Source organism: Paraburkholderia sp. Ac-20340 (assembly GCF_017104965.1).
Classification (GTDB): domain Bacteria; phylum Pseudomonadota; class Gammaproteobacteria; order Burkholderiales; family Burkholderiaceae; genus Paraburkholderia.
This window is the reverse complement of the sequence record NZ_JAAGPR010000004.1, coordinates 288357-345232: the sequence shown is the minus strand read 5'-3', so window position 1 is coordinate 345232 and position 56876 is coordinate 288357. Positions and strand designations below refer to the sequence as shown.

The following is a 56876-nucleotide window of genomic DNA, read 5'->3' as shown; positions in this document are numbered from 1 at the left end:
CATCGCCTATTTTTATCACGATGGATAATGAGCAAGATTCTCACAATTGAAGACGATCCCATTGTCGGCAGAGATATCACGGAAGAACTCTCCAGCGCCGGATTTGAAGTCGAATGGGTTCGCACCGGCGCGGAAGGCATCGCACGCGCGCTGAGCCCGGAGTTCGACGCGATAACGCTTGATCGCGTGCTACCGGGAATCGACGGCCTGACGATTGTGAAAACGATTCGCAGCGTTGGCGTCGAAACCCCCGTGCTGATGATCAGCGCACTCAGCGATGTCGATGAACGTGTCACCGGCCTGCTCGCGGGTGGCGACGACTACATTGCGAAGCCGTTTTCCGCGACTGAAATGCGCGCGCGAATTCAGGTGTTGTTGCGCAGAAGAGGGAAACTTCAGCAGCAGGTTGTCACGACGCTCAACGTTGAAGATCTTGAGATCGACCTGATTGCGCGCACGGTGAAACGCGCCGAAGTCGAAGTCAATTTGCCTCCTATTGAATTCAGATTGCTCGAATATCTGGCGCGCAATTCCGGGCAAGTCGTTACGCGCACCATGATTTTTCAATCGGTGTGGGACATGCATTTCGATCCGGGTACCAACCTGATCGAGGTCTACATCGGCATCCTGCGCAAGAAAATCGACCGGTCAGGCCTTCAGCCGCTGATCAAGACGGTCCGCGGATCAGGCTATATGCTGGGATGAGTCGTATGAAGATGAGCCTGTGGCGCAGTGCGATCTTTCGCCTGCTATTGATTTACGGTTTCGTTTTCGCAGGGTCGATGTCGGGCGTGGTGTATCTGAACTACTGGAACTCGGCCTCCTATACGGCGACCCAGGCGGACTACAACATCGCCTGGCAATTTGCGTATTTTTCCGCGCTGCCCGTGAATAAGGTGCCCATGCAGATCGCGGCGCATATTCGCAGCGAAATGCGCCGCCCGATTAATTTTTATGGTCTTTTCACGGGCGATCATCAGCGCATCACCGGCGACATCCTCGCTTACCCGGAAAACGTGCGACCCGATGGTGACGGTATCTGGAGCAAGCCCGTTCTTGCCGGACAAACTGCCGTGCACCCCGAATATCTGCGCACGAAGGCGATGAAACTCGAGAATGGCGACATCCTCGTGGTATCGCGCGACGTCGACGAAATGGCCCGATTGCGCGCCTATATGCTGGGCGGACTCGTCTGGAGCGCGGCTATCGTGGTGCTTGGCGGTCTGGCGATCGGCATTCTGGTTTCGAGTTCCCAGTTGCGTCGTGTCAGGGATGTTCGCCGTGTGGTGCAACAGATTGCCATGGGCGATTTCGAGGCGCGCTTGCCGCAGGCGGGCCGCGATGAAATTGCCTGGCTTTCCATCATGGTGAATCACATGCTGGACGAAATGTCCCGGCTCATGCACGAAGTGAAAGGCGCCTGCGATGGCATTGCGCACGATCTACGCACGCCCGTGATTCACATCCGCTCGCTGCTGGCCCGCATCCCTGCCGGACAGTTATCACAAGCGCACGCGCCCCTGCTCGAACAGGCCAGGGAAGAGACGGAAGACGTTCTCCAGCGATTCGCTGCGATCATGCGCATCTCCGAGATCGAATCGATCAAGCGGAAAAAAGGCTTCAGCGATGTCGACGTCGACGCCTTGTGCCGTAAGGCGGCCGATCTCTATCAGCCTGTGGCAGCCGCGAATGGGCTGACGTTTCGCATCGATCTGCGCGCGCGGTCGACCATTCGTGGCGATTACCCACTGCTGTTCGAGGTCCTCGCCAATCTTCTCGACAACGCGATCAAGTTCACGCCCGAAGGCGGCTGTGTTCTGCTGAGCGCCGAAGAGGGACATGATGGCCCGACCATCGTGGTCTCCGATTCCGGGCCGGGCATTCCCGATGCCGAACGTAGCGCGGTATTTCAACGTTTCTATCGAAGCGATCTGACCAGCGTGGTTCCGGGTTCGGGCTTGGGTCTTTCGATTGTGCAAGCGGTGGTTCGATTGCACGATTTCAGCCTGACGCTTTCGGACGCGCATCCAGGGCTTTGTGTCCGGCTGGATTGCTGGGCGCAGTTCAAGCGAGACTGAGGACTCCGTGCATGCGTATCCTTTGTGTGGGAAGCGAGCGCCGACGCCTTTACCTGGCTAAAGCGCTCGAAGAATCGAATCATAGCGTCGTAGCGCTCGATGTTCTGGAAGACGCGCTCTGGCTCGCGCGCAACGAATATATCGACGCAATCATCGCATTGACGAATGAGGATGCCGAGCATGTGGCACGCGTGTTTGCTGCGCGACCAGCGCATACCGTACTCGTCATCATCGAGGCGCGAGCAACAACGCAAACGCGTATCAAGCTGCTTGAATCCGGCGCAGATATTTGTCTGGACGATCCTTATGATTACGCCGAGCTTCATGCGCGGCTCCTCGCGATCACGCGCTGTGAAAATGAAATAACACAAGCCGACGCGCAAGGCAAAGCGACGCGCAAGACATTGCTCTCGCCTTCAAAACGTAGCTTGCTGTGCAGCGACGGCAGCACGCTGCTGCTACGACGCAGCGAATATCTGCTCATGGATCGCCTGCTGCGCAATCCAGGTGAAACCGTCCGCCATAGCGAGTTAGTCGACTATGTATTTGGCGAGCTTGAGGTCGACCCCACTTCGCTGCATCGACTCGTTTCGCGTTTGCGCGAACGTTTTTCCAGTGCGAGTGCGCCCGTGAGCGTGACCGTGGTTCCGCGCGTTGGATATCGGGCCGAGATCCTAAATTATCTTTAACTTTTGGAGAGGCGGCTCGAAAGACCTGATCGGATAGTCTATGTGCTCAAGTTCAGCGCACTGCATAACGCACTGCACATCGCCCCCCTATCCAGACCATGAACATCAGATCGAGCCTGCTTCCCTTCGTGACGGCCATCGCCGTTCTCACCTTGAGCTTCAATGCCAGCGCCGCGACCGGCCTTTCGCGTCAGCAATGCGCGTCCTATCCCTTCAAGAAAACCGCCGGAGAAGTCACGCACGCGGACCTGATGAGAGAATTGGGCGAGCTTGAAGTCCGCGGTTATCAGCCGGGTTCGGATAACTGGATTTATCCGGCCGATCTGAATACCGCGGAGAAAAACCTTGCCGTCGACTACAAGCGCGATTGTCCAGGCGCGCGCCGATAACCATAACGCGCCAGCCTGATTGCGCCGCTCCGCCCACCGTCGCATAGCCACCTAAAGAATCCTTCATTTTTCGTGACATTGATTCGTCGGCGCCCCTGCTAGGATGCCGATCGCCTGATCGCGGCCAGTCCAACCAGATTGGACCTCGACTCGCATGCAGCGGATATTGGCGACGAGTCGGATCAATACCCGAATAGATGAACTGGAGTTTCAAGCAATGAATATGCGCAAGACGGTTATTTCGATTTCGATGTTGCTGGGCATTCAGGGTCTCGCAATGGTTGCGCCCGCAACGGCTGCAACCAGCGCGCCGGCGGCAGCAGTCACGCAGCGGCACGCTGAACCTATTACCATCCGTCATGTGGTCATTGGGCAAGGCGCACCGAAAATCATCGTGCCGACCACAGGTTCGACGGCAGCGGACGTATTGGCGCAGGCGCGTGCAATCGGCAGCAACCCGGACGTCGATATCATCGAATATCGCATCGATTATCTGAATTTCGATACCGATGCGGCCCAGGTGGCCGAACTGGGCAAACAGGTTGCAGCCTCAGCCAACGGCAAACCGCTGATCCTGACCTTCCGCACAAAATCCGAAGGCGGTTCGAAGGATATCTCCGATAAGGCATACGGCGACCTGTATCTCGCGCTGATCAAGGCACACTTTATCGATATCCTCGATGTCGAAATGTTCCGCGATCCGGCGGTGGTGCGCGAAGTCGTCGCTGCCGCTCATGCGGCCGGTATCAAGGTGGTGATGTCGAGCCACGACTTCAAGAAGACGCCCGCCACCGCGGAAATCGTTTCCCGCCTGCGCGAGCAGGACAAAATGGGCGCGGACATCCTGAAGATCGCGGTCATGCCGCATAACGCCGCCGACGTGCTCAAACTGCTCGACGCCACCGAACAGATTCGCGACCGCTATTCGCGCAAGCCGCTGCTGACGATGTCGATGGGCGGGCTGGGTGCGGTGTCGCGTTTCTCGGGCCAGGTATTCGGCTCCGATCTGACCTTCGGCATGATCGGCGAAGCGTCCGCGCCGGGCCAGGTCGATGCCAAGGCACTGCGTCAGGTGCTCGACACGATCAACAGCGCAGTCAGCGGCAAGTAAGGCCGATGACCGACCCGGCGGCGACTTCAAGCGCCGCCGCGCGCTGACCACTCACACCGGAACACCCAACGCGCGCGCCGCACATCTGAGCGGCGCGCGCTTTTTTGTATGAAGCACGAAAGCAATTTTCTCAGCGGCACCGTCAAGGCGCTGGTGACGGCGGCAGCCACTGCCGCACTGCCCGCCTATGCTCAAAGCAGTATTACGTTTTATGGCGTGGCCGACGACGCAATCACGTATGTCAGCAATCAGAAAGGCCACTCGAATCTCTATCTCCGGCAAGGCAATCTATACGCTTCGAAATTCGGCCTGAAGGGTAGCGAAATTCTTGGCGGCGACACCAAAGCGATTTTCGTGCTCGAATCGGGCTTCGATTTGAACAACGGCGATGCTGCCTCGAGCGGCTCGATATTCAATCGGCAAGCCTATGTCGGGCTGACCAACAGCCAGTACGGCAGCGCCACGCTCGGACGCCAGTACACGCCCTGGTTCCTCTTTCTCGGGCCGCTTTCATCGGTTAGCTTTCTGACCGGTGCTGCGGGCGCGCATCCAGGCGATATCGATGGCATGGACACGACCGTGCGCGCGAATTCCGCCGCCATGTATGTGTCGCCGGAATGGCGCGGTCTGCAGGCGGCAGGTATGGTTGCCTTCGGCGGCATTGCCGGCAATCCGGGGCGTGGTCAGACGATTAGCCTCGCATTGCGTTATTCGCATGGACCGCTCTCACTCGCAGCGGGTTATCTGCAAATGGACAACGCGTTCACGAGCAGCACGAGCGCAGCGTTCGATTCGTCCTCCAGCGGTTCGTTTAACGACTCGGTCGTGAATCAGGGCTATCTCACGGCGCGCTCGATGCGCAATGCTGCGCTCGCCGGCAATTACGATTTCGGTTCGGTGCGGCTTGGTCTGATGTATTCCAATGTGCGCTATTTGCCGGGTTCGCGTTCGCTGTTCGCGGATACGGCTACGTTCGACACTTATGGTACGTATGCCCGATGGCAGATCGAGCCGGCTGTCGATCTGGCGGCGGGTGTGTCGTACACGCTGGCATCGCGAAGCAATGGCATCACGAATGCCGCGCGCTATACGCAGATATCGATGAAACAGGGTTATCGACTCTCGAAACGCACTGGGCTCTACGTACTGGAAGCCTGGCAGCACGCGAGCGGCCAGACGCTGGACAGTTCGGGCGAGATCGTGAATGCCGCGCCTGCGGTGGGCGATTCGCAAAACCTCACGGCGTCGTCGATTCATAACCAGTTCGTCGGCATGCTCGGCATCGATATGGCGTTTTAAAGTCGCGCACCACAGTCGCCAGCCTGGTGAATACATTGCTTGCGCACGAACGCATTCGCACCTATCGTGAATCGGATAACGCAGCGTGCCCCACCGCTGCCCAGACGGCCCGGCTATTCATGGTGCCCCGATGCCGGCCGCCCATACTGGAGCAGGCGTTCCAGGCTTATTCGTCAGAGGTTCACCATGCGAAGACGTGGCTTCCTGGTGTCGTTCGTCCTGCTCGTGGGCGGCCTTGCAATCGCGAAAGCCAAGGTTATCTGGGGCGGCATGCCATGGACCGGCGAGCCGTCTCCCCCGCCTGAACCGGTCATCGCCAATGGCTGGAAATTCTTCACCGCGGACGAAGCCGCGCTGGCCGGAGCCATTGCGGATCGGCTCATTCCGGCAGACAGCCTGAGCATCGGCGGCCGGGAAGCCGGCTGCGCCGTGTTCATCGACGCGCAACTGGCCGGGGCTTACGGCAAAGGCACCTACCTCTATCTCGACGGCCCGCTCAAACAGGGCCTTCCGCAAGCCGGTCCGCAGTTCGATCGCGGTCCGGCGGCGCGCTGGCGCGCCGGCCTCGCTGCATTCGATAACGCCGTAAAAGCGCAGCCCGGCGGCAAACGCTTTGTCGATCTCGCGCCCGACGCTCAGGACGCCATGATCCGCGAATGGGAGGCGGGCACCCTCGCGATGGCTGGCGTGGACGCAAAGCAGTTCTTCTCGCTGGTGCTCTGGAACGTACGCGAAGGCTATTTCTCCGATCCCATCTACGGCGGCAACAAAGACATGGCTGGCTGGAAAATGGTGGGCTTTCCGGGCGCGCAATATGACTTCCGCGACTATCTCGACAAGCCCGGCCAGCCGCTCGGCATTCAGCCCGTGAGTTTCATCCGCAAGCAGACCTGATTCGCGCATCTTCGCGAACGAGAACAAGGAGCATCCAGCATGGCACAGAAGCGGCCCAAGGCGGATGCCGTCATCGTCGGTCTGGGATGGGCCGGCTCGCTGATGGCGAACGAACTCACGCAAGCCGGCCTGAATGTCGTCGCCATCGAACGCGGCAACTGGCGCGACACCAGCACGGACTTCCCCACCACGATCGACACCGACGAATTGCGCTACGCGCGCCGGCGCGAATTGCTGCAACCGCTCAGCGTGGAGACGATGACGTTCCGCAACCGCCCCGACCAGGAAGCGCTGCCCTTGCGCGATTTGAACACCTATCAGTTCGGCTGGGGCGTGGGCGGCGCGGGCACGCACTGGAACGGTATGACCTGGCGCTTTCTGCCGACCGATTTCGTCACCTATACGAATACCGTAGAAAAATACGGCAAGAATCGTTTTGTCGATGGATTGCAGGTGCAGGATTGGGGCGTTACGTATGACGAACTCGAACCGTTCTACGACAAGTTCGAGCGTATCGCCGGCACGTCGGGCAAGGCCGGCAACGTGCAGGGTCAGAAAATCGACGGCGGCAATGTATTCGAAGGCTCGCGCAATCGCGACTATCCGCTGCCGCCGCTCGCCCGCACCCAGGCCGCCTTGCTGTTCGATAAAGCGGCGCGCGATCTGGGTTATCACCCGTTTCCAGTTCCTGCCGGAAATACTTCGGGTGCCTACACAAATACGCTCGGCGTGAAAATGGCGCCGTGTACGTACTGCGGCTATTGCGAGTTCTTCGGTTGCGGCAACTGGTCGAAAAGCAGCCCGCAAGCCTGTGTCGTGCCCGCGCTGATGGCGCGTAAAAACTTTAGCGTCATTCCCAACGCCGAAGTATTGCGCGTCAATCTCACGCCCGACAAAAAGATGGCCACAGGCGTGACATTCATCGATAACGACGGGCAGCAATGGGAGCAACCCGCCGATATTGTGGTGCTGTCCGCCTATCAGTTCGACAACGTGCGGCTCATGCTGCTTTCCGGCATCGGCAAGCCGTATGACCGCGATGCCGGCCAGGGCGTGGTGGGCCGCAATTACGCCTATCAGACGATTTCGGGCGCGTCGATCTGGCTCAAGGATCAAAACCTCAATCCCTTCATTGGCGCGGGCGCGCTCGCGCAGGCTATCGACGATTTCAACGGCGATAACTTCGACCATTCGAGTTACGACTTTATCGGCGGCGGTGTGGCCCTGATCCACTCGACCAACGGCCGGCCGATCGGCATGTCGTCGGGCGTGCCCAAGGGTACGCCTGCGTGGGGCTCGGCGTGGAAACAGGCCTATCGCAAGGCTTATCAGAACTTCAACTCGATCTATGTGATGGGCAATAGCTATCCCCATCGCGATGTGTTTCTCGACCTCGATCCGACTTACCGCGACCGTCACGGCCAGCCGCTTCTGCGCGTCACGTTCGACTGGAATGAGAACGACAAACGCTCGGCGAAATTCATGGCCGATAAATCGGAGGAAATCGCCCGTGCCATGAATGCGGAGACCATCGAGCGCTCCGAGCCCACGGCGCAACCTTATACGCCGATGACGAATCTCTCCTCGCACACGACGGGCGGCGCATGCATGGGCGCCGATCCGACGACCAGCGCGATCAATAAATACCTGCAAAGCTGGGATGTGCCGAATACCTTTGTTTGCGGCGCATCGGCATTCGCCAACAATGGCGGTTATAACCCCACGGGAACGGTTGCGGCACTCACCTTGCACGCGGCGCAGGCCATTCGCGACCACTACCTGAAAGCGCCGGGCGCGCTGGTGCAGGTGTAAGCCATGGCGCGCACTCCTGAATCTTCCTCGCCGCGTGGCGCAAAACGCGGGCGACGCGTCCTGACAGTTCTGATAGCGCTAGTCGTGCCGGCGCTGATCGTACTCGGCGCTCTGGTGGCGTGGCGCAGTTCGCAGCGCAACGCCCAACCTGCTGATTCCGACCTGCTGCAACACGTCCATCATTACGGCGATGAAAACGGCAGCGCCGCCACCGATCCCATCAAGCGCGGCATGTATCTCGCGCGCGCGGGTGACTGTATCGCCTGCCATACCGCGCAGGGCGGCAAGCCGTTTGCGGGCGGTCTCGGACTGAATACGCCGTTCGGCGTCATTGTCTCCAGCAATATCACGCCCGATCCGCAATACGGCATCGGCAACTGGACGGGCGCGCAATTCCTCGACGCGGTAAAGAACGGCGTCGCGCCGCACGGCAAGCTGCTTTATCCGGCAATGCCCTATAACCTCTACGCGCGCGTGAGCGATCGCGATCTGCTCGATATTCTCGCGTATCTCAAGACCGTTCCTGCGGTAGCGGAAGCGCCGCCCGACAATCAATTGCCGTTTCCATTCAATATCCGGCTGATGATGTTCGGCTGGAATCTGCTGTTCTTCAATCCCACGCCGTTTCATCCGAATCCCTCGCAATCGGTTGAATGGAATCGCGGCATGTATCTGGTCGACGGCCTCGGGCATTGCACCGCCTGCCATAGCGGCAAAAATGCGTTGGGCGGCGACACCGATTATCTGCAGGGCTACGACCTGGAAGGCTGGCACGCACCGGAAATCACGGGCAATCGCTATACGGGCATCGGCAGTTGGAGCGACGACGATTTCATCGCCTATCTGAAGACCGGCGGCAACCGGTTCAGCGTGGCAGCGGGATCGATGGGCGAAGCCGTTTCGAATTCCACCCAGTATCTGAGTACCGCCGATCTGAAAGCGATTGGCCTCTACCTCAAGAGTCTGCCGGGTTCGGGCCTGAGCGCCCCGCAGCCAGTCGCAGCCACCGATCCGGCGATGACGCTGGGCAGCGAGTTGTATCGCACCAACTGCATCGCCTGCCACAAGAGCAATGGCGACGGCGTAGACGCGATGGTGCCGTCGCTCGCGAACAATCCCGGCGTGCGCGCAACCGGCGCCAATAACGTGCTGCGCACGATACTCGTGGGCGGCCGGGGCGCGGCCACGGCGAGCAACCCGACCAGCGCGCAGATGCCCGCGTTCGCCTGGAAATTGTCCGATGCCGATGTTGCCGCGATTGCAACCTTCATCCGCAATAGCTGGGGCAACGCCGCCACCGCCGTAGACGCCGCGCAGGTTGGCTCGCTGCGCTCCAGCCTTAAAGCCCAATCCTTCGCCGGAACGCATGCACCATGATTTCCAGGCACGCAATCGCGCTGCGCTCGGTTGTGTGCCTGGCCGCTTGCGCATCGGAGCCCGCATTGGCGCAAGGCAGCGTGACGCTTTATGGCAACGTGGACGAAGCGCTTGTCTATACGAACAACCAGAACGGCAAGTCGAATGAGTACATGCGCAATGGCAATCTGTATGCGTCGAAGTTTGGCTTCAAAGGGGCCGAGCCATTAGGCTCCGGACTCAGCGCGATATTCGATCTTCAGGAAGGCTTCGATCCCGGCACCGGCGCCCAGCAATCGGCTGGACTGGCCTTCAACCGCTATGCGTTTGTCGGGCTGCAGGACACGCGGGCGGGCACGCTAACGTTAGGGCGGCAATACACGCCCTACTATCTGCTGGCCGGAACGCTTGGGCCCGTTACATATCTCACGGGCGCAACCGGCGCGCATCCCGGCGATATCGACGGCTTCGATACCGATATCCGCTCCAACAGTTCCGTCACGTACACGTCGCCGACCATTGCCGGCTTGCGTGGCAGCGTGCAATATGGCTTCGGCGGCGTTGCGGGCAGCATGAAGAGCGGCAGTCTGTTCAGTGCGGCGCTTCGGTTCGATAGCGGCCCGCTTGCTATCGGCGCGGGCTATCTGCGCATGAACAATACCGAATACAGCGGCGGCTTCGATCCTGCAGCAAGCGCAACGTTTCCGCACTCGGCGTTGAACAGCGGCTATCTTTCTGCGCGAACCGTGCAACATGTGGCGGCGCTCGCTACCTACACCATCGGCAATCTTCTGCTCGGCGTGAATTATTCGAACGTGCTCTATCGTCCGGGTGGCCATTCGCTATTCACCGATACCGCCGTATTCAATACCTATGGCGCGCTGGCGAGTTATCGGATCACAACGCCGTTTGAAATCTCTGGCGGATACAGCTACACGCGCGCATCGACCTCGAATGGCATTCACGACGCAGCCCGCTATCAACAGGTGTCGTTACGCGAGTTGTATCACCTGTCGAAGCGCACGACGCTCTACACCTTGCAGGCGTATCAGCATGCATCCGGCCAGACGCTCGGCGCAAACGGCGCGGGCGATATCATCGACGCCCTGCCTATCGTCGGCGATTCACAAAATACGACGCCGTCTTCAACGAATAATCAATTCGTTGCGATGTTCGGCCTCGCCATATCGTTCTGAGCAAAACGTGGCGGCGCGTCGTTCAAGAATCGCTCTCGCCGGTCAACGCTGCGCTCGCCTGCATTTCCTGCAGAATCCATTGCGCCAGCCGGGCGCGGGCTGAATCCGCGACTATCGGATCAGGCGATAGCAGATAATAAGCGGAACCGTCTTTGATAAACCCTTCGGGTGCCATCAACTGACGCGTGGCCAACTCGTCCTGCACCATGAAAAACGAAGCCAGCGCAACGCCAAGACCGGCCTGCGCAGCCTGGATGCAAAGATAGAAGTGCTCGTAATCCATTCGCCGGCTTTTCTTCACCGCTCTGCCGCCAAGCTTTTCCCAATGCTTCCACGCCAGCGGCCGCGATCGGGTGTGAAGCAGCACGGGATTTCCGCTCCCCAGATCGGCACGACAAACCGGGCCGATCCACTCGTCGATGATCTTTACCGCATGCACGTCCTGATCCCAGTTGAAGTCGTTGCGACGCAGCGCGACGTCGACGCCTGACTTCTGGAAATCGACCGGCCCGCCCGCCGCCGAAAGATGCAACTGGATGTCTGGATGGGCATGCTGAAACGCCGGAAGCCGCGGAATCAGCCATTTCATCGCGATGGTCGGCTCGCACGAAAGCACGATCACATTCTGGTCGCGCTGCTGCCGGATACGGTAGACCGTGCCCTCCAGCTGCTCGAATACCGACTGCGTGGTTGCCTGCAACGTCCTTCCTGCGGACGTGAGATACACCGCGCGGTTGCGGCGCTCGAACAACTGCACGCCGAGCGATTCTTCGAGCAGTTTGATCTGGCGGCTGACTGCGCCGTGCGTCACATGCAATTGCTCCGCGGCCTGAACGAAGCTCTCCGTTTGTGCTGCGGCATTGAACACCTTGAAGGCGGTGAGCGGCGGAAGTTTCATATCCGTGAGAAAAACTGACGCAATGGCGACACTATAAATCGATTTTCCTCGCCCGAACAATCGCCGAAAATTGCCGCGAATCGTATCAATAAATCAGCGTGACAAGCCTGACTCCCCAGCAGAGCGTTTGTGTCAGTTTATCGCACACAAATCTGATCGCTGCCTTCATCCCCTGAAAGAGAACCTGAATGAACGAAATACTTGCGGTCGCACTCATCACGATTCTGGCGGTCATCAGTCCCGGCCCGGATTTCGCCATGGTCACGCGCAACAGTTATGCGTACGGCCGACGCTCTGGGCTCGTGTCTGCTGTTGGCGTGGCGTTTGGCGTACAGGTGCACGTGTTCTACACGGTGTTCGGTATTGCCGTGGTGATCTCGCACTCCCCCGTGCTCTTTCTGGCCATGAAATTCTTTGGCGCAGGCTATCTGATCTATATCGGCTATCAATCGCTGACGAACAGATCCCGCGTGACCCTCGATCTTTCGGGGGGCGGGCAATTGAGCTTGTGGTCCGCGTTTCGTCATGGGTTTCTGACCAATGCGCTCAATCCGAAAACGATGCTCTTCGTCGTCAGTTCGTATACGCAGGTGGTCAAACCCGGCAGCCCGTTCGGCGTCGATCTCGCCTATGGCGTTTTTATGTCTTTCGCGCATCTGGCCTGGTTCAGCCTGGTGGCGATCTTCTTCTCGTCCGCGGTACTGCGCAAGGCGATGCTGGAGAAACAGCGCATTGTCGATCGCGTCATTGGAACCGCGCTCATTTCGCTGGGCCTGTCGCTGATGCTGACGGTTGTCGGGGCGAAGTGAGCGCGCAAAGAGACGATGATGCCGGAGATGTGGGCGTTTATCGCTGGGAAGAGGCCTGGCGCGCGGCAATACGAGCGTCAAGCGCGGTACGCAAGCCGGTCACCACATCGCTCCATTCTCCGCGACGTGTCTGGCGAAACAGCCGCGTCGCGGCATACCACGGGCTATCGTCGCGATTCAATTGCCAGCGCCAGTCCGGCGTGAACGGCAGCGCAATCCACACAGGCTTGCCGAGCGCGCCCGCAAGATGCGCGACCGCCGTATCGACCGTAATCACCAGGTCGAGTTGATCGATGAGCGCGGCCGTCGCCGCGAAGGTCGTCAGTCGCGGGCCGGTGTCGATCAGGCGACCGCGCTGCACCAGCGCATTCACGCTTGCACGATCGCTCTCGCGCGGGTCCTTCTGTAGCGACACGAAACACGCATCGGCCTCGAAAAGCGGCGCGAGTTCGGCAAGCGGCATCGAACGGTTGCGATCGTTCGGGTGCGTCGGCCTGCCCGACCAGACCACGCCGACACGCAGTTTCAGGGTTTCGCCAGTTAGATCGGATAACGAATCAAATTTCGATTCATCGGCTTGCAGATACGGCGCAGAATTCGCGAAATCCGCCTCGCGCAGCTTGAGCACGTTCGGCAGGCTCAGCATCGGCAAGTGATAATCGAATGCCGGTAACGGCGCTTGCGGGCCAACTACACTCGCCGCCCCGGCGATGTCCTGCAACAACGCCACCAGCGGTTCCTGCACGCGCACGATCACGTTCGCGCCCATCGCGGCCAGGCGGGGAATGAAGCGCACGAACTGCAAGGTATCGCCGAAACCCTGTTCCGCGTGCACCAGCACGGTTTTGCCGTCGAGCGGCTGGCCCGTCCATTGCGTCGCGTCGGGGAAACCGTGGCTCATGGCGCCGTCGCGCCAGCGCCATTCGTATTCGCGCCAGCCGTGTTCGAATTCGCCCAGCAGCAGATTGGTCTGCGCGCGATTCGTGCGCGCGCCCGCGTCGTTCACGTCGATCGACAAGGCCTTTTTGAACTGACGCAGCGCGTCGTCGAAACGATGAAGGTCGCGCAACGCGACGCCCAGATTCACATAAGCGGCGACAAAATCCGGCTTGAGTTCGATCGCCCGCCGATACGCGTTGAGTTCGTCGTCGTAACGCCCGAGCGCGCCCAGCAGCGTGCCGAGGTTGTAATGCACCTGCTCGGCGTCCGGATAGCGGCGCGTCAGACGCATGAGATACGCGAGCGCAGCCTCGCCCTGCTCCAGTTGCACGAGCGACATCGCCGCGCCATGCAGCGAATGCGCGTGATCGGGCACCAGCACGAGCAGACGGTCGTAGAGCGCAACGGCGTCGGCGTGCCGTTGTGCAAGCTGGCAGATGCGCGCGGCCTGCTGCAATTGCGCAGCAGTCGTGGTGTCAGGCTGCGCCGCCCGCCAGGCAAATTCGGACGCGCGCACGTAATCCTCGCGCGCCGCCCAGACGAACGACATGGCTTCCAGCGCGCCGGTGTGATCGGGATTCGCTTGCAGGATCGATTGCAAACCTTGTTCCGCGGCATCGATGCGGCCTGCGGTGAAGTGCTGCCGTGCTTGCACGAGCAGCGGAACAAACGCGTCGGTCATGGGATCGCGGGGCATGCTGCCCCGAAAGTCAGAAGGATTACGCGGGCGCGCGAATCACGCGCCTGCGAATGGAAATCATAATAAGGAATGAAGACTACGTTTAGTTCCCTCGAATAGGACCCATTTCATTGCGTTATTAACAAACCGAAATAATAGGAAAGCGCCGATTTCAAATATTTCCTTGAATTACTTCCGAAACGCACGAAACAGCACGATTCACGACTCATCATGATCGAGCAAACACCCTTGTTTTACAGCATATTTCCATCGGGATGGTGCAATCGGTAATAAACAAAAACAGGGTAAGCAATCTACGTTAAGAATCGTGGTTCGCGAGCCACATTCGAAATGAACTGGCGCCAGATAACACGTTATGCTCCGCGCTCGCTCCCAAAGAGCGAATAACAATATCCACGGAGTAACGATGAAAAAGCACACCCTTACCGCCCTCGCAGTTGCTGCTGCCTCTTTCGCCAGCGCCGCACACGCACAGAGCACGGTCACGCTCTACGGCCTGATCGACGCAGGCGTGCTGTACACGAGCAACCAGGCTGGCAGCTCGAACGTGCAGCAGTCGAGCGGCGCCCTCAACGGCAGCCGTTGGGGCCTGCGCGGCAGCGAAGATCTGGGCGGCGGCCTGAAGACGATTTTCGTGCTGGAAAGCGGTTTCAGCATTTCGAACGGCGCAGCCAAGCAAGGTAGCCGCATGTTCGGCCGTCAGGCATTCGTCGGTCTGTCGAGCGATCAGGGCGGCACCGTGACGCTGGGCCGCCAGTACGACAGCGTGGTCGACAATCTCGGCCCGCTCGCGCTGAACGGCACGCAATACGGCGGCACGCTGGCTTCGCACCCGTACGATAACGACAACCTCAACAACTCGTTCCGCGTGAGCAACTCGCTCAAGTACCAGAGCGTGAACTACGGCGGCCTCAAGTTCAACGCGCTGTATGGCTTCTCGAATGCCGCAGGCGGCTTCTCGAACAACCGCGCGTACAGCTTCGGCGCGACCTACTCGTTCGGCGGCCTCAAGGCAGCAGCAAGCTACCTGCAGACCAACAACTCGGGTTCGACGATCAACAGCAGCGGCGCGGTCAGCGACGACTCGACCTTCACCGCTTCGCGTCAGCGCACCTATGGCGCGGGCCTGAACTACGCGTTCGGCGCGGCCAACGTTGGCTTCGTGTTCACGCAGACGCAACTGAGCAACCTCACGGCGATCAACTCGTCGAATTCGGGTTCGAGCACGACGACCTCGCTCGGCGGCAACAGCGCGCGCTTCAGCAACTACGAAATCAATGGCCGCTATGCGTTCACGCCGGCGGTTACGTTCTCGGCAGCTTATACGTACACGGACGCGAGCCTCGAGGGCGTGAGCCCGAAGTTCCATCAGTTCACGCTGCAGGGTGACTACGCGCTGTCCAAGCGCACCGACGTGTACGCAGAAGCCGCGTATCAGCGCGTTGTAGACGGTCAGGGCAAGATCCACGCGGACATCATGGGCGTGTCGGCATCGGATTCGAACTCGCAGGCTGTCGCGACCGTGGGTATTCGCCATCGCTTCTAATGATGCGAAGCGTGTTTCGTCGCTGTAACTGACGGAATACGTGCGGTGAGAGCGCTGCGTATGCGGCGCTCTCCTGCCTTGAAATCGCCGAGGCACGCCGTTATCGCAACGGGTTGAGCGCCTGCAGCACGTGCGAGATCTGGACATGGGACGTCAATGCGGAGATCATCGACAGTCCTTGAATTTGCGGCATATCGCTTCGTAACCCATGAGCAGCAACCCGCCCCATATCTTCGACCTCGACCGATGGGAGCAGGCATCGAAGCCCGTCGTATCGATGGCGAAAGACTATCCTGCCGGGTATTCAGTGCAGTGGCACCAGCACCCTCGCGGCCAGTTGATTTACGCCAGTTCAGGGGTCATGCATCTACGCACACGGGACAGCTACTGGTTGTTGCCGCCAATGCGCGGTGTCTGGATGCCCCCCGGAGCCGAACACGCCATGTCCGCCGCGACGGATGTCTCGTTGCGCTCGCTGTACGTCAACATCGACGCGTTTGCCGCGGATTTCACCGATCGCCCGACCGGTATCGCCGTCTCGCCGCTGCTGCGAGAACTGCTTTTGCGGGCCGCTTCCTTTAGTCTGGAATATGCCGATGGCAGCTTCGAGGCGCGCCTTCTCGCGCTCGCTCTGGACGAGATGAGGGCATCGTCTGAACACGGGCTTCATCTGCCGACCGGGCAGGACAGACGTCTCGTCAAACTCTGCGAATCGCTGATTCACGATCCCGGTGACGCGAGCACGCTGGCCGGGTGGGCCGAACGCGTCGGCGCTACGTCCAGAACGCTATCGCGCCTGTTCCTGAGCGAGATTGGCATGTCGTTCACAATGTGGCGGCAACAATTGCGGATCGTCGGCGCGGTACCGCGCCTCATTGCCGGCGAGCGTATCGCCGACGTAGCGGCCAGCCTCGGTTATGGCACGCAAAGCGCCTTCACCGTCATGTTCAAGCGCGTGACGGGCAAGCTCCCGAGCGACTACCAGGCACGATAGTCCGATTCTCGACAAATTAAGGCGCACCGTGTGGAGTGCGCGCGCGGCGCCTTATCGACAATCACCGGTCTGTCCAATAACGATTTACAGACACGGCATGTTGCAAGAACACTCTGCATCGCGGACCTGGTTGGGTCTGATTCTGGCATCGACTTTCCTGCAAGGCTCGTCGTTCGTGAGTACCAAAATCGTGCTCGCCGATGTCGCGCCATTGTGGACTGCGGCGCTGCGTTTCCTGGTGGCGTCGCTATCGCTGCTGCCTTTCATGTACAGCAGCATGCGCCAGCAGAAGCTCGGTTTGCGGGACTTGCCGTGGGCAAAACTCGCCATCATCGGGTCGCTGCAAACAACTGGCGTGATGGCATTCCTGAATCTCGGTCTTGAATCGACCACGCCTTCGACCGCCGCAATCCTGATGGCCAGCAATCCACTTCTGGTCGTTATCCTCGCTCGCATCTGGCTTCGCGAAGCGATATCGGCGAGTGCATTGTCTGGTTTGATCGTGGCGTTTATCGGGGTCGTTATCTGCATTGGCATCGCTGGCAACCACCATGCCGCGCCTGGACACGGCGAATGGCTGGTCGCCCTCGCCTCCGCGTGCTGGGCCGGTTCGACGGTGCTCAACAAGAAATTCAATCTGGCCTTGTCGGCGTGGGTGCTGACTTTCTGGCAAATGCTGATTGGCGCCATCCTGCTTGCACTGCTCGCGGCGGGCTCCGGGCAGCCCTTTTCGCTTCCCGCCACCGCAGCGCACTGGGGCGCATTCGCGTGGCTCTGCATTCCCGCGTCGACCGCAGCCATGGGCCTATGGTTTGCCGCGTTGCGTCTGGGCGGATCGGTACAGACCAGCGGCTTCCTCTTCCTCTGCCCGCTATTCGCCGCGATCATTACATTTTGCTTGACAGGCCAATTGCCTCATCCGCATGAACTCGTTGGCGGATGCCTGATCGGCATTGGACTCTATCTTCTGTCGAAGCGGCGCACTGCACAAACGGCACGCGCGCTACCGGCGATTCGCCACAACTGACATAATCCGCTCACCGCTCCCGAACGAATTGGCCGATTCGGAAATGTTCCCGCCGATCCCGCCGGCAACGACAATTCACAGAGGACCCATGTCAAAACGCGCTTTGTTCGCGGTTTTGCTGCTGACGCTGGGCGCGATCGCGCAGTGTGCCGCCGCGCAGCCCGCGATCGAACTGCTGATCGGCGGCAAGACCCAATCGTTCAGCCAGCAAGCGTTATTGGCGCGTACGGATGCCGCGGAGATTCACGTGCCGCGCGATGTCGCCTACGGTACGCCCACGACGTACCGCGCCGTGCCGCTCGCCGATCTGCTCGACGGTACCGCAATACCCACGGACAGCGTACTCGAGGCACGCGCAACCGACGGCTTCGCCGCGCAATTGCCGATGGATCTCGTGCTCAACCGCAATGCCGCAACAGCCGTCGCATGGCTTGCGGTCGAAGACCCGGCGCATCCATGGCCGAAGCTGCGGGGCAAGCCGGTCAGCGCGGGATCGTTCTATCTGGTCTGGATCGGCAAGCAAGCCGCCTCGGTGCGCAGCGAGCAGTGGCCTTACCAGATCGCGCGTCTTGCTACGCAACCGTCGCCCTCTTCGCGCTGGCCGGTGCTCGCCGTCGATCCCGCGCTGCCGGCAACCGATCCGGTCCGCGCGGGCCAGAGCCTGTTCATCACCCAATGCCTCGCCTGTCACCGGCTCAATCACGCGGGAAGCGCCGACACTGGCCCCGACCTCAACGTGCCGATGAATCCGGTCGACTACTTCCAGCCCGCGGCCTTGCACCGCTACATTCGCAATCCGGCATCGGTTCGCGACTGGCCAGGCCGCACCATGCCCGCTTTCCCGCCCGATCAGTTGAGCGATCGCGAGATCGATCTGATCGTCGCTTATCTGGCGTATGTGGCACACAGAAAAGGTGGCCAATAAGGCCGCCAACCAACCCTCAGAGATACGCAATGACCACGACATTCGACGCGGCAACCACAGCGGCGATCGCTGCGTTTGCCCAACTGGACATCTACACTGCCGTGCAATCGCTGCGCGCCGAGGCCGATTACGACCGCGAACGCGACCAGTGGATTTCGGACTACATCGAAGAACACGGCGGAAACGACGCAGACGATGCCGCCTACGACGCCCTGCACGCGCAGGCCCAGGCAACGCCGGAATACACGCAATTCATCGCGGCGCTGCGCAAGGAAATGCGCGAATACTTCGAGGTGAACGACGATCAACTCGACTGGATCATCGTGCTGCGCGACGACGACAGCGACGCGCTTTGGGCCGAAGTCAACCGGCAGCGCAACGCACTCGGCACGGGCGAAGTACGCGGCGATCTCTGATTGAGGCTTGCCCAGAGGGGTTTTCTCGATCGTATCAACTGTTCGCTTTCCTGATCGATCAGGAATGCTGACATAAGCGGCAATGGCAATAGAACAGAGGTTCCCGCAGCACAGTTGACCGCTGCGGCGCAATTCACGCAGCAACCGCTAAAATAGCGGTTTTGCCCCGGAACACACTCATGTCTTTTGCCTCGCTCGGCCTGATCGAGCCTTTGCTGCGTAATCTGCAGAACCTCAATTACCAGACACCTACGCCGGTGCAGGCCAAGGCGATTCCGGCTGTGCTCGGCGGCAAGGACGTGATGGCCGCGGCGCAGACCGGCACCGGCAAAACAGCCGGTTTCGCGCTGCCGCTGCTGCAACGGCTGGTGCAACACGGCCCGGCGGTTTCCAGCAACCGCGCGCGCGTGCTCGTGCTGGTGCCCACGCGCGAACTGGCCGAACAGGTGCTGCAAAGCTTTATCGAATACGGCAAAGGCCTCGATCTGCGCTTTCTGGCCGCTTATGGCGGCGTGAGCATCAATCCGCAGATGATGAAGTTGCGCAAAGGCGTGGATGTGCTGGTCGCCACGCCGGGCCGTCTGCTCGACCTCAATCGCCAGAACGCCGTGCAGTTCGATCAGGTGCAAACGCTGGTGCTGGACGAAGCCGACCGCATGCTCGATCTGGGCTTTGCGCGCGAACTCAATGCCGTTTTTGAGGCTGTTCCCGCGCAACGCCAGACGCTGCTGTTCTCGGCCACGTTCACCGACGATATCCGCACTATGGCGGCGGGCATTCTGCGCAATCCGGTCGATATCAGCGTCAGCGCGCCCAATGCCACCGCCAGCAAGATCAAGCAGTGGGTGGTGACGGTCGACAAGAAGAACAAGCCCGATCTCTTCATGCACCTCGTCGCCGAAAACAAATGGGAGCACGCGCTGGTGTTCGTCAAGACGCGCAGCGGCGTCGATTATCTGGCGACCGTGCTGGACGATGCAGGCTATGCCGTCGACACCATTCACGGCGACAAACCGCAACCCGCGCGTCTGCGAGCGCTGGAGCGCTTCAAGGCGCGCGAAATCCAGATGCTGGTTGCCACCGACGTCGCGGCGCGTGGGCTCGATATCGACGATCTGCCGCTCGTCATCAACGTTGATCTGCCGATCGTGGCGCAGGACTACGTGCATCGTATCGGCCGTACCGGCCGCGCGGGCGCCAGCGGCGTGGCGGTGTCCCTTGTTTGCGCCGATGAAGCGCCGCTGCTGGCCGCGATCGAAGCGCTGATCCGGCAAACGCTGCGCCGCGAGGAAGAGCCGGGTTTCGAAGCCGAGCATCGCGTGCCGCAAACCAGCGCCACGGGCGAAATCATCAAGAAACCCAAAAAGCCGAAGAAACCGAAGGTGCCGCAAGGCGCGCCGGCCGCGAAGCCGATGCCGGGCAAAAAGCCGGCGGCGCAGCATGGCGCCAGCAAAAGCAAGCCTGTGGCAAAGCACGCAGGGGCAACCGTTCCAGAACCCAGCCTGGGCGGTTTCAACCCATTCAGCACGCAAAAGCCACGCGGCAAACCCGCCGGGAAATCGACCGGGAAACCTGCGGGCAAGCCCGCTGCAGGTCCGCGCAAGCCGGGCGGCAAACCTGCTGGTGGCGGTCGCGGCAAACGCTAACGCTGATTCACGGGGACGCGCTGCGTTCCCTGTGAATGCGTCCCGCAGTCAAAGTGAAATACTTCGTTGAATTGAGTAATTCGCGCCACGCTTCCTTGCAGCCCGATAATCGACCTCATTCTGCAGTGTCGCGGGCAACAGAACCTGTGCATGGGCGGCAACGCCGGTGGTGGCGTGAGACCGAATTATGGTGCGAACACACCACCGGGCTTAGTACAACAAAAGCGGGCAAAAACGCCGCGAGACCCCATCAATTGAACGCCACCTGCGCGAGGAACGTGGCGAAGTAATCGTCGTCGAGCCAGCCTGAAACGTGCTTCGACGCCTCGATCCGCCGCATTTCCTTTTGCCCTTTGTCAGTCAGAACGGCGATCTGCAGCGTGGGGAGGAATTTCGTGCTGGGCGGAGGTATCTGGTCGACCGTCTGGATCAAACCCTGTGAGCGAAGCGAGGTGAAAATAGCCGGCCGTTTATGCCACGGTATTTGTCGATGCAAGGCAAGTTGGAGAGCTTCAAGTACAGCGCCATTGTTGAATTCCATGGGCATCCTTCTGGTGATCGACTGAAGTGCGACTGAAAGGTCCTGCTGGCTCTGAGCGACTAAGGTAGCACATGAAGCGGTCCTTTACGATGACACAGAAATGCTTTCGTGCCTGGCGGTCACGAAAAATAAGGGCCTTATGTGTTATAGCGGGGCGCGGATTGCGACCACGCGCTCGCCCGCAAACGTTCGAGCGTCCCTGTCGCTGCAACCGCGTCGCCTGCACAGATCGAATGAGAGCGGAATCGCGTTGCTGACAATTTTCCGCAAACAAAATAGTTCGCACAACGTAACTACGACTTGTGAGGCATCAGCCGCATCACATCATCGCGTCGCTAGTGGTTTACGCCGATCCATTTTCTTAAGCGCCAATATCGCCCACGAATTGATCGATAATCCGGGCTCCCAAAACGTTTGCACGCTCATCGATATGCCCACCAAATCGCTCAAGCTCAAGCTGATTGCGCTTACGCTCGCCGCTGGCGCCGCGCTTGCCGCCCAGGCCCAGGCCGAGGAACTTCACGTCATGACGTCCGGCGGCTTCACGGCTGCCTACAAGCTGCTCGGCCCCAAATTCGAAGCCGCGACGGGCGATACGCTCGACACCACGCTCGGGCCTTCGATGGGCAAATCGCCTGAAGCGATTCCACAGCGTCTTGCGCGCGGCGAACCCGCCGATGTCGTCATCATGGTCGGCTATGCGCTCGACGATCTGATCCGCGAAGGCAAGGTTCGCGCGGACTCGCGCGTGGAACTTGCCGATTCGCGCATCGGCATGGTGGTGCGCGACGGCGCGGCCAAACCCGACATCGCCACTGTGGAGGCTCTCAAGCAAACGCTGCTGGCCGCGAAGTCGATCGCTTACTCGGACAGCGCAAGCGGTGTGTATATCGAACGCGATCTGTTCAAGCGACTGGGTATCGAGAATGAAGTGAAGCCGAAAGCGAAAATGGTTCCGCGCATTCCTGTCGCTTCGGTTGTGGCGAATGGCGACTATGAAATTGGCTTTCAGCAGGTCAGCGAATTGCTGCCGGTGAAAGGCGCCAGCTTTGTCGGCAAGATTCCCGAGTCAGTCCAGTCGGTCACGCGATTCGCGGCTGGCATTCCCACCGGTGCGCAGCACCCACAGGAAGCCAGGGCGCTGCTCGACTATCTGGCCGCGCCTGCTGCTCAGGGCGATGTGAAAAGCACGGGGCTCGATTCTGTGCCGGGGCGTTGATCGGCGCCATGACTTCAGCCGCCGCAGCGAGCCTCGTCGCCATGGCGGCTCACCGCGAGTTGGTCCAGAATATCGCACTTGAACACGAAACCCGCGGATCACCCGATGCTCAACGAAACCGGACTGCGCGAGCAGAATGCCAATCTCCAGCAACGCCTGCAGCAACTCGGCTCGCAAGGACAGGCGCGCTTCGAACAACTGGCTGCCGCATTGCAGACTCAGCCGCAGGAAGCCAGCGATGACGCGCACGCCGCAGTCCTCAGCTACAAACGCGCGCTTCCGTTTCTCGAAACGGCCAACTCTCTGATCGAAAGCCTCGCGAAGCCCTCGCCGTCCGAAGACGACGATGAGTGGCGCGATCAGCTTCTTTTCCGGCTTGCCGAGGTGCTGGAAATAGGCGCCGATTTGATCGCTGAAGGCGAAGCGCACCTTCAGCGCAGTACTCGCGTTTAAATCCCGCGATACGTTTTAAACTGATGGCCGGAATCAGTGAGTTCGCCGCATGCATGGGCGAACTCGACAATCCAACGAACCCGCAGGATCAGCGTGCCGATACCCAAATCAGCCAGGCATACGATCGAAGCCGTGCAATTGAACGGGCCGCAGTGGTTCACCCGGCAACGGATTGTCCTGTACGCATCGATCCTCCTCGCCCTGGATTTGACTTCTCTGGGTTTGCGGCTGTGGGCGGCCTATGTCTCGCACTTGCCGGCCGCTGCATTTGGCTATGATTTTTCGGTGTTCTGGAGTGCGTCTTATATCGCCATGCACAGCAATGCGCTGAGCGCCTACGACGCGTCGCTAATCGAGCGTATGGCGCTCTCGCTGCTCCATCGCACGCCCACTGGTTTCAACAGCCCCTGGGTTTATCCGCCCGTATTCCTGCTCTTCGTCTGGCCGTTATCGCTATTGCCTTTTTCTCTCGCGTATCTGGCTTTTGTCGTTACCGGCGTAGCGTTCGTGGGATTCGCGTGCTCGCGCATCGTGATGCAGCGATTGAACTGGGTTTTCTGGCTGCCGGCACTCGCCTTTCCGAGTGTCTGGATCGTCGTGATCTCGGGGCAAAATTCTTTCTTTACGCTGGGCCTTGCAGCGCTCGGCCTCGCGCTGCTCGACCGGCGGCCGTGGCTTGCCGGGATATGTATCGGGCTGCTGGCCATCAAGCCGCAATTCGGCATTGTGTTTCCATTTGCGCTGCTTTTAAGCCGTCAATGGCGCGCGGCGATTGCGGCCGCGATCACTGTTGGCTCGCTTTGCGCGCTCGCGGGCATCCTGTTCGGATTCGCGACCTTCGGCAAATTTTTGCTCGGCTTGTCCCAGTTCGGGCACTTTATCGTCGAGCACTCGCCCACCTGGCCGGGAGGCATCGCCTCGGTATTCGGATGTGCACGCAGCCTGGGCCTGAGTCCGTCGCTATCCTATGCGCTCCAGGCCGCGTTTGCCGTTCCGGCCGTGCTGTTCGTCTGCTACCTTTGCCTCATCAAGGCGCGACCGGAATTGCGCGCCGCCGCCATTGGCATGGCGACCATTCTTGCGCAGCCCTACATGCTGGGCTACGACCTCGTGTGGCTCGCGCTGCCCATCTTGTTCCTGATGGTCGATGGCCGTCGCCACGGCTGGCTGCCAGGCGACGTACCGGTGCTGGTCGCGGCATGGCTCGCGCCGCTGGTGTTTCTCGTGTTGGGGCCGCCAGTGCTGATCGTGTTTCTGGCACTGATGGTGATCCTGGTGAGGCGCAGCCGGATCGGTGCTCGCGGCGTTTGATGATGCTTCAGGTGACAGGCAGTTTCACCCCGGCCGAGCGGTAAAAGCGACCGGCGATCCACCAGAACAATAGGCCGGCGAACGCGCCCGTCGGCACAAAAATCGGCCCTACGCTGCGTAGCCCCTGCCACCAGGTGGTGGCTTTCTCGTCGGGCGAATCGGTGTACCAGTTAAACGAGTTGCTCATTTCGACAAACGCCAGAACCGCCAGCACGCCGATCGCCAATCCCGCCAGCAGATAAAAGAACCCATTGCGGATGCTGAACGTTCGCGCAATCCAGGCGAAGCCGACACAGGGAAGCGCGCTGATTCCCGCCGCAACCATCCACGACAAGCCAAACAGCAGCACGAACATGATGGAAAAGTGTGCCGCCTTCACATCAAGCGGGTTAGCGGTCGCGCTTTCGAATTGACCGGCGCCGTGCAGCATGAGCGAGAACACGAATGCAAGCGCGCCAAACGTCACGCTGATCAGGTATCCGGCGATCACTCTCGCGGAAGTGGCTTCCGGTTGGCGCTTGTCTGTTTGCATGCCGATTTCGTGGCTCGATCGCGTCCCGCTCAACCGCACCACAGCACGGATTTGACGAGGTGCGGCGCCGTGCAGTCGTGCGGGGCCGGAAGCGGCATACCCGGCTTCCACAAACCCATGCGCCGCTGGATATTGGGCATTTCCGCGTCGATGACCGCCAGCGGATTGCCGTCGCCATAAGCGGTGGCGCTGCGATAGCGCAGCACTTCCTTATAGCTGCCGGCCGCCCCAATACTGTTGACGGAAACCCAATAACCGAACGGCGCGTCCTGCGTCGGCTCCACGGAAATAATGTCGCCCTGCAGACGGCCATCGGCGATAAAACGCACTTCCTGATTATTGTTATTGCCGTTGCGATGCGCGTAGACCATGGCGAAGCTATCGCGCGCGCGATCGTAGGCGTAGACCTGCGTGCCTCTGCGCTGATCGCCGTCGTCGGCCTGGATGCTGCCGAGTTTCAGCAGAAGCAGCGCGCGGTCCGCCGAGGCCGTCGAAGCGTGAACGACGCGCGCATCGAGAAGGAAATGCGGCTCGACGAAACCATCCGTGCTATCGCTATCGCTTTCGCGCAGCGCGCTGCCGGTATCGGGCAAACACGTGCGGGTATTGTCCGCCGTGATGCACGGAAACACCGTGCCGGGGTCCGTATCCCGAATGCCGCCGGATTGCTGTCCGCCCGCCGCCTGCGACGCGATAAATTGCCAGGGCGAATGCGTGCCAAACGGTTTGGCCAGATCGATCGACGAAATGACGTGTGTTGCCGGCTTCGTGGCCGTATCGGCGAAACAGGCTGCCGGTAAGGCTAATGAAATGAACGACAGAACTGCTGCAATTCCAGTTTTTCTCATGAAGAACTTCTTGACGATAACAAATGACCGGGCCGTCATAGGGCCGTGTGCCCGGGCAGAAAGCCGGCGAAAGAGCCGTGATTGAATGGCACTCTATTTAACATGCCGCCGCCTATCTTCACAGGCTTGACGCGGCTTATTCGTCGTCGACACCACGGTCCGATCCCGGTGTGACATAACCCGGTTGCGGTCGCATCGTGTTTCCGTTACCTCGTAGCAGGTCAATCAGATTCCATCGCGAGTCATCGCTGCTGTAATCGTCGAATGCCGAAGGGAACAATCCCGCATCGAGCGCGGCGTCCAGTTCGGTCAGCCAGTCGAGCATTGCCTGAGTAGCTTCCCCGCGGCACGCGTCTTTCTGGATCTCCGCCACGCTTTCCATGATTTTCAGCGCTAACTCGCGAGGGCTGATTTCAGCATGAACCGTTTCACCGCCATGGCTTTCGAGGTAAAACGCTGCGCTGCCGCTCGAGTACCGGAAAAAGGCCTGGCTGGGATGCTGCAGCGGATGGAATTCGCAGCGCCAATAGCAACCGCTCGCGGCCATATACGGCAATAGCGACATGCGCCCATACCCGTTCCTGATAAGCCAGGCGCCTGCGCGCAGCACTTTGGACGCTGAATCGAGGGTGATCTGTTGACGGCGTTTCAAATCTTCTTCGGTCATTTTTAATCCTTTGATGCGAACATCATAGATGAATAATGGATTACGGATTAGTGACCTGCACACGCATAACTCGCATCGAATAATAATGCACTGCGCATTATTTAATCATTCCGCGATTACTTCGCCTTACGACCCCTCGTTAATTATCATATTCACAGTAAAATGCGACGCCTCTTTTCTCGATCACCACTCCAGGGAAACTCACTCAATGAAAAAGCTGATTTTGCTGTCGGGCGCCTGCCTTTTCCTCTCGCAAACCAGCTTTGCCGACACGACCCCGGAATATGCCGCCTGCAAGGTTCGCGCGGGCAGCAATTCGGTCCAGCTCGATCTTTGCACCGAAAAGGAACTGGCCGCCCAGGACACGCGTTTGAATAAGGTCTATGGAAAACTCGCAAAACAATACGGTAGCGATCACGCGAAGCGTAAAGCCCTGAAAGCGGACGAACTCGCGTGGTTGAAGAATCGCGACCAGCAATGCAAGGGCGGCAGCGGCGAAACGGTGCTGCCCGACTGCGAACTGCAGCAAACCGAAGCGCGCGCGACGGAACTCGAATCCCGCCTGGCGCAGTAATGGGCGGCTGGGCCGTCTGATTAACCGGGGGCGTTCTTTCGCTTCAACGCGCCGCCCCCGGCGCCACCAGAGCACGACGCGGAATCGGCGTGGAAAAGACGATCGACGTCCGCGTTTCGCCATAACCGTTGATGGAGCCGAGAAACCGCTCCAGGTGTTCGAGACTGCTCGACACCACGGTCACGATATACGAATCGGCGCCGGCCACGTGATGGCACTCCAGCACCTCGGGCGCGCGGCGCAATTTATCGAGAAACGCCTTTTTGCCCGGCTGCTGCACCGTCACGCCGACGATGGCCCGCACCGGATAACCGGCCTGCGCGGGGTCTAGTTCCGCGCTCACCGAGCGTATCACCCCGGCATCCTTCAGACGCTTGAGCCGTTCGACCGTCGCCGGCACGGACAGCCCCGCCGCCAGCGCGAGCGTCTTCAGCGGCGCGCGTCCGTCTTCCTGCAGCGCCATCAGCAGCGCCCAGGCTTTGGTATCGAGTTGAAGCGATTCGGTCATAACGGGTTTCGGCCTGAAAAATCGAAAACGAAATCGATTTTCGCTTTAGGTTTTATTCTGTGCAAGCGGGCGGTCCAAACGGAGAATACTCGACATGGACACCTTGCTACCCACCACTCTCCCCGTGCTGTTCGGCCAGTCGCTGCTGATCGGTTTGTCGATCGCCGCGCCGGTCGGGCAAATCGGCCTGCTGGCCATCCAGCGCACACTCGATCATGGCCGTCTTGCGGGACTCGCCACGGGACTCGGCGCCGCGTTCGCCGATGCCGTCTACGGCGCCATCGGCGCTTATGGCGTCAGCAGCCTGATCGCCTGGCTCTTACGCCTGAAGTTCTGGCTGGGCCTGTTCGGCGGCGTATTCCTCTTGTGGCTGGCGTGGCGCATCGCCACGAAACCCGCCGTGCGCAGCAGCGGCGCGCATCCGCCGTCGGGCACGTTGCTGCGTTATGTGGCGGGCACATTCGTGCTGACGCTCTCGAACCCGACCACCATCCTCTCGTTCATGGCGGTGTTCGGCGCGCTGGCGGGCCGCGCGCCCGTGACCGCGCCGTGGGTCATGGTGGCCGGCGTGCTGGCAGGATCGGCGCTCTGGTGGCTGATTCTGTCCATCGGCGTGGGGCGGCTGCGCCACTGTTTCGACGCGGCCTGGCAGCGCGCCATCAACCTCTGTTCGGCGGCGCTGCTGGCCGGCCTCGGTTTGTGGCAGCTAGGCCGGCTGATCTTCTAAACGCGATGGCTCGCGCGCTAAGCGCACAGCAGCGCCGCTTCAGCTCTGGTCGGTCCGATGTACGCCCGCGCCCTCGGGCGCATGCGCAAGATCCCGATAGCGCACATAATGCGACGCCGCCGAGCTCTTCGCCGCGTACATGGCGGCGTCGGCTTTCGCCAGCAGCTCGTCGGCATGATTGCCGTCGGCCGGAAATTCGCTGACGCCGATACTCACGCCCACGTTCACCCACTGCGAGCCGAGCGGCACGGCCGTATCCATGGCCGCCTGCACACGCGCGGCCGTCACCGCGATGGCTTCGGACGAGCGCACGTCGCAGGCGAGAATCACGAATTCGTCGCCGCCGAAGCGGGCCACGATGTCGGTTTCGCGCAAGGCCGCGCGCAGGCGCTGCGCGACCGTTACGAGCGCCGCGTCGCCCGCCGAGTGCCCGTGCTGATCGTTGATCTGCTTGAAGCCGTTCAGGTCGACAAACAGGACCGCGAACGGTTCATGGTGCTGCGCGGCGCGCCGTATCGACAGTTCGAGTTGCTCCATGAAGCGCATGCGGTTCGGCAGGCCGGTGAGCGTGTCGTGCCCGGCGAGATGCGTGAGTTCCTCCTGGCGCGCATGCAGCGCATGAACCTGGAAGCGGATCTCGATGCGCATGCGGTCGAAGCAGCGCGCCAGCACGCCGATTTCATCGGTGCGCCCGACCGGCAGACGATCGACGGCGTCCTCATCGAAGATATGCGTGACCGCATGCGCGAGCGTGCGCAGCGGACGTGACACCGCGCGTCCGAACAGCACCGCCAGCACGATGGCGACCGCGCTCGAAATCAGCACGAGACGGACGATCTGCGAACCGAGCGCGTTGGCGGGCGCCAGCACGTCGCTGAGCGGGCGCGCGAGCCCGAGCGTGACGAAGCGGTTGCCGTCCACCTGGCCATACGGCAGGCGCACGAATGCGAACACTTCGGCGGGCGGCTGCTGCGCGTGGGCAAAGCCGTTGAAGGTCACGCTGGCATCGCCGCCGCTAAAGAGCGGCGCGGTGGCGGGAAAGCTCGTCTGCATCAGCACGCGGCGGCCGCGCGCGAAACCGAAGGTCTGCGACGGGTCGGGGTGAACCAGGAAGTCGCCCCACTCGTTGGCCATGTAGACCGCGTAATCGGCCGGCATATCGCGCCCGATGCGCTCGAACACCTGAGACAGATCGACGTCGATCACCAGCACGCCGACGTTGTTGCCGCCCGCATCGGCGATAGGCGTGCCGATCGTCACGACCGGCTGGTCGGGGTTCGATCCGGCGCTGCCTTCGAGGCCGATCGGCGAAAGATAGACGTGTCCCGCGTTCTGTTCGAGCGTATCGAATACATAGGGCAGATGCGCTTTTTCCTGCAGTTCGCTCTCGGGCACGAGCACCACGCCCTGCGCGCCGCGATCCACGCGGATGCGCTCCAGACCGTAATCCGCGCGGGAAATCAGGCGGATCTGCAGATACTCGGGATGGTGCTGCATGAAGCTCAGAAACACCTGGCGCAAACGCAGGTTGCCGGGGCCGCTCGTATCGCCGCGCGCCACCTGCAGCGACGAAGGCAGCGTCGCGAGCACCAGCGCATCGGCGGCGGCGTCGCCCAGCGCCGCCGTGAAGCGCTGGCCGAGCAGTTGCGTCGAGGTCAGCAGGCTGTGCTCGGCCTCGCCCATCAGCATGGCGCGGTTGGTCTGATAGGTGGAATAGCCCATCGCGCCCGAAGCCAGCACGCCGATGAACACCAGCAGGAAAGAGAGTCTGGAAGACAACCCGAGCTTGATCATGGCGCAAAGGTCTCCAGCCGGTCACCCGCTTCGATGCGCTGCCACAGCGCCTCGCGCTGGTCGATGCTCTCGACGGACTGCAGCCAGACCAGATTCGGCCCGCTGCGCGACGCTTCGCCGGGCACGGCCGTCATGGTGTTCGCGAGCCCCTGGCGCTGCGTCAACTGCTTGCCGATCGCCGGTTCCTGCATGGCGTCGAGCCATTCGTAAGCAAGCGACGGATTGCTCGCATTGCGCGTGATCGCCCAGCAATCGAGCCATGCGAGCGCGCCTTCGTCGGGAATCACGTAGCCCACATCGGCGCCTGCCTTGCGCAGTTGCTCGATCTGCTGCGTGCCATAGTTGCCGAACATCAGCGCGGCGCGATGCTGCACGAACAGTTCGGTGGCCTCTTCGGGCAGCGTGTAATACGTGAGCAGATTGCGCCGCAGACCCACGAGTTCGCGCGCGACGGTACGCATCTGCTCCGGCGCGAGATGGAACGGATCGGCGAAACCCAGCGCGAGTGCGGCAAACGAGAAATTGTGCTGCGCGCTGTTGAAATCGAGCACCTTGCCGCGGTATTGCGGGTCCCACATCACGCGCATCGAGTGCGGCGCGACCGGCACCTGCTTGCGGTCGTAAATCAGCCCCATCGACGAATAGGTGAAGGGAATCGCGTAGGCGTGGCCGTCGTGCACGAGGCCGCGAATATCGGCGAGACGCTGGAAATACGGCTGCTGCCAGCGGCGGTTCGGAATGCGCGCGAGATCGAGCGGCGCGAGCATGCCCGCGCGCGCATAGCGCTCGATTTCGGCGGTATTGGCCGCCAGCACGTCGAATGGCGGCGGCGCGGCGCTGTGCATGCGCGCCCACAGCGCTTCGTCGGAATCGACGAACGTGACTTCGACCTTGGCGTGAAAACGTTTTTCGAAGGCCTGCACCCAGTCGTCGTCGGCGTAGCCAGGCCACGCGAGCACGCGCAGCACCTGCTGGCGCTGCGTATTGGAATCCGCAATCGTGCCGGTCCAGAGAAAGCAGAAACCCAGCAGCACGAAAGCGACAGGCGTCGCCCATCGACCCGTGCGACGGCGTTGGCCTGTTGCGGAGAAAAGCCTGCTAACGACGGTAAACCAGCGTCGCCACATGTCGCGAACTTATTCGATGCCGTTGCTGGGTGGCGCGTGACGCGGCCCCATTTTTGACAGAGCGAAGACCCAGCTTCGCCCGCCCCCGATTTGCTGCTCAATGGCGCGCTGCGCGCCGCCCCCGTATAGTTTATCGAAGAAAGAAATCGCCAATTTCCTCTTCCGTTCGTCTGTTCAAGCGGTTCAGACTGCGCCTTCCCGCTCGAACAACTGCCCGCTCGCGCCGCCATTGAGCGCCTGCTGCCCTTCCAGATAGCGCGCAACCTCGGCATTGCTGACAAAACCCGCCGCCGATGTGGCCGCGAGCATCTGCGCGGCGTCCTGCGGCTTCGCAATCGCGTAACCCTGCACGTAGTCCACACCCAGTTCGTCGAGCGCCCGCAAGGTCTCGACGTCCTCGACCCATTCCGCGATGCTGCGCATGCCAAGATTGCGCGCGAGCGTAATGATGGCTTCGACGATGGCGATATCGGCGGGATGGTTACACATCGTCCGCACGAATTCGCCGTCGATCTTGAGTGCGTCCGCCGACAATTTCTTCAGATAGCGCAGCGAGGTCTGCCCCGCACCGAAATCATCGATGGCGATCTTTGCGCCCATATGATGCACGCGCGCGATGAAGCGTTCGGTGTGTTCGAGATCGTGCAGCGCGACGCTTTCGGTGATTTCGATGCACAGATAATGGACGACGTCGGGGTAGCGGCCAAACAGATCGGACAATTCGTCGAGGAACTGTTCGTCGTTGAGCGAACCGCCGCTCAGGTTCACGCACACAAAGCGCGTGCGCGACAGCGACGCCTGGTGCTCGCGCAGCCATTCGAGCGTGGTCGTGAGCACCCAGCGGTCGATCGCCGTGATCATGCCGGACTCTTCGGCTGCCGCGATCAGCTTCGCGGCGGTCGCCACCGAACCATCGGGCAGGCGCATGCGCAGCAGGACTTCGAAATCCAGCGCCTGCGCGGGCGTGCGCATCGACATGATCGGCTGCATGACGAGGAACAGGCCGTCCGGCAGGCGGCTCTGCCCCAAGGTTTCGATCAGGCTGATTTCGACCGCGCGCTCCTCGAAGGCCGGCGCGCCCTTGCGCAAGGCCACGAGCCGCCCTTGACCGCCGCGCTTCGCGGCGCGGCAGGCGCGGTCGGCATGCGCGAGCGCGTCGAGCGCCCGCACGCCCGGCGAACATTCGACGAGGCCAATCGATCCTCTGACCTGGAACGCGCGCGTATCGACGTGAATGGGCGCGGCATTGAGCGCCTGCACGAAAGCGCGGCAACGCGCGATGGCGTCGTCGATACTCGTGTTTTCCAGCACGCAGACGAATTCGTCGCCGCCCATGCGGCCGATGGGCACCTGCGCGCCGAAATGCTCGACGAGACCGGCGGCCACCTGGCGCAGAATTTCGTCGCCGGTGCCGTGGCCGAACAGATCGTTGAACTGCTTGAAGCGGTCGAGATCCAGATACGCGAGCGACCAGGCACCCGATTCCTCGCAGCAGCGCGCGATGACGTGCTCGATGCCGCGACGGTTCAGCAGGCCCGTGAGCGAATCGTGCCCGGCCAGAAAGTGCAGCCGCTCGACGGCTTTCGAGCGGTCGGTCACATCTTCGAGCGAACCTTCCACGAAGCCGTTCGCGCGGATCGCGCGCAGCGAATAGCGCCGCTCGCCGGTGATGTTGCCGGTCGTGTTGGCCACCGCGCCGTCGATCTCGATCGAGGCCGAGTCTTCGCGTTCCAGCAAGCCGGAAAGCGCAAGCTCGGCGCCGGGCGCAAAATAATCGGCCCATCGATGCGTCTGGTAACGCTCGCGCGGCAAGCCGAGCATCGTGTGCAAGGCGGGATTGGCGCGCACGAAACGGCGCTCGCCGTCCAGCGTGAAGAGGCCGATTGGCGTGAGGTCGTAGGTGTTGCGCAGTTCGACCTGCATTTGCCGGCGGCGCTCGCGCTCCTCGCGCACGCGTTCGGCAATGGCGAACGCGCACAACATGCTCGACGACAACGCGGTCACGACCGGGCTCAGACCGCCCGCCAGCGCCTTCCAGCCGAGTGCGGCGGCGAGCACCTGCGAGAGCGTCGCGAACAGCACGATCGCCATCGACGCGACATACCAGAGCACCGTGCGCGAACGCGCCTTGATGACCAGTTGCACGAGAAAGTAGCTGAGCACCAGGATGCAGAAGCTCGCGCTCACCCACAACACGGGAATGAAATGCGCGTAATCGAGCGCAAACGCGGCGGCCATCAGCACGTAGCCGACATAGCGCACGGCCTGCAGCGTCCAGCGCAGCCCGATGGATTTCAGCTCACGGCGAAACAGTTCCACGAACAGCGTCGTGGTGAGGACGTAGTAGGCCGCGAAGGTGAATTGCCGCAGCAGCGCGATGTGCTCCGGCGCGATCAGCCGGCCCAGCCATTCGGTATCGAAACCCAGCGCGTTGGCGCTCAAACGCAGATTGCCGACCAGCCACGCGGCAAAAATCACATAGGTCCATTCGCGATTGATGATGGCCGTGACGAACACGAAAATCGCCAGCGTCAGCAGACCGCCGGTGATCAGCGAGGCGGCCTGCTGGAAATCGAGCGTGGTGACTTCGAGCTTGTCGCGGCTCGATGCCGATGCGGTGATGTACGCCGGGCCGGAAAACGTGCCGCGGCAAAGAATGGGCGCATGCGGCAGGCGGCGGTCGACGCGCAGCGCGAAGCCCGCCTTGTCGAAGCGCATCGCGCCGCTGGTGCCCAGCCGGTCGCCGGAGCCCAGCGGCGCAAAGCCTGGCCCGGTCAGCCAGCACGCAAGCGTTTGCGCATGACGCGACGGTAAATCGATAAACGTGGTTGCGCCGTTGGCGAACACGGGCGCGTCGAACAGAAACCAGAACGGCGTTTCCGCGAGATGGGTGCTGAACCGCTGGGTCGACACGCCGGCCTGCAGGCGGGTCGCCGCGGCGTCGGGCGACAGGGAGGCGGAGGGATCGGCCAGCACCGCCATGCCCAGCGCGATCGTCCCCGACGTATCGAACTGGCGAGGCGCCCACAACAGGACCGTGATGCTGCCTAGCGCAATCACAAATGGCGCGACGTACATGGAGAACCGCTGGAAAGCCCAGCCGGTCAGCCTGTCCCGAAACGCCCATTTATCCCCTGTCATCTGCCGCCCTTTCCAATGATTTCATTTTCGATTTCATTGCAATGCTACGATGGCCGGCGGCAAAAGCACGACTGTGCTGTGGCCGCCGGCCGCGCTTTTGCTGCATTTCTGCTGCTTTTCTGCCGCACTTCTGCTGCATTTCTGCTGCATTTCCGCCACGCTACACGCGGACGATTCGACTACCTTACGCTTCGCTCAACGACCACAAACGCGTGGACTCGCTACTCGAACTCACCGCTTGTTGCCCGTCTTCTGCCAGCATGGATGCGGTGCTGACATCGATATCGGGGTGATCGGTTTCGAAGAAAAAGCCATAGAACGCATGGCCGACCTGCGCCCAGCGCTGACGAACCCGCGCAACCGGTTTCGCCATCACCCGATGCGGCATCCCGCCGACATGCGACATCGGCAGGAATGCGTTCTCGCCGAACACATCCTCGAACAGCATCGCTTCGTACTCGCGATCGAGCGGCGAACGCGCCGTGATCATCATCCAGTCGATGCCGTGCTGCACGCAGTACTGGTAATACGCCTTGCACAGCGCAACCTTCACCATCCGGCCGATCACGCCGCGCGCCACGCCCAGCCGCGTGGCCTCCGCCATGCGCGTGCCGGCCAGCCAGTCCGGCAGGCTCACCGACTGCTCGAGCGCCAGCGGACCGAAGACATTGGTCTGCACCCGCATGGTGCCGAGCGGGCCGCCATCGAGGCGCGACTGCGCAAGCAGCACGACCGTGCCGGGCGCTTCGTCCAGCGGCTCCACGCCCAGGGTTTCGGCGAACTCCGGCAAGTGACGTCCATAGGCGGTGCGCCGCATTTCGACGGCTTGTGCCAGCTCCACCGGACTGCTTACCACCTTTATCGTAAACGGCAGCGCCTCGGTTTTCTTTACGTCAACCGGCTTAAGGTCGTCCTCGAGCGGCATAAAACCGGCATTCTTCTTCAAAACAGCGGAATCGATGCGATCCATTTCTAACCCCGTAGGTTAATGAGTAAAAGGTACGTCGCGCGAGGAACACCAATGGGTTTCTCGCGCGACGATCAAGAGTCTCACGAACGCAAACGCGGTGATATCGGCAAAGCCAGATGAAGGCAGTGCCGGCAGCGGGAAATAGCGCGAAGAAAGGCCCATTTTTTATGGGCCCGGGTAAGGAAGGGAGTGAGTTGATGCGCGCGAAAAACCGCCTCAACGCCCGGCGGGCGCGCCTTTAACCAGCAGACGATGGGCAAGCCACTGAAGCCCGCCGCACAACAGCAGATAAACCAGCGCAACAAATAAAAAGATCTGTGCGGGATAAACCATCAAACGGTTATTCAACTGGTTCGCGAGAAAAGTAAATTCCGGCACGCCGACGATATACGCGAGCGACGTGTCCTTGATCAGCGACACCCACTGATTGACGAACGACGGCATCATCACGCGCACGGCTTGCGGCAGGACCACTTCCCTGAGCGCCTGCCACTGCGTCAGCCCCAGCGAAAGCGCCGCATCGCGCTGCCCTTTGCCGATCGACACGATGCCCGCGTAGACCGAATGCGAAAGATAAGCGCCGCCGATCAGCGCGAGCGCGCAAACCACGGTCGCCAGACCCGGCACATCGACGTGCAGTAAAACCGGCATCAGGAAGAAGGTCCAGAAAATCAGCATCAGCACGGGAATGGCGCGGAAAAATGCCACGACCGCCGTGAGCGCGAGATGGGCGACGCCGCGCGTCATCGCCAGCGCCACGCCGCCGGCCAGGCCGATCAGCGCCGCCAGCACGGCCGATGTCAATGAAAGCGCGAGCGTCAGCGCAACGCCGCCGAGCGGTCCGGCCGGAAACGAACCGAGCAGCAGATAACGCAGCGTCGCGAGCCAGTCGATGGTCGTCATGCGCGACCTCGCGACAGGGCGCGCGTGCCGGTGCGCTGCCAGACCACGAGCGCCACTTCGATCACGGCAATCGTCAGCACGTAAAACACCGTCGCAATACCGAAAGCCTGAAACGTCTTGAACGTTTCGGTATCCACCTGGCGCGACATATACGAGAGTTCGGCAACGCCAATTGCCATGGCCAGCGATGAGTTCTTCACGAGGTTCATATACTGGCCCGCGAGCGGCGGCGTCGCGATGCGCAACGCCTGCGGCAGGATCACGTAACGCAGCGCGGTATAGCGGTGCATGCCGAGCGCCGCCGCGGCCTGTGCCTGCGCCCCGCTCACGCCGCGCAGACCCGCACGAAATTCTTCGCCGATAAACGCCGTCGTATAGCAGGTGAGCCCGAGCCAGCCCGCGAGCAGTTCGAAGCTCGGCCAGCGCAGCGTGAGCGGTCCCAAGGCGACGACGTGAGCCGCGTTGAGCCACGTCATCCACTCCGCAGGCATCAACGCGGCCGCGCCGAAATACCAGAACAGCAATTGCACCAGCAGCGGCGAATTGCGGAATACGAACACATAAAGCGCAGCGGCGCGCGCCATCGCCGCGTTCGCTGCGGTACGCGCGATGGCCAGGACGAAGCCGCAAAAAGTTGCGCACACGCCCGCGCAGACAGACAGCAACACGGTAACGACGAGGCCCTGTTCGAGCCACGCGAAGTACTTGGGTTCAAGCCAGGTATGCATGAATCAGGAAGCGAAAAGCACAAAACCCGGGCCGCTATCAAGCGAAGCCCGGGACCGGATGGCGAGACGGCGAATCAACTATTCTTTTGCGGATCGCCGATCTTGAACAGACGCGGCAGCGGCGCGGCGCTCTTCGGGCCGAACCATTTGTCGTAGATCTGGGCGGCCTGGCCGTCGGCTTCGAGATGCGTGAGCGTCGAATTCACCGCGTCGAGCAGGCGGGTTTCGCCCTTGGGCACACCCACGCCTTCATAGTCGTTGGAGATGGTGAACGGCGCGATCTCGTAGTTCGTCTTGTCCGGCACGCGCGCGAGCAAGGCCACCAGCTTCGGGCCGTCCTGCGTGATGGCCTGCACGTTGCCCGTGCGCAGCGCGGCGAACGCGAACGGCGTGTCGTCATAAGCGACGATGGTGGCATTGGGATATTTCGCGCGGACCTGCTGTTCGTTCGTCGTGCCTTTATCGGCGCCAATGCGCAGGCTATTGAGTTGATCCGGCGACTTCAGCGTGCCTTTCTTCGCGATGAACTGCGTGCCCGAGGCAAAATACGGCGTGCTGAAATCGACTTCCTTCTTGCGCTCGTCCGTGATCGTGAAGTTGGCGAACACGAGATCGACCTTGCCCGATTTGAGGAACGCAATGCGGTTCGCCGGGTTGGTCGGCTGCACTTCGAGCTTCACGCCCAGGCGCGTGGCCACAGCCTGCGCGTAGTCCACGTCGAGCCCGACGATACGGTTATCGCTGGCATCGACGAAACCGAACGGCGGATTGCTGTCGAACGCGGCCACGCGCAGCACGCCGGCTTTCTTGATGTCGTCGAGACGGTCGGCGTGCGCTGCGTTCGATGCCACGGCCAGCAGCGCCGTCAGCAGTGCGGGAAGCACTGCGCCCCTGATCTTTGTCTTCATTGCCGTATTTCCTTTGTTGTGTGTTGCGTCGTCGGGCTCTGGCCGCCCGGTCGCACAGCACGCACTCTAAAGGTGCAGTTGGGCCACGTGAACGAAGTTTTTGTCAGGTCGAAAGTCCGCAGAATGATTTGACTTTGGGTGCGATTTGTCTTGTCTTGCGAATGCGTCATCGCCCGATACGCCGCCTTCGACCTGACGACATCCAGGTGCCCGACAATCGACTCGATATGCTCCCACCCGCTCAACTCAGCGCGAGTGAAACGTCTCTATTCATCGACAAAAAGAATTTTGATGTACTTGTCGATGATGGCCCCGCCGCGTACGCTAACCATGACAGGGTCTACAGTACGAACGGGGTAAAGGCCATGAAACTCTCACATAAACTCAATGCGCGAAGCGCGACACCGCTGTGGTTGTTCGCACTCGGCCTGGTTCTCTCGGTAACTGGCGCAGGCCTATGGTGCCATGCGATGACATCGACATCGGCAACGCAGGCAAGCCAGTCATTTGCGGTGACTGCCGTGCTGCTGGGCGTGATTGCGGTCGTCTATGCCGCGCATGAGCTTTTGCAGCGGCGACGTTAAAACCCGCGACCATCGTTTGCTTCGCTGCTATCAGGCGTCGCGCGCTATCGGCGCCTCCAGCAGACAGCCAAACTCCGCCGCAAATTCAACCGACACGCGTGCGTGAACCGCGCCTTGTTTGTCGAAGAATCGCTGGGTTCCTGCCAGCGTGAATACGCCTTCGTGCCAGATATTCGGATGAATATAGAGGCCTCTTTTCCCGTCGAAGCGAAAGCAGACGAACTTCTCCGGCGTGATGTCGTCGCCCGGAAGCGCTAGCGGCACATAAAACGGCTGATGATCGAGCGGAAAGAATAGCTGACCGCCATCGGGATGATAGTTAGCATGCCAAAGCAACATGCGCTGCGGCATGTCCCCGCTCTCTTCGCGCGCATGCTCGGGCTCCCTGGCGTAGGCCAGAACGTAATGCCCGCCCACGGCTTCGTTACGGCCATAGAGAATGTCGCCGCGCCATTCGCTGACGAAAACCCCTTCGGTCGTGCCCGCTTCATCGCCCGTTCCCGGGTCGATCGGCCGCGAACCTGTCGCCGGCCATTGCACGATTTCGACCTGACACGCCCGGGGGTCGTCCACCAGTTTGCCGTAGCCCGCCAACGATTCCGGCGTTGCATCGATTACGGGCATGACCACGCGCCGCAGCCCTCGCGGCAGGTTCGGATTGAGGTAGTCGATTGCCTGGCTCATCTTTTGTCTCACGAATAATTTCGAAGCGTCATGCCGCCAAGCTTAGAATCCCGCCCCATCGGCGGTCAAATTAATACGAGTGCTATATTTCGGCATTCATATTTATGTCTTGAGGTTCAAGGTGGCGATGCGTTATTTCCAGCTTCGGGCGTTCGATGCGGTCGCGCGCGAAGGTAGCTTCACGAAGGCCGCGAGCCTGCTGGGCCTGACGCAACCGGCCATCACGACGCAGATCCGCAATCTCGAAGACGACTGCAAGCAGGCGCTGTTTATCCGCACGAACGACGGCGTGACGCTCACCGATGCCGCCCGACCGCTGTTCGAGCTGACCCGACAGATGTTCGCCACCGAAGAGCAGATCGAGGACATGGTCAGCCGCGCGACGATGTTCCGCCACGGTAGCCTCAAACTCGCCGCCGACGGGCCGCAGGTCGTTCTGCAGGTGGTCGCGGCGTTTCGCGCGCACTATCCGGGCATCGAGATATCGGTGTCGTTCGGCAGCCAGCGCGAGGTCTGGGACGATCTGCTGGCGTATCGCGTCGATGCCGCCGTGATCGGCAATGCGAAAAGCGATCCCCGCGTGGCCCTGGTTCCGGTCGCGCGCCAGGACATGCGCGTGCTCGTGCCCGAGGGCCATCCGCTCGCGACGGCGAGCAGCGTGTCTCTCGCCGATCTCGCGGCGTATCCGCTGATCCGCCGCGAGGCGGGTTCCAACACGCAGCGCCTCGTCGACGATGCCTTGCGCCACGCAAAGGTGTCGCCGCCGACAGCCATGAAGCTGGGCAGTCGCGAAGGCGTGCTCGAAGCCGTGCGGCAAGGTTTGGGGATTGGCTTCGTGCTGGAGCGCGAAATCCCCGATGGCGAGCGCTCCATTGCGATTCCGGTCGAGGAATTGCGCGGTTGCAATATCGATTCGCTTGCCTGCCTGCATACCCAGCGCAAGCGCGGAATCGTGCAGGCGTTTCTCGATGTCGCAAGCGCTTCGGCGCGGTTATGACCCGAAGGGGAATGGCGAGCGCAATTGCAATCGCAAGAAATATAATCGCCATTTCAGCGGTCTTTATGCATCGCCCTATTTATCGATTCTGCGCAATTCGAATGCGTCGTGCCCTGCGATGCAAAACTGAAAATATCGAATCCGCAATCATATTGGCGATGTTATTATCAGGTAGCCGTATAACAGAACCGATAACCCGACCACCGAGACCCAAGTGTTGCGCAGCAAAAGGTTGCTGCGCTTCCAATACAAGCGACCCGGCTTCACCATGGCATCGAAAACCGTCGAAACTCAAAACGTCGTCTCCGTCGGCAGCAAGATCCGCTCGCTGCGTCAGCGCCAGGGCCGCACGCTCGACGACGTCGCGACCGTCTCCCAGCTTTCCAAGCCCTTTCTCTCGCAGGTCGAACGCGACCACGCCAGCCCGTCGATCACCTCGCTCGTGAGCATCGCCAAGGCGCTGGGCGTGCCGGTCAGCTATTTCGTCGATACGCCCACCGAGGAAGGTTGCGTACGGCGTCACAAGGATCTGCAGTATTTTTCCTTCGCCGATTCCACCAATCTGTTCGCGCGCCTTTCGAATCAGTCGGGCGGGCGCCAGTTGGAATCCATCCTCGTGCGCATGCCGCCGGGCAAGCGGGCGAGCGAAGTCACCACGCACGCGGGCGAGGAATTCGTCCACGTGCTCAGCGGCGAAGTGACGATCACGCTGGAAGGCAAGTCTTTCGTGCTCGGCGCGGGCGACAGCGCGCATTACGAATCGACCGTGCCGCATAGCTGGACCAATTCGCGCGACGACGAAGCGGTACTCGTCTGGGTCGGCACGCCACGGCTTTTTTAGGCATCTGGGTAACGCGTGGCGCGTCGAATGCCGCGCGAAGCGTGGTCATACGACTCAATAGGCTTTGAAAGACATTGAGTCGATACGAATTTACCCGGCTGAGGTTTTCATCAATTACTTCGCATTCCGATGTTTATTGTGCGCGTCCGCCGTACTCGATCGGGATCGCCTTTCACACCTCGGCTTCCCGCTAGTCCCTTCGAAATCCCCCCAAACATCGCCATTGTCGGGAAGATCCGAATAGTGAATTTAGGATCGCAGGATTTATCCGCCGAAAGGCTGCACTTATGATTGCGGGCACTCGCCGCAGACACGCCCGGACGCTCTGGCTGCGGCCCGTACAAGGACAGCCATGTACCAGACGACTGAGCAACAACTCTTCGAACATGCCCTGCTGGATCTTTTGTTCCCGCACGAGCCCGCCATTGCGAAGCCCGAAGTGAGCAAGTCACATCGCGGCCGCACGACTACGCGCCACGCGAATGACCGCGTCGACAACGACAAAGCGCCTGGTAGCGCGCCGGGCTTCCCCGCCGTTGTCATTGACCATCCGACGGTCCGCACGATTGCGGTTCGCTGGAGCGATCCGCGCACGGGCTGCTACGGCGAACAGATCTGGCGCATGTGTCACTCGCGCCGGCGCGCGCAATGCGCGGCCACGGGTCTGACGATTCAGCCAGGCGATCCTGTGTATAGACCGACAGCCGGCCGATACGGCGTGCCGTTCAACGAAGGGCAATTGATTCTTGCGTCCGCAGTCAGTCACGTGGACGACGAATCGCAGCAAAAAACCTGAATGATATGCATAATCCACGATTCCGGACTTCGATAGCCTGAATCGCGGCGACGGTTAAAATCCTCCGGAGACTAAAGCCCGCACAGCACAACCCAATCGGCCTGGAGACGCGATCTTGAAAGAAAAGGCATTGAGCCAAGCCATTGTCGACGCATCGGCGAACGGCCAGGCGATCGTCTGCGACGATGGCTTGAAACGACCGCCTTGGGCCGTGAACAATCTCTTGCTGCGCGCGTATTACGATTCGGAATGGGGCATGCCGGTTCTCGACGAGCGCGGGCTATTCGAGCGCATCAGTCTGGAAGCATTTCAATCGGGGCTGTCCTGGTTGATCGTTCTGCAAAAGCGCGAAGCGCTGCGCAAGGCATTCAGCCATTTCGACCCTGACCTCGTTGCGAAGTTTGGCGCGCGCGATATCGAACGCCTGCTTGGGGATACCGGCATCATCCGCAATCGGGCAAAAATCGACGCCGCCATCAACAATGCCCAGGCAGTTATCGAATTACGCAAGGATGGCGGCCTGGTCGAATTCATCTGGTCATTCAAGCCCGCCGCCACGCCCGCACCGCGTACGATGGCGGATATTCCCACCACATCCGAAGAATCCATTGCGTTGAGCAAGGCACTGCGCAAACGCGGCTTCAAATTCGTGGGTCCCACCACGATGTTTGCGCTCATGGAAGCGGCCGGCATCGTGGATACACACTTGATCGATAGTCACCGGCGTGGCAGTTCCGGCGTGTGGACAAGGTGAAATGGCACCCGGCTCTTGACGCGCGAACGCTCCAGCCAAAGAGGCAAGCATGCAGCACGAGACAGCTTTTCTGTACAAGTTCATGCCGTCCCCGGTAGGCAAGCTCACGCTGGTGTCGCGCGAGTGCGCGCTGGTGGCCATCCTGTGGGAAAAAGAGCGCCCAGGGCGCGTGCGGCTCGGCAGCTTGCAGGAAGCCAATGACGATCCCACGCTGCTGGAAGTGGAGCGTCAGCTAAGCGAATATTTCATCGGCAAGCGAAACACCTTCGATGTCCGTATCGATTTTATCGGTTCAGATTTTCAGAAGCAGGTCTGGAATGCCTTGCTCGAGATTCCTTACGGCGAGACCCGCACCTATGCGCAGATCGCAACGCGGATCGGCAACCCACGTGCGGTGCGCGCGGTCGGTGCCGCGAATGGACGCAATCCGGTTTCCATCATCGCGCCCTGCCATCGCGTTATCGGTTCGTCGGGCGAATTGACGGGTTTCGCAGGCGGACTTGCCGCGAAAGAAAGACTGTTGCTGATCGAAGATGCGGCCTGGCGCGGCAAGCCGCAGAAAGCGCTGTTCTGATCTCATACAATAACCCGCAACTCATTCCCTCCGGGCAAACACCGTGGACCGACTCGAAGCGATGGAAATGCTGCTAGGCGCGGTGGATGCGGGCAGCCTCTCCGCCGCCGCGCGCGAGTTGAAGATTCCCGTGACCACGCTCACGCGCAAGGTTGCCGATCTCGAAGAGATGCTCGGCACACGCCTGTTGATCCGCACCACGCGAAAGATCACGCTGACCGATGCCGGCGCAGCCTATGTTGCCGCCGCGCGCCGCATTCTCGATATGGTTCGCGAGCAGGAGCACGAAGCCACCGGCGAATTCACTACCGCGCGTGGGGAACTGGTGGTGACCGCGCCGGTGCAACTCGGGCGCCTGCACGTGCTACCGGTGATCAATCAATTCCTCGCGCAATATCCCGACATCACCGTTCGCCTGCTGCTGTCCGATCGCAATATCGACCTGATCGATGCCCATGCGGATCTGGCTGTGCGGATCGGCGAACTGGCCGACAGCAATATGATCGCCACGCGAGTCGGTTCGCTGCGGCCCATTCTGTGTGCGAGCCCCGCTTTCCTGGGCAGGCACGCGGCACCGCATGACCCGGCGGAATTGCCGAAATCTGCGTGTGTGGTTTTCAACAGCCCTTATCTTTCGCCGTGGCGCTTTCGGCTGCCATCGACCGGCAAACTGCTGACGCTCGAAGTCAAGGCGCGACTGGAAGTGACCGCCCCCGATGCGGCCGTTAGCGCGGCGGTGGACGGCGTGGGTATCACGCTGGTCTTCGAGCACGATGCCGATGAAGCGCTCAAAGCCGGGCAGCTAGAGATCCTGCTTCCGCAGTTCGAAGTGGAACCTGTGCCGATTCATCTGGTTCACGTTTCCAGAAATCTTATGGCACTGAAGCTGCGCAACTTTATCGATTTCGCTGCGCCGAAGCTGCGCCAATCGCTATCGGGTTTCGGCAAGCAGCAGAAAAGCTGATTGGCGTTTAATCGTCCGCATCGCCAAGAACCCGCACATTGCGGGTTTCGATCACCGCATGCGTCGCGCCGGTGGCGCCTGGCCCCGGCGCGAAACGCACATCCTGAAAGCGCAGCGCGCGTCCATGCGCCCCTGTTACGCCCATCGTTTCGACGGGTTCACCGCTCGCCTCCTCGACAAGCGCGATGGGCGCACGTCCGTCGACGGCCAGCCATTTATCGCCCCATTGCATGAGTGCGACCAGCACGGGATAGAGATCGGCACCTTTCGTCGTCAGCCGGTAGCCGAATGTATTCGCGCGCGCCGCCAGCGGGAAGCGTTCGAGAATCCCCAGTTCGATCATGCGTTCAAGCCGCGCGGCGAGCACATTGCGCGCGATACCCAGCGCCCCCTGAAACTCGTCGAAGCGCGTGCTCCCCTGCGTGCATTCGCGAACGATCAATAAGGTCCACCACTCGCCAACTTCGTCGAGCGCGCGGGCTATCGAACAGTTCATTCCATCAAGGCGTTTTCGGTACATGGTGAAGCCGATACTACCTCAAGTTTCGTGACGCAACTTCCCCATTTTCTGGGGAACAGTTACCCGGCGCAGATAGTAGCGTGATGAAACTGCGTTCCCTATAGTTTCGCCACGCAACTTAACAACGCTGTGCTACTGAGGAACCGTCATGGATCGCCGCCTTCTGACCCTTGCGCTGGGCATGTTCGCACTGGGCACCGACAGCTTCGTTTTCGCGGGCATCCTGCCCGAAATCGCCCGCGACTTTCATGTGAGCATTGGTGCCGCCGGCCAACTGATTACCGTGTATGCGCTGAGCTATGCGCTACTCGGGCCGACCATCGCCGCACTGGCCGCCAACGTTGCGCGCAAGCGCATGCTGATGGGTGGCATCGGCCTGTTCGTCGTCGCCAACCTGGCCACTATCGTGGCGCCGAATATCGGCATCGCGCTGGCAACGCGAGCGCTCGCGGGGCTCGGCGCCGCCATGTTTTCACCGACGGCGAGCGGCACCGGCGCGATGCTGGTGCCGCCCGAACGGCGCGGTTACGCGCTGTCGATCATCGTGGCGGGGCTGACCAGTTCGACCGCGTTGGGCTCGCCGCTGGGCGCGGTAATCGGCGGTCTTGCGAGTTGGCACTGGACGCTGGTCTTTGTCGCGGCGCTGGGCCTGGCTGCCTTTGCCGGGATCTGGGCCTTCATGCCGGAGGTGCCGCTTGCACCGGCGATCTCACTGTCGAAACGTCTCGCGCCGCTGGCCGATTCACGCGTGGGCCTGACGCTCACCGCAACCGTGCTCGCACAGATCGGCACCTTCACGATCTTCAGCTATTTCCCGCTTGTGTTCGACCGTGCCACGGGCCATAGCCCGATGGTGCTCGGCGCGCTCCTGGTGCTCTACGGCCTCGCCGGAACGGCATCGAATCTTTTGACTGGCCGCATTCTCGACAAGGTCGGTTCGCGCAAGGTGCTCATTCTGATGCTCGCGGCAGTGGCCGCCGTGCTCTTCACGATGCCGTGGTCCAGCGCCCATCTCTGGAGCGCCGCGCTCGCCGTGATCGTCTGGGGTGCCTGTTCGTGGGGCTTTCTCGTGCCGCAGCAGTTCCGCCTTGCCAGCCTGAATCCGTCGATGACCGCTGTGCTGGTGGGCCTGAACACGTCGGGCACGTATATCGGCGTGTCGATTGCCGGTGCAGTGGGCGCGGCCGCAATCCCGCTCGTCGGCGGGCATCAGCTGGGTTTTCTGTCGAGCATCTCGGTTGTCGTGGCGCTGTTTGTTTCCGAACTGGCGAGCCGGCGCATTGCCTCGGTGGAGAAAAAAACCAACGCTGTTGCGGCGTAACTGTCGACTCGTCCAGACGCTGCCAGCCGATCAGGTCAAAGCGCCGAAACAAAGCGATCTAGCCGTCCACTGCTAAGGCCCGATTGTCGGGCGCATTGGAATTCGACAATAACGCCGCGATGCGCGCCTTCGCTTGCGCAAGAATGCGCGCCGACAACTCGGGATCATCGACGATCCGCGAAACCGTGACGGCACCCAGGATCGCAGAGAACACGAACATGGCCGCGCCTTCGTCCGCTGCACCGTTTGCAGACAGGGTGTCGATCAGCGCGCGATAACCGCGCGTTGCGGCGCGGCGCGTTTCGCTGTCTGCGCGGGCAAGCTCGCTGCCCATTGCAATCAACGGACATTCGCCCAGACAGGCTGCACGGTTTTGATCCATCAAAAAGGCCTCGAAATGTTCGATGAACGCCTGTTCGCCATGTTCAAACGAAGCGTCGATCGCGTCGAGCGTCGATGCCATGCCGGCCGCGCAGGCCTGCGCAACCAGTTCCTCCTTGGAGGCGAAATGCCGATAAAACCCGCCATGCGTCAGGCCCGCCGCGGACATGATTTCCGCCACGCCGCTCGCATGAATCCCATTGCTGCTGAACACCTGCGCGGCGGCCTCGACGATGCGTTTGCGCGTAGCCGCCGTCTCCGATTTCGATTTCTTCATACCGTCACTCCCCGCTGCACTGGCAGCGTCATTTCATATCTGCTTTCCCCGATGTTTCAGAACATAGTCGCCCGTCTGCCGATCTTGCCGCAGGCTCAGGAGCCTTGACATTCTGGATTATACTCACTATCTTGATCGCAGATAGTTAAGGTTGATCATCTAACGCGGATTTGGGCGAAGGCCGGTAGTGGTCCACACGTTGTCCAGCGCGTTTAACTAATCAGGATTACTATGAATCAGCGTATTGATCAGGCCGAGGAACGGGTTGTCGTACCCGATAGTCCGGCCCATTCCCGCTCCCCGCGTTGGGTAGGCAAAGCCATCGCCGTGGCGGTCGTTGTGGCCGTGGCCGCTACGGCGTGGCACATGCGCGGCTCGCATTCGGCAGCCGCAGCAGCGCCACCGCCGCCGCCCGTCGCCATCAGCGCGCCGTTGCAGCACGATATCGAAACGCGGCTTGGCTTTCTCGGGCAATTCTCTGCGGTAAATCGCGTTGAGATTCGCGCGCAGGTTGGCGGCACGCTTACGCAGATCAACTTCAAGGACGGCGATATCGTCCACAAGGGCGACCTGCTTTTCGAAGTCGATCCCGAGCCGTACCAGATCAAGCTCAGCGAAGCCAGCGCGCAACTGGAATCCACCAATGCGCGCCTCGCACTGGCCACGCGCGAGTTGGCGCGTGCGCAGGAATTGCAGCGCGCAGAAGCCGGCACGGTCGAAAACGTCGATCAGCGCGTTGCCGAGCAACACGCGGCGCAGGCGGCAGTCGATAACGCGAATGCCCTCGTGCGCGACGCGAAGTTCGATCTGGACCGCTGCGCGATCAAGGCGCCGTTCACTGGCCGCATGGGCACGCACCTCGTTTCGACGGGCAATCTCGTTTCGGGTAGCCGCGCGGGCAGCACCCCCACTACGTTGCTCGCGACCATCGTGTCGCTCGATCCGGTCTATCTCGACTTCGATATGAGCGAGAACGATTACGCGGCATTCCAGCAGTCGCGCCCCCACCCGCAAGGGCCGCTTGCGGACACGGTCAATATCTCGCCAACCGGCGCAACCGGTTTCACGCGCCAGGGCACGCTCAACTTCATCGACAATGCGCTCGACCGGTCGAGCGGCACGATCCATGCGCGCGCAACGATTCCGAACGCCGATCTTTCGCTCACGCCTGGCGGCTTTGCGCGCGTGCGGCTCGCCACATCTGCGCCGCAACCCGCGCTGCTCGTCCCCGATGCGGCCGTGCTTGCCGATCAAACCGATCACATGGTCTTTGTCGTTGGCCCGGACGATGTCGCCACACCGAAAAAGGTTGAGATAGGCGACTTGCGCGGCGGCTTGCGTGTCATTCGTGCGGGTCTCGTGCCGACCGACAAGGTGATTATCGACGGCCTGCCCAAAGTGAGGCCGGGCGCGAAAGTCTCGCCGCATGCGGGCACCATTGAGTTCACGTCGTCGCAAGACGACGGCGGAGCCAAATCATGAAACTGACGCACTTCTTTATTGAGCACCCGCGTTTCGCAGCAGTGCTGAATATCTTTGCCGTTCTGATCGGGCTGGTGACGATGTACTCGTTGCCGGTTGCCCAGTATCCGAATATCGTCCCGACAACCATCCAGATCACCACGTCCTATCCCGGCGCTTCGGCGGACACGATCGCACGCACGGTGGCCACCCCGCTCGAACAGGCCATCAACGGCGTCGAGAATATGGATTACATTTCGAGCCAGTCGACCGGCAACGGCCAGCTCAAGATCACGGTCATCTTCAAGGTGGGCACCGATGCGAACGTGGCGCTGATGCTCACGCGCAATCGTGTTGAAGATACCTTGTCGCGCTTGCCGGAACCCGTGCAATTGCAGGGCGTTCAGGTGAAGAAGACGATCGAGGCGCTGCTGCTGGGCGTACACGTCTATTCTCCGGATGGTTCGCGCAGCCCCGAATACCTGTCCAATTACATGCTCAAGATTCGCGACCAGATCGCGCGATTGCCGGGCGTGTCGGATTTCCAGTTGTTCGGCGAGCGTCAATACGCCATGCGTATCTGGATCGACCCCGATAAAGCCGCCGCCTACAACATCAGCGCCAGCGATGTGCTGAACGCGCTGCGTGCGCAGAATGCCCCGGTTTCAGCCGGTGTGCTCAACCAGCCGCCGATTTCAAGCAATGGCGCTTACCAGATCAACGTCGAAGCGTTAGGCCGCCTGACTACGCCCGAACAGTTCGGCGATGTCGTCGTCAAGTCCGATGCCGACGGCCGCGTCACGCGCGTTCGCGATATCGGTCGCGTGGAACTCGGTTCGGTCGACTACGGCTCGAAAGCCTACGCCGACCGCGCCGCAGCCGCACCGTGGTTCGTGGTCGCCACGCCGGACGCCAACGTGGTGCAGGTGGAAAACGCCGTCTGGAGCAAGATGGCCGAGTTGAAAAAACAGTTCCCGCCGGGCGTCGATTACATGAAGATCTACGACCCGACCACATTTGTCGGCCAGTCGATCGAGGAAGTGATCAAGACGATTGTCATTGCGATTCTGCTGGTGGTGGGCGTGGTGTATCTGTTCCTGCAGAACTGGCGCGCCACGATTATTCCGGTGGTAGCCATTCCGGTTTCGTTGCTGGGCACTTTCACGATCCTCTCGCTCTTTGGCGCGTCGATCAATAATCTCTCGCTGTTTGGCATCGTGCTCGCGGTGGGTATCGTGGTGGACGATGCGATCGTCGTGGTGGAAAACGTCGAGCGGAATATGGCGCTGGGCATGACGCCGCGCGAAGCCGCGCATCAAACCATGAACGAGGTTTCCACCGCACTCATTGCGATTGCACTCACGCTATGCGCAGTGTTCGGTCCGGCTGCGTTGATGTCCGGCATTTCGGGCCTGTTTTTCAAGCAGTTTGCGATCACCATCGCGGCTTCCACGGTCATTTCGTGCTTCGTCTCGCTCACGCTGAGCCCGGCGCTGTGCGCAGTGCTGCTCAAGCCGCACAACATGGAACGCGCGCACGAGCCCGCAACGACCACGCTCGGCCGCATGCATCACGCAGTGTTCGGCCGCTTCAATACATCGTTCGAATGGCTCTCCGGTCGCTACGGCAAACTCACAGGACGCTTCGTTCGCGCCACGACGGTCATGCTTATCGTCTATGCCGGCCTGATCGCGGCAACCGGCATCCAGATGGCCAGAATGCCAACGGGTTTTATCCCCGAACAGGACATTGGTTATCAGGCCATTATCGTGCTGCTGCCGCCGGGTTCCAGCCTCGAACGCACGGACAAGGTGGTGCGCGAAGTGAACGATATCGCGCTGAAAACCAAGGGCATCGATCACACCTCGCCGGTGACGGGCTTCGATGTGACGACCGGCACGATTGCGCCGAATGTCGGCACGATCTTTACCGGCCTGCCTTCGCTGTATGGCGAGCACGTCCCGGGCGTCAATGCCGCAACGATGCTGGTGACGTTGCGTCAACGCCTGGCAGGTGTGAAGGACGCGGTGGTGATCGTGGTGAATCCGCCGCCGGTTCAAGGGTTGGGCGCAGCGGGCGGCTTCAAGATGATGCTGGAGGATCGCGGCGGAGTCGGTCCGCAGGCGCTCGCGCAGGCGGCCAATGCATTGGTTGGCGCGGCGAACAAGGACAAGGCCTTCGGTGGTGTGTTCACGCTCTATAACGCGGGCGCACCGTCTGTCTATGCGGATGTCGATCGACTGAAGGCCGAAAAGGTCGGACTCACGCCAACCGACGTCTTCTCGACGATGGAGCTTTATCTCGGCTCGCAATATGTCAACGACTTCAATTATCTGGGCCGCACCTATCAGGTTCGTGTGCAGGGCGACGAAGCATTCCGCAGGACTCCGGAAGATCTTGGAAGACTGAAGGTGCGTAATGCGTCGGGCGAAATGGTGCCGATTGGTACGGTGGCGACCTTCAAGGACAACACCACGCCCTATCGTGTGCCGCGCTACAACCTGTATCCGGCTGCGGAAATCATGGGCGCGGCCGCACCCGGGGTTTCGTCGGGCGACGCAATGAAGCGCATGGAGCAACTCGCAAACCAGGTTCTGCCAAATGGTGTCTCGTTCGAATGGACCGACCTCGCTCATCAGCAGGAAGAACAGAAAATGTCGCCGCTGGTGATCTTCGCGGCATCGGCACTGTTCGTGTTCCTCGTGCTCGCGGCCCAGTACGAAAGCTGGAAAACGCCGCTGGCCATCGTGCTGATCGTGCCGATGTGCCTGCTTGCTGCAGCGGTTGGGCTGAATATGCGCGGCATGCCTATCGACATCCTGGCGCAGATCGGCTTCGTGGTGCTGGTGGGATTGGCGGCGAAGAACGCGATTCTGATCGTGGAGTTCGCCAAACAAAGACAGGACGAAGACGGCGTCGGCGCGGAAGATGCGGCCACGCATGCTGCCCACGTGCGTTTGCGTCCGATTCTGATGACCTCGCTGGCGTTTATCGCCGGGGTCGCGCCGTTGGCGATTGCAAGCGGTGCGGGCTCGGAAATGCGTCAGTCGCTGGGCACCACGGTTTTCTTCGGCATGCTCGGCGTCACGATCTTCGGCCTTGCGTTCACACCCGCGTTCTATGCGTTTGTGCGCAAGCTCGGTATCAGGAATGCGCGTGCATTGCCGCGCAAACTCAGCAGTGGAGCAGCCAAATGAGTCACTTCCTCGCTAGAACCTCGAAGGCGATAATCGGCAGTCTGATCGTAAGCGCGGGCCTCGTGGGCTGCGCGGTGGGCCCGAACTACGTGGCGCCCCAGACCGACATGGTGCCGTTTCATAACACCGAGGCGGTCGCCAACCGGCAGACCACGCTGCCCGCGCCGAGGCTCGACAAGTGGTGGACCGGATTCAACGATCCGATGCTGGAAAAAGTCGTCCAGCGCGCGCTCGATCAGAATCTCGATCTGCAGGCGGCTATCGCACGGGTGAGCCAGGCACGCGCGGCGGCCCAGGCCGCAGGCGCGCAGTTGCTGCCGACCGTCGATGCCGGTGGTTCGGCCACGGCAGAGCACCAGAGCACAACGAGCCCGCTCGGCACGCTCGCCAGCGCGTTCCCCAATTACAGCCGCGACCAGAAACAGTATGTGGTGGGCGCGACCGCAAGCTGGGAAATCGATCTCGCAGGCGGCCTGCGGCGTGCCCACGCCGCCGCCCGCGACGAGGAACAGGCAGCGCAAGCCGCACAACTCGGCACCCGCATCACGGTGGCTGCCGATGCCGCCGACGCTTATCTGCAGGTGCGCGGCCTCCAGGCGCAAGTGGCCGTCACGCAGGATCAGATCGATACGGATGCGCATCTGCTCAATCTCGTGCAGGCGCGCAAGCAGGCGGGCGCGGCCGACGAGCGCGAGGTCGCTCAGGCCGAAGCGTTGCTGCGTCAGGCGCGCGCGAGTCTGCCCGCTCTGCGTATCGCACTCGAGGCGCAATTGAACCGCCTCGATGTGCTGATGGGCGCGCAGCCTGGCACCTATGCGGCGGAGCTCAATACGAACGCCGCCATCATTCCTGAAGTGCCTGCCATCGGCACCGGCGATCAACCGGTCGATGTGCTGCGGCGGCGCCCGGATATCATCGCGGCCGAACGGCATCTGGCGGCCACCAACGAAAGCATTGGCGTTGCCATCGCCGATTACTATCCGAAGATTTCTCTTTCGGGCGCATTGGGTTTCGACAGCATTTCGACCAATCATCTGTTCAGCGCCAGGTCCTTCGAGCCGATCGGCACGGGCGCGTTGCAGTGGCGGCTGTTCGATTTCGGCAAGGTGGACGCCGAAGTCAAACAGGCGCGCGGCGCTAATGCCGAAGCGCTGGCGCAGTACAAGGAGGCCGCGCTCAAGGCAACCGAAGATGTCGAAAATGCCTTGATGGCGCTGTCGCAGTCGGAAATTCGCGCTCAGGAAATCGAGCAGGAAGTGACGGCGCTCACCAGGGCGCGCGATCTTTCGGAGAAGGCTTATCGCGCCGGTTCGATCACGCTGACCGACGTGCTCGATGCAGACCGGCAATTATTGCTCGCGCGCGATGACCTCGATGCAACCAAAGCCGATGCCGCGCGCGCAGCAGTGAGAACGTTCCGCTCGCTCGGCGGCGGATGGGATGCGCCGCAACCGGTCACGCAACCTGTCACACAGCAGGCCGCGCAGAAAGCCGTGGCGAAAGGCTGATGACGTGCCTGTTCTGAAGGCTCGCGCCTTCGGAACAGGGCAAATGGACTCAACTCAAGTGAAGCGCTGGCTCCGAATGGCCGGCGGCAGCGGATGACGCGATGTCGAGAACGACGGTTCCATCGGTGTATTTGGACTACTACCTATTTTTGTCCATGCGCGCATTTGTTCGATGGGATTCGCGCTTTCCACCACATCGTATCCCGCACTGGTAAGCCGATATTCAGCGGCTGTCGTGCATTCGGTCACGAGGCCCATATCTTTGAGTAGTGCTAGATGCAACCTGATTTCCGGCCAGCTATGATTTCCCTGCTTGCCCACTCCGGTTTCAATGTCCTTGCAGCACTGCGTTGGCTTTTCGTCGTCCTGCATGAATGACAGTATTGCGCTCAAAAGCTCGGCGTTCCTGCGCATGGTTGACCTCCATAAGTGGCCTGCCTGAGTTTCACAATACACCGCCAGCGCAGAAGATGCACACGATCGAAGAGGAATGACGTCGCCACCAGGGAAAGCACTAGATTATGAACATACTCCGTAATTTTTAGGGCGAAAGAGCGTCTGTGAATGTAGAAGCTCCCCATTTTATGGGGAGCAGTTATCCGATTTCGACAGTAGCTCAAAGCGGCGTCTTTTCTTATAGTTGCTTGAAGAAACTTAGTGACCGTCGCAGGTTTCCCGACGGTTATTTTCCCGACAGATCATTGAAATCAGGAAGGCATCATGTCTATTGCAGACCAATTCCGCCAGCTTCACGATAACTCGACGCCGCTTCGGTTACCCAACGTCTGGGACGCGGGAAGCGCACGTCTTGCCGAAGCGCAAGGCGCACACGCGATCGCCACCACCAGCGCGGGCTTTGCGTGGGCATTGGGGTATCAGGACGGCCGCGTTTTACCGTTCGACGAAGTCGTTGCCAGCGTGCGGCGCATCGTTCGCGTATTGAATGTGCCTTTGTCCGTCGACATCGAGAATGGCTATTCCGACGATCCGCAAACCGTGGCGCATCACGTCATGCAATTGGTCGAGCTGGGCATTGCGGGCATCAATATCGAGGACGGTCGCGACGCGCCTTCGCTGCTGGCCGAAAAGATCCGCGCTATTTGGGAAGCCGTTTCGAAAGCGGGCGCCGATCTATTTATCAATGCGCGTAGCGACGTGTTTCTCGCCAACCTCGTCGACAAGCCAAGACAAGCGCACGAGGCAATCGCGCGCGGCGATCTCTACGCGGCTGCAGGTGCCGATGGCCTGTTCCTCCCCGCGCTCGCCAAGCCCGCCGATATCGCTGCAATCGTCAGCGCGATTACCGTGCCGCTGAACCTGATGGCCGTGCCTGGCCTTCCCGATGCCGCGACGCTCGGACAACTCGGGGTTCGCAGGCTGAGCGCCGGTGGTGCGATTTCGCAGATCGTCCTGCAAACGGCGAAGACATGGATGCAGGACTTTCTACAGGACGGCCGTTCGGATGGACTCTATGACAAGGCCTTGCCGTATGCTGAGATTCAAGCCCTGTTCGCCGGGCTCGCCACGCAGTCAGATTGAATCGCGCATAACAACGCTTTCAAAGGAAAACGGATCATGCTCCAACTTCGCCCCGGATGCGAATGCTGCAATAAAGACCTGCCGCCCGATTCGACGGATGCGCGCATCTGCTCGTTCGAATGCACGTTTTGCAGCGATTGCACCGATCAGGTCCTGAACGGCATCTGCCCGAATTGTGGCGGAGAACTGGTGACGCGACCGCGCAGGCCAGCGGATAAGCTCGTAAAGTTTCCGGCCTCGACCGAACGTGTTTTCAACGAGAACTGCAGCGCTAAGGGTAGCGAAGGCAACGTGGACTGAACACGCTGCCTGAACATCATTGCAGCTTGGGCCTGGCGCTTCGCCCCGCGCCACTGGCAACAAGCGTCATCGATGAAAGCACGACCAGCACAAGGCCATAGGCATCGGTGGTTGCACGCAAGCCAATCACATGCGCCAGCGTCCCTGCGAGAATCGCAGGAATGCTGAATGCCAGGTAGCTCAGGATATAGAACGCGGCCATTAGCCCGGCGCGTTCGTGTGACTCCGCAAGCGGCATGACCGAACGCAATGCCCCTTGAAATGCAGCGCCAAAACCCGTTCCGGCGATGGCCGTGCCCGTAAAAAAGACGCCTGCACTTTGAGCGTGGACGCCCGCCAGCGTGATGAGCAATCCCACCACCAGCGCCGAGGCACCGAATCGCAACACGTACACGGTAGCGAGTTTGCGCAGCGCCAGGATGGCGGCAAATCCGCCCATGGTCAACGCAAATACGACCCAGCCACCTATCGTTGCATCTGCTATACCGATCACCGCGCGGGCCAACGTCGGCCCCAGCGACAGATAAAAGCCGCCTAAAGCCCATACGGCGATATCGACAGGCGCGACGCGCAACATGGCGCCACGGGCGGCGCGCGGAATGTTCACGCGGGGAATCAGCGCTGCAATGGCGCCCGGCACGCGGCTTACCGTTTCGGGCAGAGCAATGGCGAATGCGGCCTCGATAAAAAGCATCGCAGTCAGCGCGATAAAGATCGACTGCATGGGCCACGGTGCATACGCGACCAGCATGCTCGCACCCAATGCACCCGCGCCCATGCCGCCAAGCGAAGCGAGTGCATTCACCAGGGGCCCGAGCGTGCGGCTTTCATCGAGAATGGCCGCGCCCAATGCACTGGTTGCCGCGCCGGTTGCGAAGCCCTGCACGACGCGCGCCGCAATCAGCATGGAGGCGTTGTGCGATTCGACGAACACCAGCATCGCAACGATCTCCAGCAGGATGCTGCCCACAATCACGGGCCGTCTTCCGATGTGATCCGACAACGAACCGGTCGTCAGCAATGCGACCAGCAGGCTGAATGCGTAGCTGGCAAAGACCAGCGTGAGCATGGCCGGCGAGAAGCCAAACGCATCCTGATAGAGCCGATAAAGCGGCGTAGGCGCGCTGGACGCACCGAAGAATGTCGCGACGGTGAGCGCGTAAATCGACAGTGCGCGCCATTTGCGCGAGGCGCTGGGCATCGCGAGGGTCGTTATCTGTTCTGCTGACATGGGTCTCTCCGGCTGTTAACGCAACAAAATTGCTTTAGCGAATTCTGGCCCAAGCCGATCCTTAATGCAACTTTTTAGCGTTAGTGGCATACTGCCGGACGATCGGCGCATGTCGCGCCGGCGATCGCGGCAACAGGCAGAGAACAGGCAGGAGTCAAAGCAATGGTGGTACGTGAAGGCTTGCGGCCCGGCGGGCGCAGCGCACGAGTGCAGGAATCCGTGCATAACGCGGTGAAGACGCTCCTGACGGAGCTATCGCGCGACGAGATCACGGTCGCGATGATCGCCCAGCGCGCCGACGTCACGCCATCGACGATCTATCGACGCTGGGGCGATCTGCAATCGCTGCTTGCCGATGTCGCCGTCGAACGCTTTTACCCCGATAGCGTGCCGGCCGACACAGGCTCGCTCAGAAGCGACCTGGAATCATGGGCGCAGACGTATCAGGAAGAGATGACTTCGTCGCCGGGCCGGGCAATGATCCGCGACGTGCTCGCCGCCATGGAGACCGACGGCAGCGGACCAGCATGCCAATGCGCAGATATCGTGCGGGCGCAGGTACAGGTGATATTCGATCGCGCGCTGGCCCGCGGCGAGCCCATTCCGGCGATGCATGACGTGCTCGATCAAGTCATTGCGCCCGTCATGTACCGGATGCTGTTCGACAATCTGCCGCTCGATCCCGGCTTCGCGCGCCACTGCGCCAGCGCGTTACTCGATGCGTTCGTGCCTGGCCGTAATCGCCGAAAAAGCCGTGCCCAGAAGGCCTGAGCAAAAGCCAATGCGCTGAATTGCCCACTTTTCCAGGCAGCGTAATCGCGCGCCTTGACGGGACGATGGCCCCTACGGGGCACAGCCATGTGGATTATCATGGCTATCCTCAGCGATCATTGTCCAGGAGTGAAACATGGGATCTTCCCAAGCAGAAAAAGCGGAATCGCATCAGCGTATTGTCGATGTTGCAGCACGCCGCTTTCGCGAACTCGGTCTGGAAGGCATCAGCGTCGCCGACATCATGAAGGAAGCCGGCATGACCGTCGGCGGCTTTTACAAGCACTTTGCCTCGCGCGACGACCTGGTGGTCGAGGCGATCGCGGCCGCTTGCGAGGAAATGGAAGCGTCGGTCCTGACCGCGCAACCCACGTTGAAGAAGAGCATCCAGACGTATCTCTCGGAAGAGCATCGCGATAACGTCAGCGGCGGCTGCCCAATATCGGCGCTGGTCAACGACGCCGCGCGCAGCACGGATGGCGCGCGCGAGGTCTACACCGA

The 56876-nt window shown here is 61.0% G+C and carries 56 protein-coding genes (1 of these 56 only partly in view); 37 read left to right on the top strand and 19 right to left on the bottom strand.

The window, feature by feature from the left end; genetic code table 11:
- Positions 1-27: 27 nt before the first annotated feature.
- The 10 genes from G3N59_RS08725 to G3N59_RS08680 all read left to right on the top strand — a co-directional run bounded on the left by G3N59_RS08725 (position 28) and on the right by G3N59_RS08680 (position 10824).
- Positions 28-705, top strand: a complete 678-nt coding sequence (locus tag G3N59_RS08725) for a response regulator transcription factor (RefSeq protein ID WP_205982155.1) — start codon at positions 28-30, stop codon at positions 703-705.
- Positions 706-782: 77 nt separating this feature from the next.
- The gene (locus tag G3N59_RS08720; protein WP_205982154.1) at positions 783-2078 is read left to right on the top strand and encodes a HAMP domain-containing sensor histidine kinase; all 1296 of its coding nucleotides are present in this window, start codon (positions 783-785) and stop codon (positions 2076-2078) included.
- An 11-nt stretch (positions 2079-2089) separates the two neighbouring features.
- Positions 2090-2767 carry a winged helix-turn-helix domain-containing protein gene (locus G3N59_RS08715; protein ID WP_205982153.1) on the top strand — a complete coding sequence of 226 codons (678 nt, stop codon included), beginning with the start codon at positions 2090-2092 and terminating at the stop codon, positions 2765-2767.
- A 128-nt stretch (positions 2768-2895) separates the two neighbouring features.
- Complete coding sequence (locus G3N59_RS08710) at positions 2896-3156, top strand: hypothetical protein (protein ID WP_346777865.1); 261 nt, start codon at positions 2896-2898, stop codon at positions 3154-3156.
- 217 nt (positions 3157-3373) lie between these two features.
- Positions 3374-4267, top strand: a complete 894-nt coding sequence (aroD, locus tag G3N59_RS08705; protein WP_205982152.1) for a type I 3-dehydroquinate dehydratase — start codon at positions 3374-3376, stop codon at positions 4265-4267.
- A gap of 108 nt (positions 4268-4375) precedes the next feature.
- Positions 4376-5566 (top strand): porin, encoded by a 1191-nt coding sequence (locus tag G3N59_RS08700; protein WP_205982151.1) that lies wholly within the window; start codon positions 4376-4378, stop codon positions 5564-5566.
- Between the two features lie 186 nt (positions 5567-5752).
- Positions 5753-6460 (top strand): gluconate 2-dehydrogenase subunit 3 family protein, encoded by a 708-nt coding sequence (locus G3N59_RS08695; RefSeq protein ID WP_205982150.1) that lies wholly within the window; start codon positions 5753-5755, stop codon positions 6458-6460.
- A 39-nt stretch (positions 6461-6499) separates the two neighbouring features.
- Entirely contained in the window at positions 6500-8272 is a 1773-nt protein-coding gene (locus tag G3N59_RS08690) for a GMC family oxidoreductase (protein ID WP_205982149.1), read from the top strand.
- An 84-nt stretch (positions 8273-8356) separates the two neighbouring features.
- Positions 8357-9649, top strand: a complete 1293-nt coding sequence (locus tag G3N59_RS08685; RefSeq protein WP_205982148.1) for a c-type cytochrome — start codon at positions 8357-8359, stop codon at positions 9647-9649.
- Positions 9646-10824: a porin gene (locus tag G3N59_RS08680; protein ID WP_205982147.1), complete on the top strand. Its 1179-nt coding sequence runs from the start codon at positions 9646-9648 to the stop codon at positions 10822-10824. Before G3N59_RS08685 ends, G3N59_RS08680 begins: the two co-directional genes overlap by 4 nt.
- A 22-nt stretch (positions 10825-10846) precedes the next feature.
- On the opposite strand, the gene G3N59_RS08675 is transcribed toward G3N59_RS08680, so the two are convergent.
- A complete protein-coding gene (locus G3N59_RS08675) occupies positions 10847-11722 on the bottom strand; it encodes a LysR substrate-binding domain-containing protein (RefSeq protein WP_205982146.1) in 876 nt (291 codons plus the stop codon).
- Between the two features lie 188 nt (positions 11723-11910).
- Here G3N59_RS08675 and G3N59_RS08670 point away from each other — a divergent pair, with 188 nt between their 5' ends.
- On the top strand, positions 11911-12531 hold the full coding sequence (locus tag G3N59_RS08670) for a LysE family translocator (protein ID WP_205982145.1): 621 nt from the start codon (positions 11911-11913) through the stop codon (positions 12529-12531).
- A 37-nt stretch (positions 12532-12568) separates the two neighbouring features.
- Here the strand turns inward: G3N59_RS08670 and G3N59_RS08665 are convergent, their stop codons facing one another.
- The gene (locus G3N59_RS08665) at positions 12569-14152 is read right to left on the bottom strand and encodes a tetratricopeptide repeat-containing glycosyltransferase family protein (RefSeq protein ID WP_205982144.1); all 1584 of its coding nucleotides are present in this window, start codon (positions 14150-14152) and stop codon (positions 12569-12571) included.
- 424 nt (positions 14153-14576) lie between these two features.
- Between G3N59_RS08665 and G3N59_RS08660 the strand changes: the two genes are divergently transcribed.
- The 6 genes from G3N59_RS08660 (at position 14577) to G3N59_RS08635 (ending at position 20724) form a co-directional block, all read left to right on the top strand.
- Positions 14577-15716 carry a porin gene (locus G3N59_RS08660; RefSeq protein ID WP_205982143.1) on the top strand — a complete coding sequence of 380 codons (1140 nt, stop codon included), beginning with the start codon at positions 14577-14579 and terminating at the stop codon, positions 15714-15716.
- 208 nt (positions 15717-15924) lie between these two features.
- Positions 15925-16710: a helix-turn-helix transcriptional regulator gene (locus G3N59_RS08655; RefSeq protein WP_205982142.1), complete on the top strand. Its 786-nt coding sequence runs from the start codon at positions 15925-15927 to the stop codon at positions 16708-16710.
- 97 nt (positions 16711-16807) lie between these two features.
- A complete protein-coding gene (locus G3N59_RS08650; protein WP_241023303.1) occupies positions 16808-17737 on the top strand; it encodes a DMT family transporter in 930 nt (309 codons plus the stop codon).
- Between the two features lie 88 nt (positions 17738-17825).
- Positions 17826-18662 (top strand): cytochrome c, encoded by an 837-nt coding sequence (locus G3N59_RS08645; protein ID WP_205982140.1) that lies wholly within the window; start codon positions 17826-17828, stop codon positions 18660-18662.
- 29 nt (positions 18663-18691) lie between these two features.
- The gene (locus tag G3N59_RS08640; protein WP_205982139.1) at positions 18692-19078 is read left to right on the top strand and encodes an ATP-dependent protease; all 387 of its coding nucleotides are present in this window, start codon (positions 18692-18694) and stop codon (positions 19076-19078) included.
- Positions 19079-19257: 179 nt separating this feature from the next.
- A complete protein-coding gene (locus G3N59_RS08635) occupies positions 19258-20724 on the top strand; it encodes a DEAD/DEAH box helicase (protein WP_205982138.1) in 1467 nt (488 codons plus the stop codon).
- A 250-nt stretch (positions 20725-20974) separates the two neighbouring features.
- Here G3N59_RS08635 and G3N59_RS08630 read toward each other — a convergent pair whose 3' ends face one another.
- Positions 20975-21265, bottom strand: coding sequence for a hypothetical protein (locus G3N59_RS08630; RefSeq protein ID WP_205982137.1), 291 nt, complete (start codon positions 21263-21265; stop codon positions 20975-20977).
- Between the two features lie 430 nt (positions 21266-21695).
- On the opposite strand from G3N59_RS08630, the gene G3N59_RS08625 reads away from it, so the two are divergent.
- From G3N59_RS08625 to G3N59_RS08615, 3 genes are all read left to right on the top strand, one after another.
- Complete coding sequence (locus G3N59_RS08625) at positions 21696-22484, top strand: substrate-binding domain-containing protein (RefSeq protein ID WP_205982136.1); 789 nt, start codon at positions 21696-21698, stop codon at positions 22482-22484.
- Between the two features lie 78 nt (positions 22485-22562).
- Entirely contained in the window at positions 22563-22937 is a 375-nt protein-coding gene (locus G3N59_RS08620) for a hypothetical protein (protein ID WP_205982135.1), read from the top strand.
- Between the two features lie 93 nt (positions 22938-23030).
- Complete coding sequence (locus G3N59_RS08615; protein WP_205982134.1) at positions 23031-24248, top strand: glycosyltransferase family 87 protein; 1218 nt, start codon at positions 23031-23033, stop codon at positions 24246-24248.
- Positions 24249-24255: 7 nt separating this feature from the next.
- On the opposite strand, the gene G3N59_RS08610 is transcribed toward G3N59_RS08615, so the two are convergent.
- From G3N59_RS08610 to G3N59_RS08600, 3 genes are all read right to left on the bottom strand, one after another.
- Positions 24256-24780 (bottom strand): hypothetical protein, encoded by a 525-nt coding sequence (locus tag G3N59_RS08610; protein ID WP_205982133.1) that lies wholly within the window; start codon positions 24778-24780, stop codon positions 24256-24258.
- 29 nt (positions 24781-24809) lie between these two features.
- On the bottom strand, positions 24810-25628 hold the full coding sequence (locus G3N59_RS08605) for a hypothetical protein (protein WP_205982132.1): 819 nt from the start codon (positions 25626-25628) through the stop codon (positions 24810-24812).
- Positions 25629-25764: 136 nt separating this feature from the next.
- Complete coding sequence (locus tag G3N59_RS08600) at positions 25765-26295, bottom strand: hypothetical protein (RefSeq protein WP_205982131.1); 531 nt, start codon at positions 26293-26295, stop codon at positions 25765-25767.
- Between the two features lie 208 nt (positions 26296-26503).
- On the opposite strand from G3N59_RS08600, the gene G3N59_RS08595 reads away from it, so the two are divergent.
- Positions 26504-26869 carry a lysozyme inhibitor LprI family protein gene (locus tag G3N59_RS08595; RefSeq protein ID WP_205982130.1) on the top strand — a complete coding sequence of 122 codons (366 nt, stop codon included), beginning with the start codon at positions 26504-26506 and terminating at the stop codon, positions 26867-26869.
- A 43-nt stretch (positions 26870-26912) separates the two neighbouring features.
- Here the strand turns inward: G3N59_RS08595 and G3N59_RS08590 are convergent, their stop codons facing one another.
- Positions 26913-27377, bottom strand: a complete 465-nt coding sequence (locus G3N59_RS08590) for an Lrp/AsnC family transcriptional regulator (protein WP_205982129.1) — start codon at positions 27375-27377, stop codon at positions 26913-26915.
- Between the two features lie 94 nt (positions 27378-27471).
- Here G3N59_RS08590 and G3N59_RS08585 point away from each other — a divergent pair, with 94 nt between their 5' ends.
- A complete protein-coding gene (locus G3N59_RS08585) occupies positions 27472-28104 on the top strand; it encodes a LysE family transporter (protein WP_205982128.1) in 633 nt (210 codons plus the stop codon).
- A 39-nt stretch (positions 28105-28143) separates the two neighbouring features.
- Here G3N59_RS08585 and G3N59_RS08580 read toward each other — a convergent pair whose 3' ends face one another.
- The 7 genes from G3N59_RS08580 to G3N59_RS08550 all read right to left on the bottom strand — a co-directional run bounded on the left by G3N59_RS08580 (position 28144) and on the right by G3N59_RS08550 (position 37675).
- The gene (locus tag G3N59_RS08580; RefSeq protein ID WP_205982127.1) at positions 28144-29898 is read right to left on the bottom strand and encodes a diguanylate cyclase; all 1755 of its coding nucleotides are present in this window, start codon (positions 29896-29898) and stop codon (positions 28144-28146) included.
- On the bottom strand, positions 29895-30932 hold the full coding sequence (locus G3N59_RS08575) for an extracellular solute-binding protein (RefSeq protein ID WP_346777864.1): 1038 nt from the start codon (positions 30930-30932) through the stop codon (positions 29895-29897). Before G3N59_RS08575 ends, G3N59_RS08580 begins: the two co-directional genes overlap by 4 nt.
- 276 nt (positions 30933-31208) lie before the next feature.
- Positions 31209-34103, bottom strand: a complete 2895-nt coding sequence (locus G3N59_RS08570) for an EAL domain-containing protein (RefSeq protein ID WP_241023276.1) — start codon at positions 34101-34103, stop codon at positions 31209-31211.
- Between the two features lie 247 nt (positions 34104-34350).
- Entirely contained in the window at positions 34351-35136 is a 786-nt protein-coding gene (locus tag G3N59_RS08565; protein WP_241023275.1) for a hypothetical protein, read from the bottom strand.
- 216 nt (positions 35137-35352) lie between these two features.
- Entirely contained in the window at positions 35353-36039 is a 687-nt protein-coding gene (locus G3N59_RS08560) for an amino acid ABC transporter permease (protein WP_205982124.1), read from the bottom strand.
- Positions 36036-36767, bottom strand: a complete 732-nt coding sequence (locus G3N59_RS08555; RefSeq protein WP_205982123.1) for an amino acid ABC transporter permease — start codon at positions 36765-36767, stop codon at positions 36036-36038. The genes G3N59_RS08560 and G3N59_RS08555 overlap by 4 nt, the downstream gene beginning before the upstream one ends.
- Positions 36768-36841: 74 nt before the next feature.
- On the bottom strand, positions 36842-37675 hold the full coding sequence (locus tag G3N59_RS08550; protein ID WP_205982122.1) for an ABC transporter substrate-binding protein: 834 nt from the start codon (positions 37673-37675) through the stop codon (positions 36842-36844).
- 206 nt (positions 37676-37881) lie between these two features.
- Here G3N59_RS08550 and G3N59_RS36930 point away from each other — a divergent pair, with 206 nt between their 5' ends.
- Entirely contained in the window at positions 37882-38259 is a 378-nt protein-coding gene (locus tag G3N59_RS36930) for a hypothetical protein (protein WP_241023274.1), read from the top strand.
- A gap of 30 nt (positions 38260-38289) precedes the next feature.
- On the opposite strand, the gene G3N59_RS08540 is transcribed toward G3N59_RS36930, so the two are convergent.
- Positions 38290-38943, bottom strand: a complete 654-nt coding sequence (locus G3N59_RS08540; RefSeq protein ID WP_205982121.1) for an ureidoglycolate lyase — start codon at positions 38941-38943, stop codon at positions 38290-38292.
- A 127-nt stretch (positions 38944-39070) separates the two neighbouring features.
- On the opposite strand from G3N59_RS08540, the gene G3N59_RS08535 reads away from it, so the two are divergent.
- The 6 genes from G3N59_RS08535 to G3N59_RS08510 all read left to right on the top strand — a co-directional run bounded on the left by G3N59_RS08535 (position 39071) and on the right by G3N59_RS08510 (position 43869).
- Positions 39071-39940: a LysR family transcriptional regulator gene (locus G3N59_RS08535; protein ID WP_241023300.1), complete on the top strand. Its 870-nt coding sequence runs from the start codon at positions 39071-39073 to the stop codon at positions 39938-39940.
- A gap of 268 nt (positions 39941-40208) precedes the next feature.
- Positions 40209-40781, top strand: coding sequence for a cupin domain-containing protein (locus tag G3N59_RS08530; RefSeq protein ID WP_205982119.1), 573 nt, complete (start codon positions 40209-40211; stop codon positions 40779-40781).
- Between the two features lie 352 nt (positions 40782-41133).
- A complete protein-coding gene (locus G3N59_RS08525; protein WP_205982118.1) occupies positions 41134-41577 on the top strand; it encodes a DUF3331 domain-containing protein in 444 nt (147 codons plus the stop codon).
- A gap of 130 nt (positions 41578-41707) precedes the next feature.
- Positions 41708-42331, top strand: a complete 624-nt coding sequence (locus G3N59_RS08520; protein ID WP_241023273.1) for a DNA-3-methyladenine glycosylase I — start codon at positions 41708-41710, stop codon at positions 42329-42331.
- 49 nt (positions 42332-42380) lie between these two features.
- A complete protein-coding gene (locus G3N59_RS08515; protein ID WP_205982116.1) occupies positions 42381-42905 on the top strand; it encodes a methylated-DNA--[protein]-cysteine S-methyltransferase in 525 nt (174 codons plus the stop codon).
- A 43-nt stretch (positions 42906-42948) separates the two neighbouring features.
- A complete protein-coding gene (locus G3N59_RS08510) occupies positions 42949-43869 on the top strand; it encodes a LysR family transcriptional regulator (RefSeq protein ID WP_205982115.1) in 921 nt (306 codons plus the stop codon).
- A 7-nt stretch (positions 43870-43876) separates the two neighbouring features.
- Here the strand turns inward: G3N59_RS08510 and G3N59_RS08505 are convergent, their stop codons facing one another.
- Positions 43877-44365 (bottom strand): helix-turn-helix domain-containing protein, encoded by a 489-nt coding sequence (locus G3N59_RS08505; RefSeq protein WP_346777863.1) that lies wholly within the window; start codon positions 44363-44365, stop codon positions 43877-43879.
- A 172-nt stretch (positions 44366-44537) separates the two neighbouring features.
- Here G3N59_RS08505 and G3N59_RS08500 point away from each other — a divergent pair, with 172 nt between their 5' ends.
- Complete coding sequence (locus G3N59_RS08500) at positions 44538-45710, top strand: MFS transporter (protein WP_205982113.1); 1173 nt, start codon at positions 44538-44540, stop codon at positions 45708-45710.
- Between the two features lie 58 nt (positions 45711-45768).
- Here G3N59_RS08500 and G3N59_RS08495 read toward each other — a convergent pair whose 3' ends face one another.
- Positions 45769-46368 carry a TetR/AcrR family transcriptional regulator gene (locus tag G3N59_RS08495; protein WP_205982112.1) on the bottom strand — a complete coding sequence of 200 codons (600 nt, stop codon included), beginning with the start codon at positions 46366-46368 and terminating at the stop codon, positions 45769-45771.
- A 231-nt stretch (positions 46369-46599) separates the two neighbouring features.
- Between G3N59_RS08495 and G3N59_RS08490 the strand changes: the two genes are divergently transcribed.
- From G3N59_RS08490 to G3N59_RS08480, 3 genes are read left to right on the top strand one after another with little or no spacing between them, the layout of a single operon-like run.
- Complete coding sequence (locus G3N59_RS08490; protein ID WP_205982111.1) at positions 46600-47850, top strand: efflux RND transporter periplasmic adaptor subunit; 1251 nt, start codon at positions 46600-46602, stop codon at positions 47848-47850.
- Positions 47847-51026 (top strand): multidrug efflux RND transporter permease subunit, encoded by a 3180-nt coding sequence (locus G3N59_RS08485; protein WP_205982110.1) that lies wholly within the window; start codon positions 47847-47849, stop codon positions 51024-51026. Before G3N59_RS08490 ends, G3N59_RS08485 begins: the two co-directional genes overlap by 4 nt.
- Positions 51023-52534, top strand: a complete 1512-nt coding sequence (locus G3N59_RS08480; protein WP_205982109.1) for an efflux transporter outer membrane subunit — start codon at positions 51023-51025, stop codon at positions 52532-52534. The genes G3N59_RS08485 and G3N59_RS08480 overlap by 4 nt, the downstream gene beginning before the upstream one ends.
- A 54-nt stretch (positions 52535-52588) precedes the next feature.
- Here the strand turns inward: G3N59_RS08480 and G3N59_RS08475 are convergent, their stop codons facing one another.
- Positions 52589-52948, bottom strand: a complete 360-nt coding sequence (locus tag G3N59_RS08475) for a hypothetical protein (protein WP_241023272.1) — start codon at positions 52946-52948, stop codon at positions 52589-52591.
- Between the two features lie 306 nt (positions 52949-53254).
- Between G3N59_RS08475 and G3N59_RS08470 the strand changes: the two genes are divergently transcribed.
- Together G3N59_RS08470 and G3N59_RS08465 are read left to right on the top strand one after the other, a co-directional pair.
- Positions 53255-54073 carry an isocitrate lyase/phosphoenolpyruvate mutase family protein gene (locus G3N59_RS08470; protein ID WP_205982108.1) on the top strand — a complete coding sequence of 273 codons (819 nt, stop codon included), beginning with the start codon at positions 53255-53257 and terminating at the stop codon, positions 54071-54073.
- A 36-nt stretch (positions 54074-54109) separates the two neighbouring features.
- Positions 54110-54373 carry a DUF1272 domain-containing protein gene (locus G3N59_RS08465; protein WP_205982107.1) on the top strand — a complete coding sequence of 88 codons (264 nt, stop codon included), beginning with the start codon at positions 54110-54112 and terminating at the stop codon, positions 54371-54373.
- 16 nt (positions 54374-54389) lie between these two features.
- Here the strand turns inward: G3N59_RS08465 and G3N59_RS08460 are convergent, their stop codons facing one another.
- The gene (locus G3N59_RS08460; RefSeq protein WP_241023271.1) at positions 54390-55604 is read right to left on the bottom strand and encodes an MFS transporter; all 1215 of its coding nucleotides are present in this window, start codon (positions 55602-55604) and stop codon (positions 54390-54392) included.
- 162 nt (positions 55605-55766) lie between these two features.
- On the opposite strand from G3N59_RS08460, the gene G3N59_RS08455 reads away from it, so the two are divergent.
- On the top strand, positions 55767-56375 hold the full coding sequence (locus tag G3N59_RS08455; RefSeq protein WP_205982106.1) for a TetR-like C-terminal domain-containing protein: 609 nt from the start codon (positions 55767-55769) through the stop codon (positions 56373-56375).
- A gap of 136 nt (positions 56376-56511) precedes the next feature.
- A protein-coding gene (locus G3N59_RS08450; RefSeq protein WP_205982105.1) for a TetR/AcrR family transcriptional regulator crosses the window boundary here: on the top strand, positions 56512-56876 show its 5' portion. The gene runs 208 nt beyond the window's last position; the window shows 365 of its 573 coding nt (coding positions 1-365); it begins with the start codon at positions 56512-56514; its stop codon lies off the right edge, out of view.

Bases quoted from the DNA above. Each gene is read 5' to 3' on its own strand.
- G3N59_RS08725 (WP_205982155.1), top strand. From the start codon at position 28: ATGAGCAAGATTCTCACAATTGAAGACGATCCCATTGTCGGCAGAGAT.
- G3N59_RS08720 (WP_205982154.1), top strand. From the start codon at position 783: ATGTCGGGCGTGGTGTATCTGAACTACTGGAACTCGGCCTCCTATACG.
- G3N59_RS08715 (WP_205982153.1), top strand. From the start codon at position 2,090: ATGCGTATCCTTTGTGTGGGAAGCGAGCGCCGACGCCTTTACCTGGCT.
- aroD (WP_205982152.1), top strand. From the start codon at position 3,374: ATGAATATGCGCAAGACGGTTATTTCGATTTCGATGTTGCTGGGCATT.
- G3N59_RS08700 (WP_205982151.1), top strand. From the start codon at position 4,376: ATGAAGCACGAAAGCAATTTTCTCAGCGGCACCGTCAAGGCGCTGGTG.
- G3N59_RS08695 (WP_205982150.1), top strand. From the start codon at position 5,753: ATGCGAAGACGTGGCTTCCTGGTGTCGTTCGTCCTGCTCGTGGGCGGC.
- G3N59_RS08690 (WP_205982149.1), top strand. From the start codon at position 6,500: ATGGCACAGAAGCGGCCCAAGGCGGATGCCGTCATCGTCGGTCTGGGA.
- G3N59_RS08680 (WP_205982147.1), top strand. From the start codon at position 9,646: ATGATTTCCAGGCACGCAATCGCGCTGCGCTCGGTTGTGTGCCTGGCC.
- G3N59_RS08675 (WP_205982146.1), bottom strand. From the start codon at position 11,722: ATGAAACTTCCGCCGCTCACCGCCTTCAAGGTGTTCAATGCCGCAGCA.
- G3N59_RS08670 (WP_205982145.1), top strand. From the start codon at position 11,911: ATGAACGAAATACTTGCGGTCGCACTCATCACGATTCTGGCGGTCATC.
- G3N59_RS08665 (WP_205982144.1), bottom strand. From the start codon at position 14,152: ATGACCGACGCGTTTGTTCCGCTGCTCGTGCAAGCACGGCAGCACTTC.
- G3N59_RS08660 (WP_205982143.1), top strand. From the start codon at position 14,577: ATGAAAAAGCACACCCTTACCGCCCTCGCAGTTGCTGCTGCCTCTTTC.
- G3N59_RS08655 (WP_205982142.1), top strand. From the start codon at position 15,925: ATGAGCAGCAACCCGCCCCATATCTTCGACCTCGACCGATGGGAGCAG.
- G3N59_RS08650 (WP_241023303.1), top strand. From the start codon at position 16,808: ATGTTGCAAGAACACTCTGCATCGCGGACCTGGTTGGGTCTGATTCTG.
- G3N59_RS08645 (WP_205982140.1), top strand. From the start codon at position 17,826: ATGTCAAAACGCGCTTTGTTCGCGGTTTTGCTGCTGACGCTGGGCGCG.
- G3N59_RS08640 (WP_205982139.1), top strand. From the start codon at position 18,692: ATGACCACGACATTCGACGCGGCAACCACAGCGGCGATCGCTGCGTTT.
- G3N59_RS08635 (WP_205982138.1), top strand. From the start codon at position 19,258: ATGTCTTTTGCCTCGCTCGGCCTGATCGAGCCTTTGCTGCGTAATCTG.
- G3N59_RS08630 (WP_205982137.1), bottom strand. From the start codon at position 21,265: ATGGAATTCAACAATGGCGCTGTACTTGAAGCTCTCCAACTTGCCTTG.
- G3N59_RS08625 (WP_205982136.1), top strand. From the start codon at position 21,696: ATGCCCACCAAATCGCTCAAGCTCAAGCTGATTGCGCTTACGCTCGCC.
- G3N59_RS08610 (WP_205982133.1), bottom strand. From the start codon at position 24,780: ATGCAAACAGACAAGCGCCAACCGGAAGCCACTTCCGCGAGAGTGATC.
- G3N59_RS08605 (WP_205982132.1), bottom strand. From the start codon at position 25,628: ATGAGAAAAACTGGAATTGCAGCAGTTCTGTCGTTCATTTCATTAGCC.
- G3N59_RS08600 (WP_205982131.1), bottom strand. From the start codon at position 26,295: ATGACCGAAGAAGATTTGAAACGCCGTCAACAGATCACCCTCGATTCA.
- G3N59_RS08595 (WP_205982130.1), top strand. From the start codon at position 26,504: ATGAAAAAGCTGATTTTGCTGTCGGGCGCCTGCCTTTTCCTCTCGCAA.
- G3N59_RS08590 (WP_205982129.1), bottom strand. From the start codon at position 27,377: ATGACCGAATCGCTTCAACTCGATACCAAAGCCTGGGCGCTGCTGATG.
- G3N59_RS08585 (WP_205982128.1), top strand. From the start codon at position 27,472: ATGGACACCTTGCTACCCACCACTCTCCCCGTGCTGTTCGGCCAGTCG.
- G3N59_RS08580 (WP_205982127.1), bottom strand. From the start codon at position 29,898: ATGATCAAGCTCGGGTTGTCTTCCAGACTCTCTTTCCTGCTGGTGTTC.
- G3N59_RS08570 (WP_241023276.1), bottom strand. From the start codon at position 34,103: ATGTACGTCGCGCCATTTGTGATTGCGCTAGGCAGCATCACGGTCCTG.
- G3N59_RS08565 (WP_241023275.1), bottom strand. From the start codon at position 35,136: ATGGATCGCATCGATTCCGCTGTTTTGAAGAAGAATGCCGGTTTTATG.
- G3N59_RS08560 (WP_205982124.1), bottom strand. From the start codon at position 36,039: ATGACGACCATCGACTGGCTCGCGACGCTGCGTTATCTGCTGCTCGGT.
- G3N59_RS08555 (WP_205982123.1), bottom strand. From the start codon at position 36,767: ATGCATACCTGGCTTGAACCCAAGTACTTCGCGTGGCTCGAACAGGGC.
- G3N59_RS08550 (WP_205982122.1), bottom strand. From the start codon at position 37,675: ATGAAGACAAAGATCAGGGGCGCAGTGCTTCCCGCACTGCTGACGGCG.
- G3N59_RS08540 (WP_205982121.1), bottom strand. From the start codon at position 38,943: ATGAGCCAGGCAATCGACTACCTCAATCCGAACCTGCCGCGAGGGCTG.
- G3N59_RS08535 (WP_241023300.1), top strand. From the start codon at position 39,071: ATGCGTTATTTCCAGCTTCGGGCGTTCGATGCGGTCGCGCGCGAAGGT.
- G3N59_RS08530 (WP_205982119.1), top strand. From the start codon at position 40,209: ATGGCATCGAAAACCGTCGAAACTCAAAACGTCGTCTCCGTCGGCAGC.
- G3N59_RS08525 (WP_205982118.1), top strand. From the start codon at position 41,134: ATGTACCAGACGACTGAGCAACAACTCTTCGAACATGCCCTGCTGGAT.
- G3N59_RS08515 (WP_205982116.1), top strand. From the start codon at position 42,381: ATGCAGCACGAGACAGCTTTTCTGTACAAGTTCATGCCGTCCCCGGTA.
- G3N59_RS08505 (WP_346777863.1), bottom strand. From the start codon at position 44,365: ATGAACTGTTCGATAGCCCGCGCGCTCGACGAAGTTGGCGAGTGGTGG.
- G3N59_RS08500 (WP_205982113.1), top strand. From the start codon at position 44,538: ATGGATCGCCGCCTTCTGACCCTTGCGCTGGGCATGTTCGCACTGGGC.
- G3N59_RS08495 (WP_205982112.1), bottom strand. From the start codon at position 46,368: ATGAAGAAATCGAAATCGGAGACGGCGGCTACGCGCAAACGCATCGTC.
- G3N59_RS08490 (WP_205982111.1), top strand. From the start codon at position 46,600: ATGAATCAGCGTATTGATCAGGCCGAGGAACGGGTTGTCGTACCCGAT.
- G3N59_RS08485 (WP_205982110.1), top strand. From the start codon at position 47,847: ATGAAACTGACGCACTTCTTTATTGAGCACCCGCGTTTCGCAGCAGTG.
- G3N59_RS08480 (WP_205982109.1), top strand. From the start codon at position 51,023: ATGAGTCACTTCCTCGCTAGAACCTCGAAGGCGATAATCGGCAGTCTG.
- G3N59_RS08475 (WP_241023272.1), bottom strand. From the start codon at position 52,948: ATGCGCAGGAACGCCGAGCTTTTGAGCGCAATACTGTCATTCATGCAG.
- G3N59_RS08470 (WP_205982108.1), top strand. From the start codon at position 53,255: ATGTCTATTGCAGACCAATTCCGCCAGCTTCACGATAACTCGACGCCG.
- G3N59_RS08465 (WP_205982107.1), top strand. From the start codon at position 54,110: ATGCTCCAACTTCGCCCCGGATGCGAATGCTGCAATAAAGACCTGCCG.
- G3N59_RS08460 (WP_241023271.1), bottom strand. From the start codon at position 55,604: ATGTCAGCAGAACAGATAACGACCCTCGCGATGCCCAGCGCCTCGCGC.
- G3N59_RS08455 (WP_205982106.1), top strand. From the start codon at position 55,767: ATGGTGGTACGTGAAGGCTTGCGGCCCGGCGGGCGCAGCGCACGAGTG.